This is a genomic window from Photorhabdus sp. RM96S, assembly GCF_042879335.1.
GTDB classification, from domain to species: domain Bacteria; phylum Pseudomonadota; class Gammaproteobacteria; order Enterobacterales; family Enterobacteriaceae; genus Photorhabdus; species Photorhabdus kayaii.
The window spans coordinates 1-57671 of the sequence record NZ_JBHFKT010000029.1 but is presented as its reverse complement, the minus strand read 5'-3'; the positions used below and the strand labels follow the sequence as shown (position 1 = coordinate 57671).

38 protein-coding genes and 1 pseudogene (1 of these 39 running past the window's edge) are annotated in these 57671 nt (G+C 43.3%); 18 read left to right on the top strand and 21 right to left on the bottom strand.

What is annotated here, in order from left to right; genetic code table 11:
* From ACGF49_RS17095 to ACGF49_RS17060, 8 genes and pseudogenes are all read left to right on the top strand, one after another.
* Positions 1–3654, top strand: partial view of a non-ribosomal peptide synthetase gene (locus ACGF49_RS17095; RefSeq protein ID WP_262977822.1) — the 3' portion only. The gene continues 2502 nt to the left of window position 1, outside the view; only the last 3654 of its 6156 coding nucleotides appear in the window; the start codon falls outside the window, past its left edge; the stop codon is at positions 3652–3654.
* A complete protein-coding gene (locus ACGF49_RS17090) occupies positions 3654–15395 on the top strand; it encodes an amino acid adenylation domain-containing protein (RefSeq protein WP_387492009.1) in 11742 nt (3913 codons plus the stop codon). The genes ACGF49_RS17095 and ACGF49_RS17090 overlap by 1 nt, the downstream gene beginning before the upstream one ends.
* Positions 15392–16489: a Gfo/Idh/MocA family oxidoreductase gene (locus tag ACGF49_RS17085; RefSeq protein ID WP_113043379.1), complete on the top strand. Its 1098-nt coding sequence runs from the start codon at positions 15392–15394 to the stop codon at positions 16487–16489. The genes ACGF49_RS17090 and ACGF49_RS17085 overlap by 4 nt, the downstream gene beginning before the upstream one ends.
* Positions 16489–17292 (top strand): thioesterase II family protein, encoded by an 804-nt coding sequence (locus ACGF49_RS17080; RefSeq protein ID WP_229015630.1) that lies wholly within the window; start codon positions 16489–16491, stop codon positions 17290–17292. Before ACGF49_RS17085 ends, ACGF49_RS17080 begins: the two co-directional genes overlap by 1 nt.
* 35 nt (positions 17293–17327) lie before the next feature.
* Positions 17328–18866: pseudogene (locus ACGF49_RS17075) on the top strand ((2,3-dihydroxybenzoyl)adenylate synthase); the annotation flags it as partial.
* Positions 18861–20225 (top strand): salicylate synthase, encoded by a 1365-nt coding sequence (locus tag ACGF49_RS17070; RefSeq protein ID WP_387492023.1) that lies wholly within the window; start codon positions 18861–18863, stop codon positions 20223–20225. The pseudogene ACGF49_RS17075 and the gene ACGF49_RS17070, both read left to right, overlap by 6 nt.
* Positions 20226–20418: 193 nt before the next feature.
* The gene (locus tag ACGF49_RS17065; RefSeq protein WP_271859405.1) at positions 20419–21585 is read left to right on the top strand and encodes a cupin domain-containing protein; all 1167 of its coding nucleotides are present in this window, start codon (positions 20419–20421) and stop codon (positions 21583–21585) included.
* 711 nt (positions 21586–22296) lie between these two features.
* Positions 22297–23331 carry a Txp40, insecticidal toxin (previously name A24tox) gene (locus ACGF49_RS17060; protein WP_113043382.1) on the top strand — a complete coding sequence of 345 codons (1035 nt, stop codon included), beginning with the start codon at positions 22297–22299 and terminating at the stop codon, positions 23329–23331.
* Positions 23332–23523: 192 nt separating this feature from the next.
* Here ACGF49_RS17060 and ACGF49_RS17055 read toward each other — a convergent pair whose 3' ends face one another.
* The 4 genes from ACGF49_RS17055 to ACGF49_RS17040 form a co-directional block, all read right to left on the bottom strand.
* Positions 23524–24567 carry an acyltransferase gene (locus ACGF49_RS17055; protein WP_113043383.1) on the bottom strand — a complete coding sequence of 348 codons (1044 nt, stop codon included), beginning with the start codon at positions 24565–24567 and terminating at the stop codon, positions 23524–23526.
* A 10-nt stretch (positions 24568–24577) separates the two neighbouring features.
* The gene (locus ACGF49_RS17050) at positions 24578–25234 is read right to left on the bottom strand and encodes an SGNH/GDSL hydrolase family protein (RefSeq protein WP_113043384.1); all 657 of its coding nucleotides are present in this window, start codon (positions 25232–25234) and stop codon (positions 24578–24580) included.
* A 716-nt stretch (positions 25235–25950) separates the two neighbouring features.
* Positions 25951–26925 carry an Rpn family recombination-promoting nuclease/putative transposase gene (locus tag ACGF49_RS17045; RefSeq protein ID WP_113043386.1) on the bottom strand — a complete coding sequence of 325 codons (975 nt, stop codon included), beginning with the start codon at positions 26923–26925 and terminating at the stop codon, positions 25951–25953.
* Between the two features lie 164 nt (positions 26926–27089).
* On the bottom strand, positions 27090–28493 hold the full coding sequence (locus ACGF49_RS17040) for a cytochrome-c oxidase (protein WP_262977826.1): 1404 nt from the start codon (positions 28491–28493) through the stop codon (positions 27090–27092).
* Positions 28494–29145: 652 nt separating this feature from the next.
* Here ACGF49_RS17040 and ACGF49_RS17035 point away from each other — a divergent pair.
* Positions 29146–29460, top strand: coding sequence for a hypothetical protein (locus ACGF49_RS17035; protein WP_113043388.1), 315 nt, complete (start codon positions 29146–29148; stop codon positions 29458–29460).
* Positions 29461–29613: 153 nt separating this feature from the next.
* Here ACGF49_RS17035 and ACGF49_RS17030 read toward each other — a convergent pair whose 3' ends face one another.
* The 4 genes from ACGF49_RS17030 to ACGF49_RS17015 form a co-directional block, all read right to left on the bottom strand.
* Complete coding sequence (locus ACGF49_RS17030) at positions 29614–30054, bottom strand: OsmC family protein (protein ID WP_113043389.1); 441 nt, start codon at positions 30052–30054, stop codon at positions 29614–29616.
* Positions 30055–30194: 140 nt separating this feature from the next.
* On the bottom strand, positions 30195–31403 hold the full coding sequence (gene tyrP / locus ACGF49_RS17025; protein ID WP_113043390.1) for a tyrosine transporter TyrP: 1209 nt from the start codon (positions 31401–31403) through the stop codon (positions 30195–30197).
* A gap of 44 nt (positions 31404–31447) precedes the next feature.
* On the bottom strand, positions 31448–33367 hold the full coding sequence (locus ACGF49_RS17020) for a pyridoxal-dependent decarboxylase (RefSeq protein WP_113043391.1): 1920 nt from the start codon (positions 33365–33367) through the stop codon (positions 31448–31450).
* 446 nt (positions 33368–33813) lie between these two features.
* Positions 33814–34830 carry an NAD(P)H-quinone oxidoreductase gene (locus ACGF49_RS17015; RefSeq protein ID WP_113043392.1) on the bottom strand — a complete coding sequence of 339 codons (1017 nt, stop codon included), beginning with the start codon at positions 34828–34830 and terminating at the stop codon, positions 33814–33816.
* 378 nt (positions 34831–35208) lie between these two features.
* Between ACGF49_RS17015 and ACGF49_RS17010 the strand changes: the two genes are divergently transcribed.
* Complete coding sequence (locus tag ACGF49_RS17010) at positions 35209–35892, top strand: hypothetical protein (RefSeq protein WP_113043393.1); 684 nt, start codon at positions 35209–35211, stop codon at positions 35890–35892.
* 82 nt (positions 35893–35974) lie between these two features.
* Here the strand turns inward: ACGF49_RS17010 and ACGF49_RS17005 are convergent, their stop codons facing one another.
* Genes ACGF49_RS17005 through ACGF49_RS16980 form a run of 6 tightly spaced genes read right to left on the bottom strand, consistent with a single transcriptional unit; the run spans position 35975 to position 41207 of the window.
* On the bottom strand, positions 35975–36745 hold the full coding sequence (locus ACGF49_RS17005) for a glucose 1-dehydrogenase (RefSeq protein WP_113043394.1): 771 nt from the start codon (positions 36743–36745) through the stop codon (positions 35975–35977).
* Between the two features lie 43 nt (positions 36746–36788).
* Positions 36789–38330 (bottom strand): NAD(P)/FAD-dependent oxidoreductase, encoded by a 1542-nt coding sequence (locus ACGF49_RS17000; protein WP_387491998.1) that lies wholly within the window; start codon positions 38328–38330, stop codon positions 36789–36791.
* 57 nt (positions 38331–38387) lie between these two features.
* Complete coding sequence (locus ACGF49_RS16995) at positions 38388–38756, bottom strand: DUF805 domain-containing protein (RefSeq protein ID WP_113043396.1); 369 nt, start codon at positions 38754–38756, stop codon at positions 38388–38390.
* Between the two features lie 51 nt (positions 38757–38807).
* Complete coding sequence (locus tag ACGF49_RS16990) at positions 38808–38960, bottom strand: hypothetical protein (RefSeq protein WP_158536585.1); 153 nt, start codon at positions 38958–38960, stop codon at positions 38808–38810.
* A 27-nt stretch (positions 38961–38987) separates the two neighbouring features.
* Positions 38988–39761, bottom strand: coding sequence for a nuclear transport factor 2 family protein (locus ACGF49_RS16985; RefSeq protein ID WP_387491993.1), 774 nt, complete (start codon positions 39759–39761; stop codon positions 38988–38990).
* Positions 39762–39776: 15 nt separating this feature from the next.
* Complete coding sequence (locus tag ACGF49_RS16980) at positions 39777–41207, bottom strand: gamma-aminobutyraldehyde dehydrogenase (protein WP_387491990.1); 1431 nt, start codon at positions 41205–41207, stop codon at positions 39777–39779.
* 388 nt (positions 41208–41595) lie between these two features.
* Between ACGF49_RS16980 and ACGF49_RS16975 the strand changes: the two genes are divergently transcribed.
* Complete coding sequence (locus ACGF49_RS16975; protein WP_228902519.1) at positions 41596–42372, top strand: MBL fold metallo-hydrolase; 777 nt, start codon at positions 41596–41598, stop codon at positions 42370–42372.
* A gap of 27 nt (positions 42373–42399) precedes the next feature.
* Entirely contained in the window at positions 42400–43380 is a 981-nt protein-coding gene (locus tag ACGF49_RS16970; protein ID WP_113043400.1) for a GlxA family transcriptional regulator, read from the top strand.
* 12 nt (positions 43381–43392) lie between these two features.
* Here the strand turns inward: ACGF49_RS16970 and ACGF49_RS16965 are convergent, their stop codons facing one another.
* Together ACGF49_RS16965 and ACGF49_RS16960 are read right to left on the bottom strand one after the other, a co-directional pair.
* Complete coding sequence (locus ACGF49_RS16965; protein WP_229015669.1) at positions 43393–45801, bottom strand: DMSO/selenate family reductase complex A subunit; 2409 nt, start codon at positions 45799–45801, stop codon at positions 43393–43395.
* A 34-nt stretch (positions 45802–45835) separates the two neighbouring features.
* Complete coding sequence (locus tag ACGF49_RS16960; RefSeq protein ID WP_387491986.1) at positions 45836–45988, bottom strand: hypothetical protein; 153 nt, start codon at positions 45986–45988, stop codon at positions 45836–45838.
* 231 nt (positions 45989–46219) lie between these two features.
* On the opposite strand from ACGF49_RS16960, the gene ACGF49_RS16955 reads away from it, so the two are divergent.
* Both ACGF49_RS16955 and ACGF49_RS16950 read left to right on the top strand, forming a co-directional pair.
* Positions 46220–47827: an ABC transporter substrate-binding protein gene (locus tag ACGF49_RS16955; protein WP_271859401.1), complete on the top strand. Its 1608-nt coding sequence runs from the start codon at positions 46220–46222 to the stop codon at positions 47825–47827.
* Between the two features lie 386 nt (positions 47828–48213).
* Positions 48214–49005, top strand: coding sequence for a lytic polysaccharide monooxygenase (locus ACGF49_RS16950; protein ID WP_262977833.1), 792 nt, complete (start codon positions 48214–48216; stop codon positions 49003–49005).
* A 129-nt stretch (positions 49006–49134) separates the two neighbouring features.
* Here ACGF49_RS16950 and ACGF49_RS16945 read toward each other — a convergent pair whose 3' ends face one another.
* Both ACGF49_RS16945 and ACGF49_RS16940 read right to left on the bottom strand, forming a co-directional pair.
* Positions 49135–50247: a class II histone deacetylase gene (locus ACGF49_RS16945; RefSeq protein ID WP_113043404.1), complete on the bottom strand. Its 1113-nt coding sequence runs from the start codon at positions 50245–50247 to the stop codon at positions 49135–49137.
* Between the two features lie 140 nt (positions 50248–50387).
* Entirely contained in the window at positions 50388–50642 is a 255-nt protein-coding gene (locus ACGF49_RS16940) for a hypothetical protein (RefSeq protein WP_387491981.1), read from the bottom strand.
* Positions 50643–50876: 234 nt separating this feature from the next.
* Here ACGF49_RS16940 and tus point away from each other — a divergent pair, with 234 nt between their 5' ends.
* Positions 50877–51803, top strand: a complete 927-nt coding sequence (gene tus, locus ACGF49_RS16935) for a DNA replication terminus site-binding protein (RefSeq protein ID WP_262977838.1) — start codon at positions 50877–50879, stop codon at positions 51801–51803.
* A 96-nt stretch (positions 51804–51899) separates the two neighbouring features.
* On the opposite strand, the gene ACGF49_RS16930 is transcribed toward tus, so the two are convergent.
* From ACGF49_RS16930 to ACGF49_RS16920, 3 genes are all read right to left on the bottom strand, one after another.
* Complete coding sequence (locus ACGF49_RS16930; protein WP_262977835.1) at positions 51900–52130, bottom strand: DUF1778 domain-containing protein; 231 nt, start codon at positions 52128–52130, stop codon at positions 51900–51902.
* 131 nt (positions 52131–52261) lie between these two features.
* Positions 52262–53656 (bottom strand): class II fumarate hydratase, encoded by a 1395-nt coding sequence (fumC, locus tag ACGF49_RS16925; RefSeq protein WP_113043407.1) that lies wholly within the window; start codon positions 53654–53656, stop codon positions 52262–52264.
* Entirely contained in the window at positions 53637–53870 is a 234-nt protein-coding gene (locus ACGF49_RS16920) for a hypothetical protein (protein ID WP_146748114.1), read from the bottom strand. The genes fumC and ACGF49_RS16920 overlap by 20 nt, the downstream gene beginning before the upstream one ends.
* Before the next feature lie 90 nt (positions 53871–53960).
* On the opposite strand from ACGF49_RS16920, the gene manA reads away from it, so the two are divergent.
* The 3 genes from manA to add form a co-directional block, all read left to right on the top strand.
* Positions 53961–55133: a mannose-6-phosphate isomerase gene (manA, locus tag ACGF49_RS16915; RefSeq protein ID WP_228902785.1), complete on the top strand. Its 1173-nt coding sequence runs from the start codon at positions 53961–53963 to the stop codon at positions 55131–55133.
* A gap of 139 nt (positions 55134–55272) precedes the next feature.
* Positions 55273–56829 (top strand): YdgA family protein, encoded by a 1557-nt coding sequence (locus ACGF49_RS16910; protein WP_387491975.1) that lies wholly within the window; start codon positions 55273–55275, stop codon positions 56827–56829.
* Positions 56830–56906: 77 nt separating this feature from the next.
* Positions 56907–57671: adenosine deaminase (gene add / locus ACGF49_RS16905; RefSeq protein ID WP_387491972.1), on the top strand; the 765-nt coding region annotated here is incomplete at its 3' end.

The window sequence follows — 57671 nt, the reverse complement described above, 5'->3', positions numbered from 1 at the left end:
TCACTGCCTGAACGTTACCGCGCCTTCAATCCTGATGGTGTTTTGAGTGCAATGGGTGGTGCAACAGAAGCGGCTATTTGGTCAAACGAATATATTATCAAAGAAGTTGAAGCACAGTGGCGCTCCATTCCGTATGGCTATCCTTTAGCTAACCAGCGTTACCGTGTCGTAGGTGAAGATGGCCGTGATTGTCCTGACTGGGTTGTCGGTGAGCTTTGGATTGGTGGTGCCGGGGTCGCATTAGGCTACTTTAATGATGAAGAACGCACTTCCGCTCAATTTGTTGTCGATCAAGGGGAACGCTGGTACCGCACTGGTGATCTGGGTTGTTACCATCCTGAGGGCTGGCTTGAATTTCTGGGACGTCGTGATAGTCAGGTAAAAATTGGTGGTTATCGAATTGAGTTGGGAGAAATTGATGCGGCCCTTAATCAGGTAATCGGAATCAGTAAAGGGGTGGCACTCGCCAGTGGCGAAAAAGAGAAGTCGCTAGTGGCGTTCCTTGAATTGGAAGGTGATTCTTTATGCCAACGGGTAAATCGTGCGCCTCAGTTACCCACTGGCTATCGTGAGCTGTTCCCTGCAATGCACGCAATAACCACGGATAACAGTGGACCTCAAGTTGCAATGTTCCTGCTGGAACATCTATCTCGTCACGGTATTACCTTTACTTCACCGCAATCATTGACAGATTGCTTGAAACGTTATCAGCCCCAACCGGAATACCATGACTGGTTTGCCCGTATGTTGGCATATCTTTGCCAATGTAAGGTACTGGTTGAATCTACACAGCATATATATCAGGCCGGATGGTTACCTGTTACATCCGATAATGAGGCGATAGGTATCCCGGAACGTTGGCATGCGGTGCTACATGATGTTCTTACCGGGCAACAGACGGCGATCGCATTACTTGACGATCCGCAATTCGCACCGGAACAACAATTGTTTGTGTTGCCAGAAACCCAGCAGTGGTTGGCAGGGTTGCAACAGGTCATCACTGCCCTTTCTCAGCGATTACAACGCCCCGTGACTTTGATGGAGTTTGATGCTCGCAGCGGTCGTTGTGCGCAGTGGTTGGCAGAGCATATTACTGATCAGCACCTCTGTTATCTCGGCTTTGAACGTTCTCAAGCACTGGTCAATCAGGCGCGAACACGGCTGAGCGGTTATGCTCATGCATCAGTACAATATTGGTCTGAACAACGTTGGCCTGAACAAGTTCCTGAATCGCTGCAACATCAGGCTGATATTATTCTGCTGAATAACGTATTACACCGGGAAGAAGATCCCGCATGTTGTGTCAAGGAATTGGTACCACTTGCTCAACCTGGCGCGTTGATATTGGCAATGGAGTTACAACAGGCATCGTCTCTTTCCCTGATTACGACTGAATTGCTTTCACCTCAAGGTATTCAATTACGCTCTGCGTCACAGTGGTTATCGCTATTACCACAACGATTGCCATTACAGGCTGAAACGCCAATTACCATCGGTAACCTTAATGTATTATTGATGCAATCAGGTGACAGTGTCACCATCCCCGATCGGGAAAAGATTAAATCGGTGCTGGCACAACATTTGCCGGGATATATGATTCCACAGCGCTTGCATATCATTCCTCGCCTGCCACTGACACCTAACGGCAAAATTGATCGTAAGGCGTTGTCGCAAGAACTACAGTCTGCGACAAAAACAGAGACATCATCACGCCGGAATGAAGTGGTTTTGTTAAATGCAGTTGAACAAACCGTGGTTGACATTTGGCAACGCTTGCTCAATACAGAGCAACTGGGCCGTGACAGTGACTTTTTCCAACTTGGTGGAGACAGTCTTCTGGCTACACGCTTAGTTGGTGAACTGACACAACAAGGCTTCAAAGGTGAACTGGGCCATCTTTTCCGTAACCCACAATTAGCTGCATTTGCGGCTACGCTGGTTCCTCTGGCTGAAACCTCATCAGCAGCGTGTGCTCTGCCGAAAGAGCAAAATGAATACCACCCTTTCCCACTCACGGAAGTTCAGCAGGCTTATTTGGTCGGGCGCCATCCGGGTTTCGCTTTAAGTGGTGTTGGTGCGCATTTCTTTATTGAATACCGGATAGAGCAATTAAATGTTCAACGTTTAAATCGGGTGTTAAATCGTCTTATCCAGCGTCATCCAATGCTCAGAACCGTGGTTGTTAATGGGCAGCAACAGGTATTAGAAAATGTCCCGCAGTTCTCCGTCAAACAACATCAATTCACCAATATTACGCAGGCCGACACATTACGTGAACAGCTTTCACATCAGGTATTAGATGCCGGCAACTGGCCGGTATTCGATTTCCAGCTTGCGCAAGATGATGGAATTATCTCCCGGCTATTTGTCAGTCTGGATAATCTGCTATTAGACGGGTTGAGCATGCAGATATTGCTGGCCGAATTAGAACAGCTCTATCTCGACGAGCAACATGAATTGCCACCATTGAAAGTGACATTCCGGGATTGTGTGTTACGCCAGCAGCAAATGCCGACGCACCAGCATTCGCTGCAATATTGGCAGGAGCAAGTGAAAACATTACCACTGGCACCACAATTGCCACTGCGTATTGCCCCGGAAAAGGTTCAATCCCCACGTTTTGTGCGCTATAGCGATCGGTTATCTGCATATGAATGGAGCCAGTTAAAACAACATGCAGCGCCTTATCAGATAACGCCTTCCGCGCTATTAATTGCGGCTTATGCAGCGGTTCTTTCTGCATTCAGTACTAAACCGGAGCTAACGCTCAACCTTACCCTTTTCGATCGTCCGCACTGGCATGAAGATATTAATCACATTCTGGGTGATTTCACTTCTCTGTCATTACTGGCTTGGCGTCCGGAGAAAAATTGGTTATCGAGTGCCCGTAGATTGCAACAACAGCTCTGGCAGGATCTGGATCACCGTCACATTTCAGCAATTAGAGTGATGCGTGAATTGGCACAGAGTCGTAGCCCCGATGCGGCCATTATGCCGGTCGTTTTCACCAGTGCGTTGGGAACACACCAAGGGCAATTTCTTTCGCATTCATCATGGATGAAACCCGTTTGGGGTATTTCCCAAACGCCACAAATCTGGTTGGATCATCAGGTTTATGAATCTGATAATGAACTTTGTCTAAATTGGGATGCTGTCGAAGAATTGTTTGAACCGCGTCAGTTGCAAAACATGTTCAATAGCTACATGACGCTGTTGCGTACCCTTGCGGCACAACCAGAAAGTTGGCATGCAGCACTGGAGCAATTGATGCCGCGGCAGCAATCCGTGATGGTTGAAAATACTGCTGTTGCCATTGCGCCATCACTGCGTTCAGCGGGATATGACCCACAAATATGCAGCGAAATTCAACGCCTGTTCTTGTCCATAACAAATCATCCTATTAACACACAACAAAACTTTTTTGAGGCAGGAGCCAGCTCACTACAGCTAATTCAATTGCATAGCAAATTACAACATGCGGGTTTTCATCATCTTGCCGTGACTGATTTATTTGCTTATCCAACAGCAGAGACGCTCAGTTTGCGCTGCCGGAAGGCTCCCCACGACGGAAATCGCCAGTCGATTACCCCTCGTCAGCGTCAACAACAAAAGCGTTTGCAACAACGGGAAAAACGTCATAAAGGAGCTGCATAATGACTGATTTAACACCTCACTATGATAATTGCGATCCTATTGCAGTGATTGGCCTTGCCTGCCGCTTTCCGCAGGCGCCAGATAGCGATACTTTCTGGCATAACCTGCAACACGGAGTTGAGTGTACTGTTCCACTCTCCCGTCAAACATTATTAGATGCAGGTATTCCTCCTGAAGTTATTGAGAGTGAAAATTTTGTCAATCGGGCAGCAATATTAGAGAAGGCGGAACAATTTGACGCCTCGCTGTTTGGTTATTCACGTCAGGAAGCGGAGATGCTCGATCCTCAACAGCGTCTTTTTCTCCAGACTGCCTGGCATGCCCTTGAGCATGCCGGTTATGCGCCACGCCATGTCCCGTTGAAAACCGGTGTTTTTGGTAGTAGCCGAGTCAGTACTTGGCCTTCATGGTCACAATTTTCCATGACTGATGTTGGCAAAGTTAAAGGGCTTCAAGCGTTAATCAGTAACGATAAAGATTATCTTGCGACACGTACCGCTTATAAATTAAACCTAAAAGGCCCGGCACTGACGGTACAAACAGCGTGTTCAAGTTCACTGGTTGCCGTACATATAGCTTGTGAAAACCTGCGTGCCGGTGAGTGTGACATGGCGTTGGCTGGTGGTGTGGCAGTTTCTTTCCCGCAAGAAAGTGGTTACTTGTATCAGCCGGGAATGATCTTCTCCCCTGATGGGCATTGCCGCCCTTTTGATAGCCAAGCAAATGGCACCTATGGTGGCAATGGCGTTGGTATTGTCACGCTAAAACGCCTGAGTGATGCTCTACGCGATGGCGATCCCATCATGGCTGTGCTACGTGGCAGTGCAATTAATAATGATGGCAATGAGAAAGTTGGCTTTACTGCCCCTTCGGTTAACGGTCAGCGCAACGTTATTATCGAAGCACTTCAACTGGCGGATGTCAGTGTTGATGATGTTGGTATGATCGAGGCACATGGCACAGGAACGCCTCTTGGCGATCCGATAGAAGTTGACGCGTTACGCAACATATTTTCTGGCCGTAGTGTGACGGTACCGCCTTGTTATCTTGGCTCAGTGAAAAGCAATATGGGCCATCTTGATACGGCTGCCGGCATTGCTAGCTTGATTAAAGCGGTTCTGTCTGTTTGGCATGGACATATTCCACCGACAATCAATGTTCAGCAACCCAACCCAGCTTTACGGTTGGAACAAAGTCCATTCAAGCTGGCAACACAAGGGCAACGCTGGACACAAGCATTACGTACCGCAGGCGTCTCTTCGTTTGGTATTGGTGGTACTAACTGTCATGTCGTCGTGCAATCATTGCCAGAGGAATTACGTCGTCACCGTGTCCATCATGCGCAGACTTCGCCTTTATTGCTTTCCGCTGCTTCTGAATTTTCATTACGTCAATTGGCCCAACGTTATGCGGCTGCACTCAATGGTGCACCAGAGCATCATGCAGATTTGGCATGGACCGCATTACAGGGGCGTGATTTTTCATTACCTTGGCGTTTAGCGTTGACGCTAACACCACAGAGTGCTGAAAATTTATCCGCTTTTGCCAACAAGAAACCAACACAAAATGTTTTCAGTGGGCAAATCAATAGCGAAAGTAAGCAACTTTGGCAATTTAGCGGCCAAGGTTGCCAATGGTCTGGCATGGGAAAAGCAATGTATGCCAGCTCTCCTGTTTTTTCCGCTATGTTGGATCGTTGCTGTGCAGCCTGTGCATCAGAGCTGGCATTGCCATTAAAAGCCGTGATGTTCGGAGAGCATGATGCCGCATTAGCCACCACCGAATACGCACAACCGGCAATTGTGGCGCATCAGATTGCACTGGCGGCACATTGGCGGGCGCTTGGATTGAAGCCTGATTATGTATTGGGGCACTCGGTTGGTGAATTTGCCGCTGCCGTTGTTGCCGGGATTCTCACACCTGAACAGGTGATGCCGCTCGTTGCGGTACGAGGCAAACTAATGCAAAGCTGCTCCCAAGGGGGCGCAATGCTGGCGGTTTTTGCCAATGAAGAAGAAGTACTTCCGTTCGTTCATTCGCTGGCATTAGATTTGGCGGTTTGCAATGGCCCACAACACTGGGTTTGGGCCGGTACAGAGACGGAAATTGCTACCTTGGCACAACGCCTGGAACAACAGCAGATTCGTTGCCAACGTCTAAACGTTGCCTGTGCAGCACATTCAGCCATGCTTGATGGTGTACTGGAGGCATTTTCTCTGCGTTGTAGCCAGTTGCAACCTACATTGGGGGAAATTCCGCTGATTTCTACCCTGACAGCCAATATTGCAACGGTTGAACAATTAGGTTCACCGGACTACTGGCGTAACCATATGCGTCAGACCGTACGCTATTACCCGGCGGTTGAATTTGCCCGCCAGCAAGGGGTGGCATTATTTATGGAGATGGGGGCTGATGCACAACTAACAGGCATCGGGCGGCGTGTCAGTCTGCCACAGGAAATCTGGATTACTAGCGTACAGCGTCAAAGCTCTCCAGAGACAGCTCAGCAAACGGCTCTTATGCAACTTTACTGTGCTGGTGTGCATCTTGACTGGCCGCATCTTTTCTCGCTTACTGGGGGAAAATGTCATGCTCCGCTCTATCCATTTGATGAGCAGCATTATCGCTTCCCTGCAACCAAATCTGTGCAGCCCACAACCAATATCAATGCTGGACTTGATGTAAATGCTCTGCTCGATCCTGCCATTGAGCAAAACCCCGATGCTGCAACACTACGTGAGTTGTATACCGATGCATTGGTATATCAATGTCATGGGCGTGATATTGAACAAGGTTTCAGTGCTATCGACACTATTCGAGCTGGCCGTCTGCAACCTCGTTGGCGCCCTTTGTTGGAACAATTGCTAACCTATTGCGTCCAGCAAGGTTATTACCGGGAAGTTTCTGGGCCAACAACAAGTAAAATGTATCGTCCTGATCGTCCCCTGCCATATGCCAAACGCAGATTATTAGAGACACGTTTACTCACTGCTTTCCCCGCTTTGATTTATGCGGGTGAGCGTCTATTTGCCCTGTTAAGCGATCGTTGCGATCTGCCGCGTCAGTTTGTATCAACACAAGCTGCGACCAACTCATGGCTTCCCGCACCACAACCGTGTCCCGACACCCACTATGCCCTACACTGGCGTACAATAAACATCACAGATAACCCAAGATCTTCAACGGCATATATTCTTCGTTCTTCAACTGCGAATGACGAGATAGTTAATCATTGGTGTCAGGCGGGTATTCATTTACAGCCAGAAAGCGGAAATATCTTATTGCTGCTTACTGGCAGTGATGTACTTGAATTATGCAATCAAGTTATTACCGAACTAAAACGTGATGAAGAAATACCATTAACCGTTGTCACCTGTGGTGCTCAACCGGAAACCACCTTATCACCAGAGAATATCAATCCAGCTCAATATGCTGTCTGGGCATTGTTACGTGTCGCAGTTGAAGAATATCCCCATCGTCGTATTCAAGCGATTGATATTGCTGATATCAACGATGCTAACGCTTTGTCATTAGCGCTCGGATATTTAAGTGAACATAACCGTTGGCTGAGAATACGTGGCAACCAACTCTCGGTACCCGTTTTACAACGTCAATCCTTACTGCTTTCTCAACAGCCGATGTCGATTCCTCATCAGGGTTGGCATATCGTGACTGGGGGAATGGGCGGAATTGGTCAGATTTCCATCCGTTGGTTGTTGGCCCAAGGTGCACGTAGAATCGCGGTATTTGCTCGTCGTCAGCATGCGGATTGGGACGCTTTTGTTCAAGAGTTATCACTGAATATTGAATGTGAGATCCGCTGGATTAACGTTGATGTTACTGATACGCCAGCTTTGTTAAATGCAGTGCAGACGCTGGCACAAGAGGATGGTATCGCCGGGGCAATTCATGCGGCGGGTATCGCTGATCACACCCGGTTGGCAGAACTTGAACCTCAACGTCTGTCACAAATGTTATCGATAAAAGCCCTAAGTGCATCGGCATTGCAAATTGCTCTTAAGCAACATAATGCACACTATCTGTTGCTTCATTCTTCTGCCGCATCAATGTTAGGTGCCCAAGGGCAAGGTGCTTATGCCGTTGCCAATGCTTACCTGGAATCTTTGGCGCTGACAGCACCGAGTCCGTTGATGGTAAAAACACTGGTTTGGGGTGTTTGGGGTGGCGTTGGTATGGCCCGCGAGCGGCGATTAGTGGAAAAATTGGCACAAGATGGCATGTTACCGTTCAGCGTCAATGAAGGTATTTGGCATTTTAATCAATCTCTGCGTACCGCATCTCCTTGCTATCTGGCAATACGGTTAGATGAGCATCATCCTGATATTTCGCGACGTTTACAGGCTGACATTGCTCATATCCATCCAGTGTCAACCCCAGCTCCTTCACACTCTGTCGATAACAGGCTGTATCAGGACAGTGAAGAACGGCTTAATTGGTTGCGTCAACGTATTGCTGCATTGCTACGATTAGAACAGCCTGAATGTTTGGCACCGCAACAGGATTTACTGCAACTTGGTTTGGATTCCCTATTGTTCCTGGAGCTAAATGCGGTGATCCACCAGCAATTTGGTTTCAGATTAACTGCCGAGTTGGCTTATCAGAATATGACTTTAGTGGGGCTTAATCGGCTTATTGGCGACGCATTACCTGAACAACCAGTAACCTGTTCTCAGCCTGAGATCATTATTGACAGCGCCCAACGTCATGCTCCATTCCCGTTAACACCCATTCAGCACGCTTACTGGATTGGTCGTACTCAGGCCATTGATTTTGGCGGTGTCGCGTGTCACGTCCTATTTGAATGGGATTTGACACTGGATGGTTTTGATATGGATAGTTTTGATATTCCGCGTTTTGAACAGGCATGGAATGCTTTAATTCAGCGTCATGGCATGTTGCGCATGGTAGTGGATGAAGACGGGCAACAAAGAATTTTGCCTGAAACGCCTTGGTATGTGTTATCACAAGATGATTTGCGTATGCTGGATGAAACCGCTTACCAACAGGCGCTGGTTCAGCGTCGTCATACGCTTTCTTACCAGGTCCCGCCAGCAGAACAGTGGCCGTTGTTTGAAGTTTCTGTTTCTCTGCTACCGAATGCACGCTGTCGCTTACATATGAATCTGGATCTGTTGCAGTTTGACGTACAGAGTTTCCGGATCATGATGGACGATTTGCAACGCGCTTACCACCAGCAACTACTGATCCCGCAGGTGTTTACTTTCCGTGACTATGTGATGGCGGAACAAGCTCAACGGGCAAGTAAAGAGTGGCAGGCATCATGGGCATATTGGCAGGAACAATTACCTTCGTTGCCTCCGGCGCCAAGATTACCGCTGAATCCACAACTGCCTCAGCGTAGTCAACCACAATTCACAACTTATGAAGGTCGATTAGCACAATTTGATTGGCAAATGCTTAAACAACGCTGGCAACAATGGGGCGTGACTCCTTCTGCCGGTCTGTTGACGCTGTTTGCTCATACTCTGGAATGGTATAGCCGTCATCCGTTGTTTACTCTCAACCTGACATTCTTTAACCGGCAACCTTTCCATCCAGAGGTTCAAGATCTGATTGGTGATTTTACCTCAGTCATGTTGATGGATTTTGATTTACGCAAAATAACCTCCTTGCGTGCCAGCATGGAGAAAACACAAGCTTTGCTGTGGCAACGACTGAGCCACAACTATGTCAATGGTGTTGAGGTGTTGCGAGAACTTGGCCGCCACCAAAATGGTGAATCACAAAGCAGACAACCGCTGACGCCGGTGGTTTTCACCAGCATGTTGGGAATGGCACAAGAAGGCGTCGCCATCAAACAATCCATCACTCAGTTACTGGGTGATCCCATCTTTGTTCTGAGTCAAACTCCGCAAGTCTGGCTGGATCATCAAGTCATGGAAGTAGATGGCGATCTACTGTTTAACTGGTACTGCATGGATGATGTATTAGCGCCGGGGGTTATTGAGGCACTGTTTACCGCTTATAATGCGCTGTTAGTGCAAATTTGCCATCAGCCTGACTGCATAGAACATTATGATCTTCATATTCCCCCTTCCGGTCATACCCGTTATAACTTCTGGCCGCAACAACCTGAATTGCATCAAGCTGAACAATATTTGCGTGATAAACCTGAAATACGGTTGGCAGAAATTCAGCCACGTCAGGACGACACGCAAGGTTATAACTTATGGCTGGTGGCAGAGGACAATTTGCCATTATCGCTACCAGAACCATTGGCAATAAACACCGATCAGCTACCGCTGCCTGAGTTAACTGAACAACAGGCATTTGAGCGCTCTTGGCAACATATTGAGCAGCAAGCGTTATTTGGCCTGAGCCAGACATTACTGCGTCATAATCTGTTCACTTATCCTCAGCAATGTCACACTCGTGCAGAAATTGAACAACGTGTACAACTGGCGCCACAGTATCAGCGTCTTCTTACTCAATGGTTGGCGTTATTAAACAACCAAGGATTGATTGAGAAAACCGCTGATGGATACCGTTGTCTGCAACCGCTTAATCGTGTTCTTGCTCCTACAGCAAAACTGGACGATGCCGTATGGTGTCAAACGATTAGCCGTTATGTTGCAACATGTATCGAGCAACATGATGTCCTGCTTGCCGGGCGAGGTAATGCGTTGGAACTGCTGTTTGCCGATAAACAGACCACTGCCAGCCTCTATAGTGAGAATCCAGCGTTACGATGCCTGAACCAAACTGCCGCTGAAATTGTCCGGCAATTGAGTCAAGTATCTGATCATTTCACTGTACTGGAAGTCGGTGCAGGAACTGGAGCAACCTCAGCGAAGGTACTTGAGCATAATGCACAATCGATTGAACGCTATCACTTTACCGATGTTTCGCCGCTATTTCTGGATGATGCACGCCAGTTGCTTAATCACTATGGCGAAACTGTAAAATTTGCGCTGTTCGATATTAATCAGCGTATTGATTTTAGCCAGCATCCTGAATCCGGTTATGACCTGATTATGGCGGTTAACGTGTTACATGATGCAACTCATCTGCGAAACACCTTGCAACGCCTGTCACGGTTACTAAAAACCGGTGGATGGTTGCTGATTATTGAATCGACGAAACGCGAAAGTGCGATGCAACTCGCCAGTGTTGGTTTTATTGAAGGCATTAATGCCTGGAGTGATGATCGCGGCGATAGTGCATTGATGGCGCTTGCGGACTGGCGTAAGTGCTTGGAGAAATCCGGCTATCGGGTTTCATTGGAATGGCCGGGGCAAGATGGGCCAGAACTGCATCAACAACTGATTCTGGCGCGGGCTGAACGGCAAGCACGGCTCAATATCAGTGAAATAGCGGCACAATTTTCCACTTTGCCTTATTCATTGCATGTTCAACAGCAAGAACAATTACCATTGATCATGACCGCTAAAGAGAGCGTAGCACAGCGATCAATTCCGGAAGCAGTACAACCGGAAACAGAGGATAACCAGCTCCATGATATAGAGCAGCAGGTAATCGCGCTCTGGTGTTTACTGCTTCCTCAGCCGATACAGCGCCACAGTGACTTTTTCCAAAGTGGCGGTGACAGCTTAATTGCTACCCGAATGGTGGTGCAATTGCGTCGACAAGGTTACGAACAGGCAAATCTACAACAGCTTTTTGAACATCCTAAGTTGAGTGAGTTTTGTCGCACCTTGCGAATAGTTGAAACAGTTGAAACAACACCCGCTACACAGGCTGTTCCACTTGAGACTAAGCCAGCATCGGAGCAGACGCTTCCACTTACTGCGTTGCAATATGCCTATTGGTTAGGCGAAAGCCAGCTATTCCAATTTGGTAACGGTATTGCGCATTTCTACGCTGAACTGGCTATCAACGATCTTGATCTGCCACGTTTTACCACAGCTTGGAACCGTGTGGTGAGTCATCATGCGCAATTACGTGGTTATGTGAAGGATGGGCAATATCATATTCTGCCGGAAGTGCCCTGCTATACCCCGACGGTAATTGACTGTCGTAACATGACGCCGGCTCAACGCGAGACAAAACTCGCTGATGCCCGCGATATCTTGCGCACTAAAGGTGTTCCTAGCGATAACTGGCCGCTGTTTGATTTGACGCTATATCGTACTGATGACCGGGTATGTTTATTGCATTTGACTATCGACCTACTGGTTGCTGATGGCAAAAGTCTGACGTTAATCCTACGCGATTTGCAACGCGGATATCAGGAACCTAACTGGCAGCCAGAACCACCGGCAGCGACTATTAGTGACTATATTCAAGCACTGGAGGATGAGAAAACGGGGGAAGCCTGGCAACAAAGCCGGCAATATTGGCTTAATCGCTTACCTTATCTGCCTGATGCTCCAGTGTTACCGTTAAAAGATCATCAGTCACAAGAACTTAATCAACAATGTCTGACGGGATATATCAGTCCGCAACAATGGCAGCGTTTGCAACAACGTGCAGCAGAATACCGAGCTTCACCATCACAGGTTATGCTGACGTTATTCACCCATATTCTAGCGGTATGGAGCAACAGCGAGCATTTCACCATCAATGTTCTGCATGGCAACCGACTGTTAATGCCGCAACATTGCGATACGCTGGTCGGAAATCTGTCTACTACATCATTGTTGGAAGTGGATTTACGCAATAGCACAGGATTCAGTGATGCGCTAAGTCGGATACAGAAACAGTGGTTAGCTGATCTGCAACATGCTCTATTTGACGGACAACTGGTACTCCGAGAGAAAAATCAGCACCGTCACAATCTAAACGCCGGTATGCCGATTGTGTTCAACGATACAACCGGTACAGCGGGTCAAGGGCCGGCAGGATTGGGAACGCTGAATCTCTTTGGTGCGCAAACACCGCATGTTTATCTCGACTGTATGCTGATTTCCGGTTCAGATGGTGGCGTTATCATTCAATGGGCAATTTTGCCGCAACTGTTCCAGCCACAAGTTGCAGAAAACATGTTTGCGCATTATCAGGCTAGTGTCGTCTCCCTGCTTGAACCCGATTACCAATGGAGCGCCTTACTTCCAGAGTGGCTCCCGGTAAGTGATCAGATTTTGTGCCAAGATAGTAATGCGACAAAGAATGTGTTTCCGCCCCATACGCTCTGTTCGTTAATTGAGCAGGCGGTAAATCGCTACCCACAACGTACCGCTGTAGTCGATGTTTATCGTCAAATCGATTACCGCACTTTGTGGTCACAAAGCCTGACGCTGGCTGCCCATCTACAAGCACAAGAAAATCAGCATTCGCCTCTGATTGGCGTGGTGATGGAAAAAGGTTGGGAACAGATTATCGCGGTTATAGCGATTTTATTGGCGGGACGGGCTTATCTACCTATTGATGCCAGCTACCCGCAACAACGCATCCATCAGCTATTGGCATCAGGGGAAGTTGATATTGTATTAACTCAACCTAAGTTTGCTCAACAGCTGAGTTGGCCTGATGGTGTACAGGTTATCTCTCTGGATGAAATATTACTTAACCGCTTGCCGAAAAATACCGGTGGACAGCGTTTGTCTGCCCATCCTGAGGATTTGGCTTATGTGATCTTCACATCAGGTTCTACCGGCAAACCGAAAGGGGTGATGATAGATCATCAAGGTGCGGTTAATACCATTCTTGATATTAACCAACGCATTGCTCTCAATGAACACGATAGCGTACTGGCAATATCAGAATTAACATTCGATCTTTCAGTTTATGATCTGTTCGGTACTTTAAGTTGTGGGGCAAAACTAGTTATTCCTTTTTCTGGTGACAGACGACAACCTGACAAGTTATTAACGTGGTTACAACAAGAATCAGTCACAGTTTGGAACTCTGTTCCGGCATTTGTACAACTGCTTGAGGAGTACGCCAGAGATTATCCGCACTCCTTAGAGAATCTGCGCTGGATATTGATGAGTGGTGATTGGATACCAACCAGTTTGCCAGAAAGATTATCTGCCCTTCACCCTGCCCTGAATATTCTTAGTTTGGGCGGTGCAACTGAAGCGTCAATCTGGTCTATTGCCTATCCTATCGTTCAAGTTGATCCAAACTGGCGCAGCATTCCATATGGAAAACCACTGGCTAATCAGACTTTCTATGTGCTTAATGCAACGCTTTCCCCCTGCCCGGTTTGGGTAACGGGGGAACTCTATATTGGTGGACAAGGGTTAGCGCTAGGCTACTGGGCTGATTTAGAAAAAACTGCACAAGCCTTTATTACCCATCCTCAAACCGGTGAACGGTTATACCGCACTGGTGATTTAGGGCGTTGGCGGCCAGACGGTAATATTGAGTTTCTGGGACGCAATGATCATCAGATTAAGATTCGTGGCTATCGGATTGAGTTAGGCGAGATCGAACATCGCTTATGCGAGCATCCGGATATACAACAAGCATTAGCATTTGCACATACTACGTCAACCGGTGCATTGCAACTTGTCGCAGGTTTGCGTTTATCTGACGAAGCCCCGCTATCTACAGAACTTTTACCGGTTCTGCCTCATTGGTTGCAACAGACCTTGCCCGTCTGGATGTGTCCACAGCGATTTATCATTCTTGATGCGATCCCTGTATCCGACAACGGCAAAATTGACCGACGCGCGTTGGCAGCTTTGGTTGAGGAAGCGACACAGGATATCAATCCAATATCAGTTGCTTGCAGTGTGATAGAACAAGCTGTGTTGAACCTTTGGCAATCAGTATTGGAACAACAAGCTATCAGTGTGCATGAGAGTTTCTTTACGTTAGGTGGAGACTCTCTAGCAGCGGTACGGTTAATGGTGAAAATCAATCAGACTTTTGACCGTCAATATCCACTCAGCCTGTTACAAACTTACGATACCGTACACTCTTTGGCTGAATTCATTGAACATCAGCCAGAAAACCCTTGCCAAGGGGTGATATTGAATGAGGGAAGCGTTGAACAACCTGCCCTGTTTATCGTCCATCCTATTGGTGGACATCTGTTGGGGTATCGTCATTTAGCAGCCAATTTTGGTGACCAACGCATGATTGGGTTGGCATTTTCGCCAGATAATTTAAATACAGATACTCCTTCTGTGGCAGCGTTGGCGGCTGACTATATCAGTCAAATCCGAGCGTTCCAGCCACAAGGACCTTATGCCTTGGCAGGATGGTCGTTCGGTGGATTGGTGGCTTATGAAATGGCTCATCAATTACGTGCGGTGGGTGAAAGAGTTTCTCAATGTATCCTGATTGACAGCTTTGCGCCAAATGTGCGCACCGATTTGACGCTGAATGAAACATTTTGTCATCGTCATTTCTTGCTCGATTTGCAGGGGCAATTCCCTGGTTTGACGCTGAATAATCATGTTATCACTGCTGATACTAAGACTTTCCTTAATGCGTTGCACGATGCCTTACCGCAATCTGCCCAGATTGATAGCTCGCTGACCGCACTTTATGACGTGTGGCGCCATAACCTGAACGCGTTGCTTGACTATTGTCCGCCGCAGACTTCACAGCCTTTCTGGCTTATACGGGCAGCACAGGAACTACCTGATTTTATGGATTATCTCGATCCAACCACTATCGCCTCAATCGATCTTGGCTGGCAGGCTTTTGGGCCAGTCAATGTGACACAACTTGCGGGCGATCATTACACCTTGTTCCAACATGAACATGTTGGCTCATTGGTGACTTGTCTGAAAGATATCTTGAATTCAGTACCAACCACTAATCTTGTTAAGGAGAACATATGATAAAGCCACGGCGGGTTCTGATTGTCGGTTCGAAATTTGGCGAATTATATCTTAATGCGTTCTTACAACCTCAGTCTGGTTTGGAATTAGCCGGTATTTTGGCACAGGGCAGTGCTCGCTCGCAGCAACTTGCCTGTGATTTTAATGTGCCCCTATTCCGCTCACTGGATGAACTACCAGATGATATTGATATTGCCTGCGTGGTAATACGGGCGGAGGTTATTGGCGGCAAAGGCGATCAGCTCACTCAGGCACTTTTGGCGCGTGGAATTTCTGTCATTCAGGAACACCCCCTTGATGCCGAAGCCATTAAAAGACATCAATTAACCGCAAACAAACATGATGCAATGTTTTGGGTAAATAGCTTTTATAGCCAATGTCATGCTGGAAGAAGTTGGTTACATGCAGCGCGGCAAATCACTCACTTATCACAGCAACGTCCGGTAAGTGGTTATCTGACAACCAGTCGCCAATTGCTATTTTCCGCGCTCGATCTGTTGTTACAGGCATGTCACTGTCCGGAACAGATGGAGATAGTCTATGTCGGTCAGCGAAGCTGTGCATTTCATTGCTTTGAACTTAGCTTCGCAGGGACAACAGTAACATTAAATGTACAATCCTATCTGGACCCGAGAGATCCCGATATGCACAATCTGGTCATGCATAAAATGACGCTGATCTGGCCTGTCGGTTATCTTACGCAGGAAGCCAGTTACGGGCCGGTCATCTGGACACCCGTCCTTCATGCACCTGATCATCTGAACAACGAGCAAAGCCTCTACCTGAATGCCAGTCAGCCGGATGATAACTATCTGCACCAAGCAACATCACAAATTCTTTGTCCGGCAACCAAAAACTGGATGACAGCATTTGAATGTGATGGTGCTAAAGGTGTGGCATTTCTGCTCAATACCTTAGGTTCTGTATTGAACGGTGCCCTCTGCCCACCTGCTTTTGCTTACGATTACCAACTGCGGTTAGCAGGTTTATGGCAACAAATTTTGCGTATTATGGGAGAGCCTGTTACTCAGGATTTATCGGCCCCTGTTTGGATTGAGCCAGCAAAATTGATGTTAACTAAGGAAGAATGTTGATGACGTGGGCACTCCCTGCACACCCGATGATTCGTCCTTGCCTGACGACTCACGGTAAACCCAAATACACGCTGTTAATCTGCCCCTTTGCCGGGGGCAGTACCAGTGCATTCCGCCACTGGGCCACGCTAGAAAATTCAGATATAGCGGTTTCACTAGTGATTTACCCCGGACGAGACAGCCGTATGGCGGAAAAGGCAGCTACCAATATTGCGCCATTGGCGCAATCACTTTCTGACCTGATGGTGTCATTCACCCCCGTACAGAGAGAGAATCTGATACTTGTCGGTCATAGTATGGGGGCCCAAGTTGCTTTTGAAACTTGCCAACGTCTTGAACAACAAAATTGTTCACCCAAGGCACTGGTGCTTTCGGGGTGCCATGCACCTCATCTTCAATCCCGCCGCCAACTTAGCGGATTACCTGATCATGAGTTTATTGAACAATTGATTGATATCGGCGGTTGTAGCCCGATTTTGCGAGAAGACCCCGGCTTGCTTGCGCTGTTCTTACCAATGCTACGGGCTGATTTTCTTGCTACGGAACATTATCACCGGCTCGTTCAGACTGACGCGGTAAAACTGCAAACACCAACATTACTGCTTTATGGCAGTGAAGATAAAGAGGCTTCTGCGATAGAAGTTCAGCAGTGGCAACAATGGCTTGCAGACGGAGAGCAACACCTTTCATATCGCTACAAGGAGATTGTAGGCGACCATTTTTATATTACTCAAGAACCTGAGAATTTTATTCGTCACGTTACACAATTTATACAATATGTTTGTTTACAGGAGTCCGCATAATGGCACCTTTTTCTATTCTAGGGAAAACAATTACTATGACGCCAGACTACCTTTGGAATGGCAAAACGCTGGACCAACAACTTGCCGGGTGGGCTGGTATTTGGGGCGATAAAACAGCGCTGATCTATCAAGAACAACAACTAACTTACCGTGAATTGCACCAATCCGCAGAGAGATTGGCCAGCGGATTGTTTCGTCGTGGGATCCGTCGTGGGGATAACGTTATGGTACAACTGCCTAACCGTATCTCCTTTGTCGTTACCTGTTTTGCCCTGTTTAGGTTAGGCGCTCATCCGGTGTTATTAATGCCGACACAGCGGACTCATGATGTTCATGCCCTTTGCCAGATTGCACGCCCGGTTGCTTACATTATCCCCGATTGCTTACATGATTTTGACTACCGAAAAATGGCACGAGAAATTGTGGCATCTTGCCCCGATCTAAAACACATTATTGTTGATGGAGAAGCGGAAGAATTTACCGTATTGGCATCCATTGATGATGAACCGGTAAATATTCCCGGCCCAAGTTATGGTGATATTGCTGTATTGCTGCTTTCGGGCGGAACAACCGGTACACCGAAACTCATTCCCCGTACTCACGATGCTTATACCTATGATTTTGTGCTGTCAGCCCGTCTATGTACGGTAAATACAGAAAGTGTTTATCTAGCCGTACTGCCTGTGGCACATAACTTCACACTAGGAAGCCCTGGTATTTTGGGTACCCTTTCCCAAGGCGGAAGTGTCCTTCTGAGTGATACCGCCAGTTTTGACGAGGCCATGCCGCTAATCGAGCAATACAAAGTGACCCATCTGGCATTAGTACCGGCTCTGGCTCGGCTCTGGGAACAGGCTCGCGACTGGGAACAAAGCGATCTTTCATCCTTACGCTGTTTGCAAGTGGGTGGTGGCAGGTTAACACCAGAACTAGCGGAACAAGTAATAGCACGCCTTGGGCCTTTGCAGCAGGTGTTTGGTACAGCGGAAGGATTACTCTGTTATACCCGATTGGATGATCCCCACGAGGTCATCATTAATACCCAAGGGCGTCCGTTATCAGAAGAAGATGAGATCAAAATTGTTGATGCCAATTTACAACCTGTAGTACCCGGTGAGGTAGGAGAACTGATTACACGTGGTCCCTACACCATTACGGGATATTACCGTGCAGAGCTGCATAATACCGTGGCTTTCACCGCCGATGGGTTCTATCGCACCGGCGATCTGGTTCGTATGACCTCAGATGGCAACCTGATCGTTGAGGGCAGAATTAAAGAGCAGATTAACCGCAGTGGTGAGAAAATTTCGACCCAAGAAGTTGAGACCTTGCTGCTGCAACACCCTGACATTGATGATGCCGTTGTCATTTCTGTGCCTGATGAACTGTTGGGTGAACGAACCTGCGCCTGTTTACCTAACAACGGCAATCAACCGGAACCGATGCAGATAGCGGAATTTCTACAACAGAAAGGGGTTCAGCGTCATAAAATTCCTGACCAATGGTTGTTTGTCCCATATTGGCCACTTACCACCGTGGGAAAAATTGATAAACGCCGCTTGGTACAGATGGCACAAGCAGAACATAGCCGCCCAATGCAGCAATATCATGAACAAACTGTTGTTATTACCAGCACTCCGTTAGATTTGATCACACATTTGCTTTCAGACGACGATGCACAACCTTATATGCTCTATGAAACAAAAGGTGAGTGGTCATTGGGGATAGGCTGTGCAGCAACCATTAGTGCAGATGCATCGGGACAATTAATTGATCCACAAGGTAATCGTCATCCATACGATATCAGCACATTAAGTCAAAAACTTGAACAGGCGCTCAATGCTCTTCCTATTCAGGATTGGCGGGCTTATGGCAGAACTTTATTTGAATTCTCCCATATGACATATGGGTTGCCATTAGCACAGCAAAACGAAGCATTAATAAAAATCACTATTCCACAGCATGAATTTCGTATAACTCCAGGACAGGTTCTGATACGAACTCTTGAAGAGAGTCAACTCACCATATTGAAGGAAAAAATTAGCCGGGTTGATCAATTAAGTACACCTGTTTTCCCGTGGATAAAAGATATGGAAATTATCAGTACATCAGACGCCGCGAAACGTTATCAGGATAATGTCGCTAATGCGGTTAAGGACATTGCTTCTGGCCACTATCAAAAAGTGATCCTGTCACGTCGGGTTGAACTTGGCTCGGATATTGATATGCCACACAGTTACTGGTTAGGCCGCCAAGCTAACACACCTGCTCGCTCCTTCTTCTTACGTGATGAAGATTTCTCTGTTTATGGTTTTAGCCCGGAAACCGTAGTTGAAGCGGATGGTTCAGGCTGGATTAGCACGCAACCATTGGCTGGTACCAGAGCATTGACACATGATAAAGATCAGGATCAACGATTGAGAGCAGATTTGCTTTCTGACCCGAAGGAGATCTCTGAACATGCTGTTTCGGCTAAATTAGCATTAGAGGAACTGGCACCGATTTGTCAGGCTGACACACTTTGTGTATCAGAGTTTATGGCGATTCGTGAACGAGGTTCAGTACAACATTTGGCATCACGAGTAAAAGGATTACTACAAACAGACAAAAATCGTTGGGATGCGTTCATCGCCCTATTCCCGGCCGTAACCGCTTCGGGAATACCGAAAAAACCTTCTTTACAGGCAATTTCACGTTATGAAGATGAACCACGCCGGCTTTATAGTGGTTGTGTCATGTTATTGGATAGCTCAGGCAAACTGGATGCAGCGCTGGTATTACGTTCTCTCTATCAGCATCAAGGGCGCTGTTGGCTCCAGGCTGGTGCAGGATTGGTCAGAGATTCAAAACCAGAAAGAGAATGGCAGGAAACTTGTGAAAAACTTGACTGCATTATGAAATACGTTCGCCCTTGCTCTGGCAAAAAAGAGTAAATGAAGTAATAACATTTCAGGGAAAACCAGAGTTGTCTCTGATTTTCCCTAGACGACTAATTTTCTACTATGCTTAATTAGTCACCTCTAATTTTTCCTTCCGTGACAACCATTAACTTAAAAAAACCAAACAAATAGATATCAGCTTGCAACTATATCTTGCTGGTACCCATTTTACTTGGAGGCAATAAATATGTTTTCTCGTCGTGATATCTTGAAGGCATCCGCAATTGGCGCGGCGGCGGCTAGTATGGGCAGTATGATTAAATCCGCTGTTGCTGATGAACAGCACAATACAGTCACTACTGGCAAGAATAAACAGCCAATAAATACTAAAAGTTTGTATAAATATAAATTCACAGATAGTAAAAAACGGGTATTGGAAAATGGATGGGCACGGGAAGCTACGATAGAACAATTCCCGATATCTGAAGGGATTGCGGGTGTTGATATGATGCTTGAACCGGGTGGCGTGCGTGAACTCCATTGGCATGCTGTTGCCGCTGAATGGGCATATATGCTTGAAGGGCACGCACGTATTACCATTATCGATCCGGAGGGCAAAAGTGAAGTAGCTGATTTTGGTCCCGGCGATGTATGGTATTTTCCCAAAGGTCATGGTCATTCCATTCAGGCGCTTGAAGATGGTGCGCATTTTATTCTGACTTTTGATGACGGACACTTCTCGGAATTTGGCACTTTCAGCATCACTGATTGGATAACACATATGCCGAAAGAGGTGCTTGAGAAAAGTGTCAACATGCCAGCATCCGTTTTTTCTAAAATCAAACAGGGTGAAGCTTACATTGTCGGTGGAGCTATCCCGCCAAAACTTCCCCTACCTGCTGACGATGGCGGATTGAACGATGCTCCACTCACCCACCGTTATGAGCTCTTGAAAAATAAACCTTTCTTCGAGAACGACTCTGGGAGTATTTATCGGGCATCATCGAAGGAATTTCCCATTTCTACAACTATCACTGGTCTCATCGAGATCATCAAACCTGGCGCAGTACGTGAGCTACATTGGCATCCTAATGCCAACGAGTGGCAATACTACATTTCAGGTAAAGGACGTATGACCGTGTTTAGTTCTCATGGACACGCACAAACTGCAAAATATGGGCCGACCGACGTCGGTTACGTTCCTCAGGGATTTGGTCACTATATCGAAAATATTGGCAACGATGACCTTAAAGTACTGGTTGTATTAGATAACGGTATCTACCAAGATATTTCACTTTCTGATTGGTTAGCTAAAACGCCGTCTTATCTGCTTGCGGATAACTTCAACAATAATCCCTCCGATTGGGTGGACCGTCCTAAGGATAAGCTAGTTATATCGCGCCGTAGGGCTTGAGATATTACACTTTGTGGTGTATTGAAAACCTATTACCCGTCATCTTTCAAGTTGCCTCTTTGTTGGCTGCACTTACTCACCCCGGTCTCATCGTTATCTATGCTCCCGGGGATTCGCTCCCTTGCCGTCGCGATGCATCTTGAAATCCATAGGGTATATGTTAGTTTAATTAAAAGAATATAAAATCTTGTAAATGATAATCGTTTTACAGGTTAATCATTTTTTCATATGATTAACTTTCTCTTATTACTTTTGTTTCCCTTTTTCGGTAATCGAAAACCACCTTTTTATCGGTAATTAGGTCAGCCAAGGGTTAAAAGAATAAGCGCCTTATTCCCTGTCATGTTTAATGTTTATTTTACACTTATACAACCTGCCGTGACCATTTAAAAACGTTTTGTTAACATAAAGTTATCCTATTCTCCAAGTTCGTTTGGCTTTAGTGCGTTATCTTTTTTCTTTCACTTATTCCATTATTTATTTAACTAATCTTAACATAATGATTTAAATAGAAAAATATCAACATAAGATGTGAAAATAAAAGCTTGCTAATAATTCTCATGTAAAGTAATTTTATATTGAAATTAATGATTAAAAAGACAGAGAAAACCCTATATTTAAAGCTTAAATTTATATTGGTAGCGATAAATTTAGGCGCTCTCTGCCAGAAGATTCATAGTTCAATAAACACTAACATGATGGAGAAATATAATGGATATAAAATCTGCAACAGCTTCTAGTCTAATACAATTAACACCTGATGATAGAAGTGGATATCCACCCGTTGAAACGCAAATAGCAGGAGATATAATACGTGTACTAAACTTTAAGCAAACAGATGAGGGTTATACTGCATCACATGGAATTGAATATCGAGCTAAGAAAATAATATTAGCGTACGCTTTAGCTGTAAGTGGTATTCATGATGTATCTCATCTTCCTGGTGACTATTATAAGAATAAAGAGACTGCTGAAAGAATTTATCAAGAATATATGTCTAATCTTTCATCTGCACTATTAGGTGAAAATGGTGATCAAATTTCTAAAGATATGGCAGATGGTTTTTACAAGAATGAACTGGATTTTGAAGGTGAATATCCTCAAAACATTTGGAATATTCCTGATCTTGAAAATAAACCATTGAGTGCTTATTCAGATGACGATAAATTATTAGCACTATATTTTTTTGCTGCACAGGAAATTCCACTGGAGGAAAATCAACAATCAAATACCGCAAGATTTTTTAAATTAATTGATTTATTATTTATCTTATCTGCTGTAACTTCACTAGGAAGGAGGATTTTTTCAAAAAACTTTTACAATGGGTTAGAGTCTAAATCATTAGAGAATTATATTGAGAGAAAAAAGCTTTCTAAACCTTTCTTTCGACCACCGCAGAAATTACCTGATGGCAGAATAGGTTACTTGGCCAGCCCAACAGAACCGCCTAAATGGAGAGTTAGTTTGCAAGAACTTAAAAATAACAAATCCAGGAATGGATTTACTAATATGGAAGGTGCTGCAAAACAAAAGTATAGCTCATTTATAAAAGAGGTGCAAAAGGGGAACGATCCACTGACAGCAGCAAAAAGTATTGGTACAGCAAGCGGCAGTAACTTGGAAAAACTGCCGAATAATTTATATAGTGTGAGGCTAAGCCAAAAAGACAGGGTAACCTTCAATCTAAATAATACTGACAGTACAATGACGATTCATAGTGTTGGAACTCATTATAAAAATATATGATGTGTGATCTCTGGCTTTGATTGACAGAACATTTTTAAGCTCTCATTTTTTCAACGGGAGTTTCATAAGGCGTTTTACCTTTCAAACCACTGTTGTGGTCTGTGATAATTGTAAAACGCCTTCCATTTAGCTAATACACTTTACTAACAAGAAAATATAGCTAGGAGAAACCGGCTCTCCCTGACAATAATGTTAGATGGTTATAATTTTTGAGGTTATTTTTGATTTCCGTAACAAAACGCATAATATATATGACAGGATAAAAGCCAGCAAAGAATAGGCTATTATGTAAACATATACATTTATATAATTAAATTTTTTTAATAAGAAATTATGGATAAATTCGTTATGGATTTCAATAACAAAAATATTGTGAACAAGATATATTCCTAGTATATTCTTGCTAATGTCATCTATTAAGAATGGTATTTCTCTGACATTCAAATTAACCAAGAATAAAAACAGGCACACCGAAGAAGCTTGAAGGAATACATTATAAAACTTCCCATAAAAGAAAGTCATCCCCGTCTTGGATGAAATGATTGATAAAGATATCAATGATATAATAAAAAACACCAGAAGTATTATATGTTTACAGGAAAAAGCCTTTATTTTAGGTTTCGTTAGCCCTATATATCCACCTATCAAGAAACTAATCAAACCCTCAGATTGGAACGGAAACAAAATATTGAATGGGATTAGGGAAAAAGAGAATTTGTAATCTGTTAGTGCATTCAGCAATGTAAGATTAGAAATTATAAGCATTATAACGAGTATTTTCTTAATCCCCTTTGCATTTGTTTCATTAAATGTGTTACGCATTAGTGGTGTTAATATATAGAGAGAGACAATTGCAAATATAAACCATAAATGGGTAGCATCTGATGTGGTTATACTAACATTAACATAATTTAAAAAATCAATATCAGGCACTGTTGTAAATTTACTGATAAAATATGTGTCATACAGATAATAAAATATAAGCCAAAACAACAATACAGTTAATATCCCTTTTGATTTATTAATGATGTAATCCACCTGCTTTTCATGCTTGTTGTTTAGTAAGAAATAGCCACTGCACATAAAAAACAACGAGACCCCCAACTGACCGGCCTGCCTAAGAAAATACAAAACCACGTCATTATCATTGCGCAACAAGAAAAATAAAGTAACGTGAGAAATTACAACGAAAAATATAGAAACGATCTTTAATAAATCTATGGTTAATATTCTCATTTTTTGTCTCTTAAATAGATAAAATGAAGTTTGAAATTTTTGGGGCAAGCCTGGTCATACCTAGTTTTGATGGATGCAAACCATCGGACACTGTGCCCAAGCTATTGCTGGTCATAATATCGATATTTCCTTCATTGAATCCAGATTGTTTTAACAAATCCAGATATGGGATGGAGTATTTTTCGCAAATTTCCCGACAAACGCTGCAATAGTCAGACAAGTAATACCCTTTGGCGTTTTTACTGTTCATGCCTCTTTGTACTGATATTGGCGTTGTTATAATAAACCCTATTCTCGTTGATGGGTATTTTTTTGTAATTCCAGTCATTAATAATTTCATGCCGCCAATAAATGTTAAAGGGGTTTTGTCTTTATAATCACCTATTTCCACTCCTCCATTGGAGCCAAAATCAAATCCAAAATCATTTACCCCTCCCCATATTGTAATAATATCTGGATTGCTTGCCATTTTTTCATATCTTAAGCACATGGCTGAATTGTCATTTTTATCTTTTTGGGCTATGCATGTTCCTCCTATTCCGTAGTTTTTCCATTCTTTTAGATCTAAATGTTTAGTCACTATTGGTTGATACCACCCTCTTTCAGTTATACTGTCACCGAGGGTAAACCAACACCCTCCCTTCAAATGCGATTGAATATAAGACATTTACTTTTATCCTTCTAAAAATAACATGTAGACCGACTGGTTTTTTATCAGTATCGAATGTCAGCTGGAACGGACGCAGGCATTTCGATAGCGTAGTGTCCGGACATTTGGCGAAACAGAAAAAAGCGTGTTTAACTTTGAAATAACCGCTTTGCAGGACACAGTAAATTTGGGAATACAAACCCGACCGGTTTGTAGTGGGCTCCAGTTCTCTTGCTGACAGCGACAGAAATTCCAACTGTAGGCATTCATCAAAATCAGGAAGCGCATACAGGGCGAATTGCTTCGCATCCGTTAAGGCAGAGAGTCTTTTACTTTTATTGGCAGTTTGGTCTATATGATGAGTCATCATCCTGATTCCATGCAAATCATGTCCGTATGAAGATCGCTGACCGGACAGTGAAAATGAATTTCGTCACTGCGGTTGGATCTCGAATGAAGTTGTCTCATATAAATAGTACGATATCAACCCCTTTTATGCCCCTTTAATCGTATACACTCATGACAGAAATATGGATTGGTGATCATAAACAAATTATTGATCAGGTACTAAAAAGTGCTGATAGTGATAATTAGTTTGCTAAAGAAGTGCCTGATAAATTAGCTGAGGAGAAAAATGGATCTGAAACATAATATTGAGTTACTGACCACCTGAGTTTAATAACAAAAATGCCGATCTTGAATATCGGCATTTTGCTATGAAACAGAAGATTAATTTAATGCTTTAATGCACCAATTTTATCCCGGCTCAGTCCGGTACTGGTGGCAATAATGTCCAAACTCACGCCATGCCGTAATAAAGCACGAGCCGTTTCCAGTTTACCTTCCTCTCGGCCTTCCTCTCGGCCTTGCTCAATACCTCGCTCAATACCTTGCTCAATACCTTGCTCAATACCTTGCTCAATACCTTGCTTGATACCTTGCTCGCGCCCTTTTTGTTCAAGCTGTTCTGCAATAGTCATCAACATCGTTTCATGCTCCGGAGATTGTTCAATCAGTTGATGGACAAAGTGTGAGAGATCCAGCGTATGTCCATTCAGTAAAATATAGCGTAACACCACATTGCGCTGCTCGGTTGTATTATACCCTGCATTCAACAGTTCCACCAATTGGAGGAGCCATTCCTGCATATCCCGGCAGCGGATGTGTTTTTGCACCAGCTCCATCAGGGCAACCCCTTTATGTGTCAGGATCTCTTCATCGCTGAGCACACTGACGTCCACCAACGGAAACGCCTGGCGGTATAAGCGAGCAGCCTGTTCAGGGAGCGTAAAACAATCCAGCCACCGGTTTGAGTAAGGATACGGCCGAACCTCACCATGATAAAACAGCAGAGGCGCCACCAAAGGGAGTTCAGTATGGCCTTTTTTCAGGTGAGCCGCCATGGCTAACATGGCATAATACATCAGCCGCCAGGCCATCAATGGGTCAGGGGTGGATTGATGTTCAATCAGGCAATAGATATAACCTTGCCCCCGGGCCGTTTCAACCGAATACAGCACATCACTGTGCAGTTGACGTAAATGCTCATCCACAAAACTGCCGGGCTCCAGTTTCAATGTGGCTAAATCACACAACAACTGGATTTCTTCGGGCAGATAAAGGGATAAGAATTCCCTGGCCGTTTCGGGCTGCGTTAAAAAATGCTTGAATAACGCGTCATGGTGAGGCCGTTTTTCTTTCTTTGCCACAATCTGTTTCTCTATCTTATCAGTTAGTCATCGCCATTCATTGCCAAAGTTATAATATCCGCAATCAATGTACAACATATTTTATACCCGTTATCTTTTAAGTTGCCTCTTTGTTGGCTGCACTCGCTCACCCCGCATTTCTGCTTGTTTTCCCATGCCTATGGTTAATTGTTTTTTAACTGATGGTGATTATCTGCATACCAGGAAATATAATCATTACTTGATATTGGTGTCTCGATTCCAATTTTATCCACGCCAAAACTGGAAATATAATTATTTATTCTATCTGCATGCTGACGTATATACTCAATGCGTCTCTCGTCTATTTTTTTAGATTCTTGTAAATTGATCACTTCACTTCTCAGGAGATTGCTCATGCTACGATGAATCCAGTCGAGAAGATAACCTTCGATGATCATACCAAGATCATCATTATTATTATCATGATATGTATCAATAGTTGTCGTCACCACGGATAAAACGGCATATGTTTGGCTTAGTTCTAGAAAATCCCTACTATGTTTATTAAGCATATCTAAATTTATTTTTTTATTGTTACTCACTATTAATCCATTTAGTTTTTTATATAAAAAGTTCATATAATTATTTAAAATGGGAAATAGGTTATGTTGGAAAAATGTTTTGTCTATTTCTTTCATCTTATTGAGAATGATCATCCCTCCGGCTTTTAGTGATAATACAAGGTTATCACCTTCCGAAGTAATCGTACCAAAATTAGATATTAAATAAGGGGATATCTTGTTAACAGAAAATAATCCTTGTGCGCCGCAACGCTCACGACAATTAATTAATATTTCTTGTGTACGCCATGTGCACAGGGACTTGCTAGTAATGATTTCAATAAGTAGTTCATCTGAAAACTTAAAGTTTTTAACTGATTCTGATAATATAGCTGAAACTTTTCTTGTTAATTCTTTTAAGTATAATGCAATTTTAACTCCAGGAGTTAATTTTCCATTTGCAGATAGAGGAAGAATAAATGGGAAAATACCATATTTCTTTCCTGATACATTTAACTGAGCTAAAATTACAGCCACTTTAGGTAATTCACAAGGCATGGTATTAGGCATAAATTTATATGCATTTGGGCCAGGTGAATTCAACATGAATACGCCTTTTTCCGGCAGATAATTAGCCTGTGTTTCGATTGCGATTAGATCATTCCCGTGAGCTAGCTCAGTCGCCAGATATACTCCAATGGCACGACCTGAACAAAGTTTTTGGTAAAGATCTTCCACATATGGAGTTTGCACTCCTAAGTTAGTGATAGTTCCGATGGCTAAATTAAAATGAATTGATAGCATAGAAACTACAGCGCAATCATGTGGAGCTACAAGTTCATGAAGCGCAACTAATTCATTAAATGATTTCGTATGAATATTATTATTTTGAATATATTTAAGAAGTTCTATGAATTTTTTTACTGATGACGGGTAATTGCCACAATTGCTTTTAAGTATTGCTAAAAGGTTATCAGATACTCCTGTATCTCCTATGGCTAAACAAGATTTTAATTTTGACTCTGAATTGAACGATGATTTATTCATAATATCGATGAAACCCTTTAATAGAATAACAATATGTATATTAACTATCTAATAGTGTAATGGGATGCTCCTGAAACATATACTTTTAATTTAAAAAAGTTATTAACCGAAGTGACTGTCAAAAACTTCATTTATTAAAGTCGATGCCATATAAACTAACAATAATGATTGCATGTTATGGTTTCATATCTACATTATTGCAAGAATTATATTTTATTCGGCAAAGGAGAATAAACCAATAAAAACAAAATATTATATTGAGTGTCTCGGCATGGAGATATTGGTGATTGAGATTATATAATAAATTTTCAGATCGAAAAAATCGGACGGTGTTCTCTTCAAGTAATCCATAAATGCGACTTCGAAAAATTATTTGCTCATAAATGGTAATGATTAATTACATATAGTTCACGATTGTAGAGGGTTTTTTATTAATTCAAGCAATCCCGTTTATATCATTATTGTTATCTTATTCTTTATAAAAAGATATTTCTCATAAGAAATATAGCATTAATTTTAATGAGGAAATATCCAGATATTATTTATCAGACAGAACACCTTTTATAGTGACACAAAACCAATGCAAATATTGTTTTCATAATTTACACTCCAAACACACTAAAGTTTCTTTATTATTAATCAGGAGTTATTTATGAAAAAATTGATATCTATGTTATTTATTCTCGTTGGTATGATTAGCGCCCCTGCATTCTCTGCGGAAACGAATAGTGGCATTGTCAGAGTCGCAGAAATTAAAGCTGATTGGAACAATCCTGCACATTATTTTTATACATTCAACGGAAGCTTAGCTGGTAACTGTGGAAAACCAGGTTATATTTGGTCAGGATCAAGCGCTGAAAACATTAACAAGCTATTAAGCCAGGCTTATGCACAGGGTTTAAATATTAAAGTTGGTATAGAAAATGTAAGTTGTAATATAACTACAGTTTACGTCACTAAACAATAGTAATTATTTCTTATGCTGTTATCAATGGGATAAATAGATAGATAAACATTGATTTACCTAACTTTATAACGAATCCCTCTACTGGAAAGTAGAGGGATTTTTAAATTAACTTAAATAACTTTTACTTTGTTGAATTATTTCAACACATGCCGATTATTCACAATATATTTCAGTGACAAAACTTGGTGCATTTTCGATAGTATCATGAACCGGGCAGGTTCTATTAATAAAGTCGACAAAGGCATGAATTTCTTCTTCACTATTATCAGCTTTAATATGAAATTTTGTCACTATTTTGGAGAAACCTAATTTCGCTTGTTTATTTCTACCAGTGAAACCATCAGTATCAAGCTCACCTTCCAGATCAACGTGAATATCAATTAAGTTAATTTTGTGCAGTTTAGCAAAAGCCTTTGCTACGATACATTTACAGGCCCCAAGAGAACAGAGTAAAGCTTCAACTGGATTCATCCCCTGATCAGTACCACCTAAATGACGAGGTTCATCTAAATAAAAGGAGAAATCTCTTGATGTACATTCAACTTTCAATCCAGCTACAGATTTTACTGTGGCAGTAAATAATTCTTTCGCCATGATTTAACTCCTTATAATCAATATTAGTTTTTTACAGGGTTAACAGAGAGAGTTATCATAACTTTTAATTTTTCTTTATTCTGTTTTTAAAATGCTTATCTGTAACATGACCGGGACCTGAGTTTTTTTGCTGTGAATGTTTACCCTACTTCCGGCAACATTCCACTCACTATGCCAATCTGGATTGCTATTACTGCAATACCGCAGGTAAATACCAGCAAGAGTACAGGTTTACCGCCAGGTACCCGATATCGACGTTCATTTTGTTGACGGGATTTATAGGCCAGGAGACTAGGCAATACTAACGCCAAAATTGATAGCGCGATCGCGGCATATCCCAACGCCATCACAAATCCTTTTGGGTAAAATAGCGCGAAAATCAACGGCGGAACGAAAGTTAACAAACCAGTTTGCATACGCCCGGCTACGCTATTTTTGCGTTTAAACAGATCACCCAGAAAATCAAACAAGCCAAGTGTGACACCGAGGAATGAGGTTGCGAGCGCCAGGTTGGCAAACATTTGTACTGCAAGCTCAGTTTTCGGTGAAGCAACAACTTCGCGAATGCTGTGTAATAAGCCATTCAACCCTGCGTTTTCAGCTAAGATATCGACGAATGTGCTGGAATTAATACTTCCGAGTGTCGCCAATTGCCAGAGAATATAAGCAAATAGCGGAATTGCGCTGCCGATGATAAACACCCAGCGGAGTCGACGAATATCGCCATCCATATATTTCACAATACTGGGAACACTACCGTGAAAACCAAACGATGTGAATATCACAGGAATTGAAGATAGTATTAATCCTTGTTCTAATGGCATGGTCAGTAAGTTAATATGCTGAACATATGGCATCATCATCCCCAACATCAATACTAAGAAAATAATTTTTGCACTGAAAATAACCCGATTAACCATATCTACTGAACTGGTGCCAATACAAACAATTCCTCCGCCAATCACTGTAAACAGGATAACACCTATTGAGGCAGGAAGAGATAGATTCAGCCATTTGTTGAGGCTGACTGTCAGTAATTCCCCGGCGCCACTAATATAGGCTGATGTTAATGCATACATTAGAAACATCATGCTGAGACCGGCTAACATTTTGCCACTGTTGCCAAGATAACGTTGAGCAAGTGTCCCTAATCCCGTATCAGGGGATTCATATTGGTAAGTTTCAACCAGCAATAACGCGGTGTAACTCATCAAAACCCACAAGCCAACCAACATGATCAAACTTACGCCAAATCCTACACCGGCGGTTGCTAATGGCATGGCCAACATACCAGCGCCGATGGTTGTTCCTGCTATGATAAAAGTACTGCCAAAAGTACGGTTCTTCACGTTTTTTCCCTTCGAATTAACAGCAAATATTTAATAATAGAAAATCAGGCTACTTTCTTTTTTTCTTCTTCATCAACAATTTGAGTCAGTTTTTGAATGAAAATTTTCTGGAGCCTTTCCCAATACTCGTCAAAATCGTCAGCATTATGTAAACAGTGAGTCATCACAGCAGCACGTAAGACATATAAACTGTGGACTTTCTGCCATTCTTCTTGGGCAAAACCGCAACGTTCAACATAATGCCAGGGAGTATCACCATACTCTTCATAATTAAGAGAGGTGGAAGAAGTCAAAAAATCATTGGTGTAAGTGCGTCCAGAGGCATATGAACAAAGTTCGTACATCCGTTTATTAAGACGGTTATGATGCATTAAGTCATCATTTCCTTGCTCTTTAAAAGTAAAATTGACCATATGGAAATCAGGATTCGGCATAGCATGAATTTCAAACCGGCGTTTATCAACAACCAAAGGTTCTGTGGTTAAAAGTTTTTTAACCATCCAATTGGCCGTCACAATACCGGCAGCAATGACTTTTCCGTAGCCACTGATATTAAGTGGAACCAATCGATGCGCAGCCCAAATTGCGGCGGCGATAGCTCCGGCTTTAGATCCCTCCATAATAGATGCACCGAGCACGACACGCCGGTTAACGGCTTGATCCTGTTGAGTATCAACATCTTCAAAAACATAAGCTGCACGGTAGGAAATTAGGTCAATAATACGCCTATCTTTCATACATATTGCACCGGCTGCATATTGAATAAATCCAACTTTGTGAGGATCTACGGTGATTGAATCAGCCTGACACATGGCCCGGAAACTTTGATAAATTTCAGGTTTAGGCCAAATAATATCTTCCGGAATGATTGCCAATTCACGATAACGGCGGATAAGTTCATCATATTCCATAAACTCTCCCCGCTCGTTAAGGAACATTGCGCTGGCATAACCTGCATAAGCAGCATCAATATGCACATAAAATGAGACGCCATAACGCTCTTCACACTCTTTACGCAACGCAATAACTTCATCAACTCGATCAATGGCACCCACTTCCGTAGTTCCAACTACGGTTACCATAGCTAGAATAGGTTCTCCTTGCTCTATCAGACTGAACGTAATTTCACGCATTTTTTCAACATCGGTACGATAATTTGCATCGACCGGCAATGGCACAATATGCTGTTGACCAATCCCTAGAACATCCATTGCTTTCATCCATGAATAATGTTTCGACTGTGGCACCAAGACTTTGCCAAACATTCCCTGTTTTATCCCAACACCACGGCAAGAAAGTTCACGAACTTCTTCGAAAATGCCCCGCTTTTTTAATTCATCCGTTAAATCCAGAATGTCTGATGGCGATATATTCAACAGTTGTTGTTCTGATTTATTTGCAACCAAATCCCTGGATTGCGGGTGCTGTGCAATGGCAAGAGGAATGGTTTTTAAATTACGCGCAACCCATAGCCCTTCATAATTGGCGACAGTTCCTCCCGATGTGATATGTCCCCAAGCTCGGCGAGGGTCATAACCAAACATCTGACATAAATCTAGCCCTGCTTCAATTTCTAGCTCCGTTGTTGTCGGTGATGACTCGTGGGCACAATTGTTCGGGTTGTACATCATAGCCATAACATAAGCGAGATTGGAAACCATCAAGGTATCGGCATTCATATGCCCCATATAACGAGGAGAAAACCAGGGAACAGAGGTGTTTTTCAGTTTGGCAGATAGCTGGTTCAGAATACCCTCTGTCCGATAAAGGGTTTCTCTATAATCAGGTGCGTAACGATCAACTGAGGTTACTAAGGCGGGATCTTCTGGGTGAAAATCAGAACGCCAGTGCATGTGCTCACTTACGGCATATTCCATCATTTCTCTAAAAAAAACTGCATTTTCTGATTTAGGGCCTAAAAACAACGCATCAATGTTTAAGTGCGAAGTAAACTGTTTGGTCATAATCACATACCCTTTTCCAACTAACAAAAACGGCTGTCAGCAACAGAGAGATTCTGAAATTCTTTATTTGTTAATGAAATCACTATCATCCTCTGATAGGCAGACAGAAAATTGTATGCCACCTAACTTATCAATAGTTGGTCATACCTCATTATTCTAGATATTCAGAAAAATCCATCAGGTGTAATAGATTAATCATTAACATATCTATAAACGATCATTTGTTAATAGATATAGACTATATTTGTTAAAATATTAACAATGACGTTAAATATAAATTCTAATTTTGTGCGCAAGGACAAAGAACGAATAAAAACCAATCAAAAAATAGAGATTTATTGGTCATTAACCTTATTAAATATAAGTGTTTATTCTAACATGAAGAGGTTAATAGATAGAATGCAGGGCTACAAGTTAAAATAGCCCTGATTTAAGCAGAAGTACTATTAAGATGATACATTTACCAGCATAACCTTGCCGATAACATCACCGGCTTCCATCATTCGATGCGCATCAGCAGCATCTTTCAGATCAAATACTTTACAAATTAGTGGACTGACTTTTCCTGATTTCAATAATGGCCAGACCTGTTTTTCCAATTCCCTGGCTATCTCCGCTTTTTCCTCTACACTGCGAGAACGTAATGTAGAACCTGTGTGAGTCAGACGTTTTCGCATTAAGGGCATCAGATTAAGATTTTCAGGGTCTCCTTTCATCATACCAATCTGAATAATTCTCCCGAATTTAGCAGCAACCTTATAGTTTTTATTGACATAATCACCACCGATTAAATCAACAACCATATCAACCCCATGATTACCTGTGATTTTCAATACTCGATCAACAAAATCTTCTTTATGGTAATTAATAACAAAGTCAGCACCTAAACTGTGTGCAACTTTAGCTTTCTCATCAGAGCCGACGGTAGTAATAACTTTGGCGCCAAAGGCTTTTGCTAACATAATTGTGACACTGCCTATCCCAGAAGTACCACCATGAATCAGCAAATTTTCTCCTTGTTTCAGTTTGCCAGTCTGAAAAACATTAGCCCAGACGGTAAAAAAGTTTTCTGGCAATGCGGCTGCCTGAACAAAATCCAAGCTATAGATGGGTAAGGCAATGGAGTCATGTACCAGACAATACTCGGCATAACCGCCTCCGGCAACAAGGGCACAAACTTTATCACCAAGGTTCCAGCGTTCACAACCTTCACCTTTGGCAACCACCTCTCCTGCAATCTCCAAACCCGGTAATGGTGATGCATCAGGGGGTGGTGGATAAGAACCCATTCTCTGAAATATATCAGGCCGATTAACACCTGCCGCAGCTACTTTTACCAACAAGTAGCCTTTTCCTGGCCGCGGCAGCGGAACCTGAACCAGATGCAATTTCTCCGGGCCTCCGGGCTTGATAATGCTGATCGCTAACATATATTGGGGCAATGAATTAATTTGGCTATGCATATATACCTCTTATTTCTTTTGACGATCCTTTTTATTGGGTTATGTTTAATATGATAAGTGAGATTTAAACCGGTTTTTCCATTTTGCCAGATAACTTGGCATTTTAAGGATCAGTTGTAACCTTGCCCAAGTCAACTATAATTTACCTGCAAGTTGTTTTCAGTCTGGAATTGATTAAATTATTATGCTTTTTCCCATAGAGTATGTTTTCGTATAGAAATATCAAAGTGGTAAAAGGAAAACCGTACTGAGTTAGAAGAATTGAACCACATCACCAACTAATATGACTGTTTAAAAAGAGATTGGTGAAAAAGCTTTCCTATCTTACAATTTCCTATAAGCTAATTTTCAAAATTGTAAAATACCATTGAGGTGCTAATGGAAACATCAGCAAAACAACCCAATGACCGGACAGCAAAACTGAAAAGCGGATTTGATCAGTCTGAACTGGTCAAAGCACGCATCATCAATCTTGCTGATCATTTTATTAATGTGCTTAAAAATAAAGATTCAGAAAGTATTTCCCAGTTATTAACCCTCTCTGATGATGAATTTTGGACAGAAGTCAAAGGACGAGCTAACTACATTGAAATAGTGGCAAATATCACACCGGAAAAGAAGGAACACGAAGAATTTATCGAAACTAGAAATGCTTTTCTTGCCCATCTTGGGGAATATGGTGGTGTTTATAAGTCCAGTAAGGTTGCTGATATATTAGGAGTGACCCGCCCGACAGTAAATAAGTATGGTGAAAATCATAAACTCATTGTATTAAATTGGGGAATAGAGAATTTATATCCTGTATTTCAGTTTTCAGTAAATAAAAAAACTAGCAATAAAGGATATTTAAAAGGTGTCCCAGAAATACTGGCTAATCTAGGTCCAGTCAGTGGTGTAAAAAAGTGCGGCTTTTTCTTGCGTAAAATCAAGACATTTAATCTTGGTATCGATCTGGCTGAATCCACGATGGTACTGGATATCCTCAGAAATGGCGCCTCCAATGATGAAATTGCTCAATTGATAAAATTGGCGAAAATGTTCGGTTCTGTTGATTCTATATAAAAAATTCCAGCATATAATTAAAAAACAGCCATTTTACCCTACCCTCCTTTGGAATATATCAACTGCTCAAAAATGCGTGTTCTCACAGTACTACCGTTTGTCCGCCATCGACTAGCAGTGATACGCCGGTTATAAACGATGCGAGATCCGATCCTAACCATACGACCGCATTTCCTACCTCTTCCGGCTCTCCCAATCTTCGGAGAGGCATCCTTTCCCGTAACCCATCAAACATTTTCGCCACTTCCGGCGAGGAAAGAGGAAGTGCTGTATTGATCAGACCTGGGCAGACTGCATTAACACGAATACCTGACGGCCCGAAGGCATCGGCCAGTGCAGCCACCATCATATTCACGCCAGCTTTGCTAGTGGAATAGGCGGTTGTAAGTTGTCCTGTTCTAATGGACCCCATACTTGACGTTGCCACAATACTTCCGCGTTTACCTAGTTTTATCATCTGTTCAGCAGCAGCCTGTGCGCCAAATAGAACGCCATCCAAGTTGACCGTAAGCAGCTTGTGAAAATCATCTGCACTAATCTGTGGGCCATCGGTAGCTAATGCAATTCCTGCATTGCAAGCCATCAAATCAACACCGCCGAACGGTGTAGCGACATCGACCAATGCGTCCATATTGCTCCGTGAGGTAACATCACATCGGTGGAATATGGCTTTTGTACCAAGCGAATTAAGACGCTGGAGCACTGGTGTTCCGCCCTCTCTAGGTTGATCAGTGATATCGCCAATAATTACGGTTGCTGCGCCATGACGCGCCGCAGCTAAAGCAATGCCTGCTCCGATGCCACTTGCGCCGCCAGTGACAATAACAACCTTACCTTCTAGCATACGGTCCATTTGATGTTCCTCATTTGGCTCCCGAAACCCTACGCCCCGTTGCTCAGAACGAAACTATGTCTGCCGGATTAAGCGTGCTTATCACTCCCAGAATACCTTTAGCCAACGGAATGGCTACCGGAGAGAGATAGGAACCCAGCGGGATACTCGTGTGGTTAATGGAGGTAAGCATGGTAAAGTCGTCGTTGCGTCCGGTAAGATCGTCGCTGATAGCTTTGCCAATGCGCACCGTCTGCGCCACTCCATGACCACTCCAGCCATGTACCATATACACGGGTACTCTGTCGCCGCTCTTACGGGCATCGGTGGCACCGTTTAGGGTCAGATCGCTAATCCCGCCCCAAGAATATTCTAGTTCGGCTTTTTCCAACTGCGGGAACACGGTTCTGATACGCTCAAGCAGATAGTTGTTCACATCACGCGGTGACCAAGAATTGCCAGTACCCTGCCCACCGAACAGCAGGCGGTTGTTGCGCACTGCACGATAGTAGTCAACCTGTAACTGTGTATCGTAGACCGGCAGATTCGACGGGATCAGATCTTTGACATCCACTGGCAACGGCGGCGTTACCGCCACGTAGGAGAAAAAAGGCACTGTGGTGGAAGGGCCGGAGATAAACTCACCCGTGGAGACATGCACACCCAACACCACAGCTTTACTTGCCCTGATAACCCCCCGCTCAGTTTCTACGACTGTACCACCAGCATCCTGCCTGATGCCCTTCACTTTCGTGCTGTCATAGATTCGCCCACCCAGTCTGGCGAAACCATAAACCAGGCCACGCAACAGTGCCAGAGGATGAACCTGCCCACCGATACTGTCGATATTTGCTCCATGGTAGATGTTCGAGCGCACATACCTTTCCTGCAATTCGTGCGGTCCGATAACCTTCATCGCCGTGTCTCCCAGTTGACGCCGGGCATCGGCATTAGCCACCAGCGGCCCCATGTGACCTGCGTGCACCGCAACAGTGATATGACCATATTTGCGGTCACATTCGAAACTATAACGCTCACGGAGTTCATCCACGAGATTCATCGCTTCAACAGAGGCAAAACGCCATAAGCGTTTAGCCCCATCGAATGAAAGTTTTTCCAGTATGTTTTCAGCTTCCCAGCGTGCGAGCCCAGGGGTTATCTGTCCCCCGTTGCGGCCAGAAGCGCCTGAACCAATGTTATCCTTTTCAACCAGAATCACGTCCACTCCCGCTTCAGCAAGATGCAATGCCGTGGAAGCACCCAGCAACCCACCGCCGATAACCACAACTTCACAATTCTGGTCTCCAGGCAGGCTTCCAAAAGTGGGCCAATCAGCCAAAGAAGCTTCATAATAATTGGCTGGCATAGCGCCAGCAGCAGCGTCTTTATGCCAGCTCCAGATGCGCGGATCCAGCCCCAACCGGCTGGCTCTATGCTGTGCATCCTCCAATAGTGTAGGCCGGAGCTTATCAACATTGACGGCCGGAGCATCGGCTGCGGTTAAGGTCTGGGCGAGCAGGGATAAGTTGGGAAGTACGGATGAAAGCACTCCTGCCCCCGCGAGCGTCGCGACGGTAGAAATAAAGTCTCTTCTATTCATTGTCATTTCAACACTCCTGTCATGATCTTGAAATCACCTGCTGGCTTGGTCTGGAGAGTTTCCCTATGAGTGAGTCCGGCTATCTGAGCTGTATTTATTGCTGCCAGAGTTCCCTTTCAGACCGGCTAGAATCAGCAGAATAACAGTGCCGATAAACGGTATGAAATGCAACAGTAACCACCAAGCGCTACAGTTGATGTCGTGCAGGCGGCGGGCATTCACTGCTAGCGCGGGCAAAAACGTGAGCAGCAGATAGACAGCGCTGAACCAGCCCATATAAATTTCAGGATTGGCAACGGCAAAGTAGCTTTCAAGGAAAGAGATAATAAATACAGCCAATATCTGGAACAAAAAGAAATACCAGAATTCCTTACGCCTGGCTCGCCCTTTGAAACATGCATAGTTCTTTAATACATTTAAATACCAGTGCATTGTTATCCCCTCTTGTGAGTATCATGGTCAGCGGGAACACGGTAAACGTCGCTAACCAGCGGGCCGAACAGCAATCTGAAATAAGCGAGCTTCAACAGACAAACACCCGATGTGAATAGCTCCCAGAGCTGGTAGAAGTAACCGATCCAGCGTCGAAACCAGCATATCTTCCTGTGTATGGGCATCCGGTTGCGGCGCGACCACAAGCTTCGCGCCGGGTATCGATCAACGCTAAAAAATACCGTGGCGATGCAGCGCTTTCGCATCCTCCGGTACCGGGGTGATAGCATCCCAAAGTTCAGCCACTTTGCCGTTTTCAATGCGCCATAGCTCGAAGTAGCTGTGACGCGCTCCGACGATACTTCCCTCCGAATGGGTCAGAACAAACTGCCCATCGGCTACCGTACGGTGAATTTTAGTGTAATGCAGCCCCTGCCCTTCATCCCTGAGTTGCTTAAGAAACGAGATGAGTGCCGCCGTACCATCGGGAATATCGGGGCTGTGCTGGCGAAACAATTCACCATTAGTGTAGTTTCCAAACTCTTCGTAGTGACCCTCGATCAGGGTACGTGTAAAAAAGTTGACCACCAGCTCGCGATTCTTCTCTCGGTCATGGTCATCGCCTGCTTCAGTCGGGCCGTCTAACTGAGTCCGGCCACTGACGTTGGGTGCAGCCTGCGGCACCAAGCCGTCCCAGTGCTCTACGATTAAGCCGCTGGCAACCCGGTACAGATCGAAACCAACCAACGGCCAGTCGTCTAATCCCGTAAAACGACCGTGGATGGCGACCAGATCACCATCTTGCAATACACGATACGTTTCGTGGTGCAGTTCAGGATGTGTCCAAACCAGCTCACGTAATCCGGCAAGACCATCTTTGACCAACGGGGAATGTTCGATGAAATGTGGCGCAAAATAACGCTCAAGTGCCCCTACATCACGGTCAGTAAACAGCTCGTGGTGCGCACGCGACACCAAGTCGCGTGGAGATCTATTCTGAATCATTACGGATGTCCTGTGTCAGTCGTTGGAACTCATCACGTGTTTGATACGCGTATATTCGTCGAAGCCATAAGCCGACAGATCTTTACCATATCCGGAGTTCTTGAAGCCGCCGTGCGGCGCTTCTGCCGTAAGAGGAATATGGGTGTTAATCCAGACGGTACCGAAATCGAGTTCACGTGACAGGCGCAATGCTCGGCCATGGTCGCGGGTCCAGACACTGGAGGCTAGTCCGTATTTCACGTCGTTAGCTTTCTCTATGGCATCCTGTTCATCGCGGAACTTCTGCACCGTGATAACCGGGCCGAAAATCTCGGTCTGGATTGCTTCGTCGTGCTGTTCCAGACCGGTGATTACCGTAGGTTCAAAGTAATAACCCGAACGTTCGGCCTGACGGCCTCCGGTTTCGATACAGGCATGCGCGGGCAAACGTGCAATGAACCCTTTGACCTGTTCCAGCTGACGAACATTATTGAGCGGCCCATACAGCGCCTCTTCATCTTCCGGATAGCCAAAGCGGATAGCTTTAGCTGCCGTCACCAGTTTGGCGACGAAGGTATCGTAAACAGATTCATGCACCAGCACACGCGAGGCTGCCGTACAATCCTGACCCGCATTGAAATACCCCGCGGTAGCAATGGTCTGCACCGCTTTGTCCATATCTGCATCGGCGAAAACAACCACTGGCGCTTTGCCACCTAGCTCCAAATGTGCTCTGGTGAGATTAGCCGCCGCCGAAGAGGCAACCTGCAAACCTGCGCGCACGGAACCCGTGATGGAAACCATGGCTGGCGTTTTGTGTGAAACGACCAGAGCACCCGCGCTGGCATTACCCAACACCACGTTGAATGCACCTGTAGGGAAGAACGGAGCGGCCAGTTCAGCCAGCAACAGAGTACTTTCCGGCGTAGTATCGCTCGGTTTGAGTACCACGGTATTACCCGCTGCCAGCGCAGGCGCTATCTTCCATACTGCCATCATCAGCGGGTAATTCCACGGTGTAACTTGCCCCACCACACCCAGGGGTTCGCGCCGGATGCTGGTCGTCATATCAGGAAGATATTCAGCAGTCGCTTTACCTTCCAGAAAACGGGCGGCACCAGCGAAGAAACGGATATGATCCACTGACGTCGCAACTTCCTCAGAGGCAATCAGATGCTTGAGCTGCCCTGTATTGCGGCTTTGCGCTTCGATCAGACGTTCAGAGTTTTTTTCCACCGCATCGGCTAATGCCAGCAACGCCTGCTGACGTGCTGACGGTGTGCTGCGCCCCCAGATCTTGAATGCCTCTTTAGCCGATGCATAAGCTTCATCAACATCCGCTACAGTCGCGTTAGGAGAACGCGCATAGATTTCACCTGTGATCGGGCTTACTAGGTCAAAATATTCGGAACCTTTAGATTCAACATACCGACTATTAATGAAATGCCTGAGCGTTGGTATCGCCATGGTTACCTCCTGATGGATTAGATAACATAAAATATAACCTATAACTTAATATGTTCAATTGTTATGTGGATGTTAATTTTTCAACTAAAAAACAAAAATAAAGAGTAATTAGATATATAGATGTAACTTTCGACACTCCTGTTCAGGAAAATATGCCGATCTGTGAGCATGATCGAGAATTTTTTTGATTGAAAGAAAAGATTCGCGGCTATTCGGGGTCCTGGGTAAGTTGAAATGAAAAAACAGCTCGAAAATGATTGATTGGCCCGATATCAATGCAATTTGACCTTAATCTGACGGTTTTGCTGGCCTGTTTCAACTATAGTGACCTTATCAGGTCAGGTGGACTGCCTCTTCCTGCTATTAACAGAACACTGGAGCTATTTAGATGAAAATTACTCAGGTACGTAATGCTACACAACTTATTACTTTTGCGGGTAAAAAATTCCTTATCGACCCAATGCTGGCTAAAAAAGATGCGTATCCAGGTTTTGCAGGTACAGCCCGCTCAGAGCTTCGTATCCCAATAGTGGAACTGCCCTTAGATATGGATACGTTACTGGATGTGGACGCTATTATTGTCACCCATACGCATCTCGACCACTGGGATGCAGCAGCAGTGGCCTTAATCCCCAAAGATAAGCTGATTTATGTTCAGAATGAAAATGACGAAAATATTCTTCGTTCTCAGGGGTTCACGAACCTCGCTGTTTTGTCTGACAGCAGTAAGTTGGGTGACATTTCTCTTATTAAAACCATTTGTCAGCATGGAACTGATGAGGCTTACGCTAACCCTCAGATGGCGGCACTCCTTGGAGATGTCTGTGGTGTGGTCTTTCAGCATCCAGACGAAAAGACGCTGTATCTCATAGGCGACTCCATCTGGATTGGCACTGTGGCGGATAATATGCGCAAATTTAATCCTGCCGTTGTTATCATGAACACTGGCTGGGCGCACGTTCTCGGATTCGGCCCTATTATATTCGGTAAAGAAGATATCCTGAAAGTACATCGAATATTGCCTGAAGCACACATTGTGGCAACACATATGGAAGCGGTTAACCACTGTTTGCTGACCCGACAGGAACTGCTGGCGTACGCCCATGATAATCAGGTTCAGAAATTTATTTCAGCTCCTGAAGATGGTGAATCAGTCACTTTTTAATTTGCCCATCAGCCTGGGAAGCAAAATATGTCCTCTATCACAGTTGCCATTCTGATCACCGAGAGGTTTAGCACATTTCATGTTTCCATCCCACTGATTCTGTTCGGCAATATACTGGAGGGGGACCCTCTGTTTACACGCAAGATTTGTGCTGAAAAACCGGGAGTTATCTGGTCATCAGAAGGAACTGCCGTGAAGGCGGAATACGGTCTTGATGCTCTGACGCAGGCTGATATTGTTATTGTTCCGTTCTGGAAGAATATCCATGAACGTCCTCCAGAACCATTGTTACAAGCACTGCTTCAGGCCTGGAATAATGGAGCACAGCTCATTGGGCTTTGCCTTGGAACTGCTGTGCTGGCTTATGCCGGACTATTGGAAGGACGAAAGGCAGCTACACACTGGGAGGCAGAAAAAGACTTTCAGATACTTTTTCCATCAGTCAATCTGGATACTAATGTTCTCTATATTGAGGATGAAAGAATAATAACCTCAGCCGGTACAGCCGCTGCGCTTGACTGTTGTCTGTATGTTATCCGTCAGCGTCTTGGCTACCACACGGCTAATAAGATTGCCCGACGGATGATTGTTCCTCCTCACCGTGATGGAGGGCAGGCGCAGTACAGGGAACAACGACTCCCCCGAAGAACGTCTGATAATCGAATAAATATGCTGCTTGATTACCTGTCGCAAAATCTGGATAAGCCGCATGATATCGACACATTAAGTCGTTTTGCTTCTATGAGTCGACGAACGCTGACGCGAAACTTTCATGCAGCCACGGGCATGACTATCGTAAACTGGATCACTGGTGAACGCTTAAAACGCAGTCTGGAATTACTTGAAAGTACAGAAAGCTCCATTGAACAGATAGCTTGTTTGTCTGGCTTTCAGTCCGCGACGACTTTCCGCCAAATATTCAGGCAGAGACTGGGAGTCAGTCCCGGCGAATGGCGTAAAACATTTCGCGGAGCGCCAGGTGCTCAACATTTGATACAAAAAACATGAATATACATTCACTCATGCTTTATTGACCTCAACCAATAATGTTTGATGAGAGTTTCCGTGTGCAAGCGGGGTTTTACGAGATGATGTCAGCACATTGACACAACCTCCCCAATCAACACCATTTTTATCCGGTTGCCACCATGCGCCGGTCGGCATTGCCACCACGCCGGGGATAATACGTTGAGTTACCTCCGCCGGGATCATAGAAACACCGCGATCATTAAATACCCGAACTAAATCCCCTTGTTTAATTTTGCGTTTTTGCGCATCCAATGGATTAATCCATAACTTCTGGGTTTGTACTTCCTTTAACCAAGGATTTGAATATTGGGTTGAATTAGAGCGGTTTTTCCCTTTCCAGGTAATTAATTGCAACGGATATTTTTCAGTTAATTTATCCTCCGGCCCTTCGAATGCAGGTACATAATGTGACAATGCAGGGATCTCAGGATGTTGCATGTCGTATAGACGCTTAGAAAATATCTCTATTTTTCCTGAGGGTGTTGGAAATGGATGATTTTCTAGGTCACGAATATTTTTTTCAAAAGCGACATAAGGCGGTATTTTGAAAAGATGTTTGTTTGTCCGTTGTAATTCCTCAAAAGTAGGTAAATTTTCTTTTGGCATAGCTTGACGATTAGATTCCATAATATGAGCTATCCACGCTTTTTCGTCACGACCTTGGCTGAATTCCTGTTCAACTCCCAGTTTTGCGGCCACTTCACGTATCCATTCATAATCAGAACGCCGTTCGAATTCAGGTTCAATCAATTTTGATGACAAAATGAAATAGCTGCCGGTGCCCCAAGGATAGGCGATATTCCAGCGTTCCATAAAACTGGTTTCCGGCAATAAAATATCTGCGTATCGGGCGCTTGGTGTTAGATAAAGATCACTGGAGACAATAAATTCAATTTTAGATTCATCTGCTAATATTTTTACTGCCTGATTAACATCCGGGTTTTGATTTGCAAGGTAATTACCGGCCAGTGAGAATAGCATACGGATATTGGTATTCAGCTTATCTGCACCAACTAAACCATCTGCCGGAGTAACTTTACTGGCATCATCGGCTGCTTGGACCCAGTTCATTACAGAGATTTTTTCTTTTACCGGGTTTTTACCAAGATCAAGTCCGTAGAGATATTTATTACCCGCAACACTACCGAAACCGGCAGCCCATCCCCCTTTTTTACCCACATTACCGGTTATTGTGGCTAAAATTGTTGAACCACGTGCAACACGTTCACCACAGATATGACGTTGTGGCCCCCATCCCTGAATCAGAGCCGCAGGTTTCGTGCTGGCATATTCGCGGGCAAGTTGACGAATGATATTTGCCGGCACTTTAGTGATTCTTTCAGCCCATGCCGGTGTTTTTACAATGCCATCTTTAGCGCCTGTCAGGTAAGCAACCAAAGATTCATTGGCAGGAACGCCATCCGGCATATTGTTTTCATCAAAACCAATCGTATAGCGATCAATAAACCCTTTATCGTGCAAATTTTCACTGACAATCACATACATCATTGCATCCATTAATGCGTTATCAGTTGTTGGCAGCAAAGGAATCCATTGGTCAGCCAACGAGGAAGCAGAATCAGAATAACGGGGATCGACAACAATAAATTTGGTGCCGTTTTTTTTCATCTTCTGGAAATAGTGATTGGTGTGACCAAAAATAGTTTCAGCCGGATTATGGCCCCAAAGGATCACCAACGGGGTATCTTCTAAGGTATCCAGTGTGCTACCCGAAGTTGCCACACCGTAGGTATAGGGCGTGGCTGCCGCGGTATTGCCCATACTCACGGAATGGTAATATTGTAAATGTCCGCCGGTAATATTGAGTAAACGACGTAACATTTTATCGCCTGATGATACACCGCCAATTATCGCGGTATTAACGCTAACATAGCGGCAAGCTGGGCCATATTTCTCAGTAATGCTTTTTAGCTTATCCGCAATAATGGTTGTCGCCTCATCCCAGGAGATTCGTTCAAATTTTCCTTCTCCCCGCTTACCAACGCGTTTCATCGGATATTTTAAACGATCAGGATGATAAACAAATTTGCGATAGCCCTTACCGCGGACGCAAGCTCGCATGATCGGCATTGCTTCATCAAGTTCATGATCAGGTCTGGTGGTTATGCGGGTGATAACGCCTTCTCGGACATGAGCTCGGATATCGCATCTTCCTCCACAATCAAATGTACTACAGGTGGGTATGACTTTCGTTTCACTTGTATCAATAACATTAATCGGTAGTGAGCTGTGGTCTGTTTTCTCGCCGGCGGTTGTTTGGCGGGTAGTAACAAAGGGAATAGATATAAGCGCCGCACTCGCTTGAATAAAACGACGACGGCTGGCCCTCAGGTCATTATTCTGTTCATCGGCTTTATCACTTATTTTTTTATGTTTCATATTAGCTTCCACATTGCATCTCATCCGTTGAATGTTATTTAGATTTATACCCGTCATCTTTCAAGTTACCTCTTTGTTGGCTACACTCACTCACCCCGGTCACATCGTTATCTATGCTCCCGGGGATTCGCTCCCTTGCCGTCGCGATACATCTTGAAATCCATTGGGTATATTGCTTAAATTTCATGATATTAATGAAGTAGCGCTAAGTATTTTATGCTAATACTTAATTATAGTTATACCTCTTACATTCAAAATAGGGTATTCAATAGAATCACGTAATTTTAACTTAATATCTTAAATAGTCATAAACATTCTGAGGTTTGGTTTGCAAAATTATATAAAAACCTTAATTATCAAAAAATTGACTTCCCTGAAATAGATACTCCCAAAATGAGATCCTCTTGGAGAACAAACGATGAATAAAACATTAAGGAATATATCCTTATTCACAGGTATTATATTTGGCAATCTGGCATTATCTCATGCCGCAATTATTCCAGCAGGTACATTATTGTCAGTTAATCAAGATATCGTTCGCAATAATGGTTCAGAACCTGTGTCTCTTGATGTTCATAAAGTTGAAAACGATGTTGAATTTAATATTATTCATGATTTTTTTAGTGGATTAATCAGAGCGGGCAGTGATGGAAAAATCAACCCTGATTTAGCGGTCAGTTGGGAAGCCAAAGATAATAAAGTGTGGTTATTTCATCTAAGAAAAGGAATAAAGTGGTCTGATGGCTCCCCTATTACTGCCCATGATGTGGTTTTTAGCTGGCGACGTTTAGTTGATCCCAAAATTGCCTCTCCGTATGGCAGTTATCTTGGAAACATGCATGTAGTCAATGCCAAAGATATTGTTGCAGGCAAGAAAAAAACCGATGAATTAGGTGTAAAAGCACTGGATAATTTAACTTTGGAAGTGACGTTAGAACAACCCGTATCCTATTTTTTACAGATGTTGGCCTACCCTGTTATGGTACCTATAAGCCAAAAAGCGGTTGAAAAGTATGGCGAAAAATGGACTCATTCCGATGTATTTGTCAGTAGTGGGCCATTTAAGTTATCCGAATGGGTTGTTAATGAGAAAGTTGTGGGCATCAGGAATTCACAATATTGGGATAGTGCTCATACTGTTATTAATAAAGTTACTTACCTTCCAATAGCATCAGAAACGGCAGATATCAATCGTTATTTAGCCGGAGAAATTGATATCACCAAGAATATCCCGTCGATTTTATTTAAATCCTTAAAGGCAAAATTAGGTAATCAAGTTCGTATCACACCAGCATTAGGTGTTTATTATTATGATTTTAATAATAAAAAAGCACCTTTTAATGATTTCAGAGTCAGACAGGCATTAAATTTGGCTTTAGATAAAGAAATTATAGCGAATAAAGTTTTGGGGCAAGGCCAAGAACCTGCTTATAATCATACCCCACCAAATACTGGAGGAATGAATTTAGGGCAACCTGATTATGCATCATGGACACAACAAGCAAGAATTGAGAAAGCTAGAAAATTATTAAATGAAGCGGGTTATAATAGAGATAATCCATTGAAATTTAAACTTCTTTATAATACATCAGAAGAGCATAAACGGATTGCTATTGCGGCGACTTCAATGTGGAAAAAAAGTCTGGATGTAGATATTATTTTGCAGAACCAAGAACGAAAAGCTATGTTGGATGTTATTCATCAAGGTAATTTTGAGATGGTGAGATATGCACGGATCGCTGATTACGATAATCCTGCCTCGTTTTTAAATAATTTTGTTACTGATAGTTCTAATAATACATTCTTATATAGCAATCATACTTATGATGATTTGATAAATAAAGCTAAAGCAACGAATGATCGAAAATATTTTCAGCAAGCAGAAGATATTTTGGCAAAAGATGTACCAGCAATTCCTGTTTATTACTATATCGGCGTCAGATTAGTTAAGCCTTATATTGGTGGGTATTATATGAGCCCATTGGGTTTTGTGTCGACAAAAGATCTTTATGTTATTAAACATTAGTAGAATATTATTGTAGTATTTAAGTAGATATTACGGTTTTGGACAGGTTGGTTGTTTTAAACCGTAATATGAGATGATTTAATATTTTCATCAATTGTTTTCATTACTTTATATCGATAATTTTTTATTTAAAAAATCTGAATAGGAATATTATTATGTAAATATATCGCCATAACTATAAATAAGTATTTTTAAGATAGCGGGTGTTCCCTAAGACACATCAACTGCCTATTATATGAACCATATCGAATAAATTAGGAAAATCATATCGTTTTATATTACAAAAAACAGTGACAGGCATATTTTAAACAAAACTTCAATAACTTAATATAATTAGATTATTAATTAATTTATGAAATGGATAATCATATTATATTTATCTAGAATTGATAGCTAAGTCCTGGGGCTTTATTTGTCGTAGGTATACCCAATGGATTTCAAGATGTATCGCGACGGCAAGGGAGCGAATCCCCGGGAGCATAGATAACGATGAGACCGGGGTGAGTGAGTGCAGCCAACAAAGAGGCAACTTGAAAGATAACGGGTATAAATTATCCTGTAAAATGGAGGACACTATTATGTATAAACATAAAGTGAAAGTGATGACTTTAGCCGCTACGATAATTACAGCTTTATTTAATAGCGCATGGGCTCATGGTTATATTGATAGTCCAGGAAGTCGTGCATTCCTTTGTTCTGCACAGGGAAATGAACAAAATACGGATTGTGGGTTAGTTAAGTATGAGCCTCAATCTCTTGAAGCTAAGAAAGGCTTTCCGCAAACTGGTCCGGAAGATGGCCATATTGCTAGCGCTGGCATTGGTCATTTTGGCTCATTGGATGTTCAAACCGAAGATCGTTGGAAAAAAATTCCTATTACTGCCGGTGATATTGAGTTTCAGTGGGAAATTATGATTCAACACAAAACCTCAAGTTGGGAATATTTTATTACTAAACCTAATTGGGACCCCAATAAACCTTTAACCAGAGAGCAATTTAATAATACACCTTTCTGCTTTGAGGATTATCAGGAAAAAATGCCGGGCAGCAGAGTTATTAATAAATGTACCTTACCAGAGGGTTATCAAGGCTATCATGTTATACTGGGTGTTTGGACAATCTCAGATACCCTAAATGCATTTTACCAAGTAATTGACACAACAATTAGCCCTGCTTGATTATAAAATAACTATTATCGGGAACAGCATGATGCTGTTCCTGTTTATCGAACTTCTTGTTCCATCTATTGAACTCAATTAATATAGGTTTGCTCCCAAACTATGTGGAACAAACCTACGCAACAAAGCTCAAAGACCGAATTTTTCTTTAAGTTTATCAAGCTGTTGTTGTTGAAATAGCTCAAACTTAGCTTTTGGCTGCTGCAAGCGTATAGAATCTAACATTGGATCTTTGACTTCCGTACGAATGCCGCTCATTTGTTCAAGTACAGCCAATCCACAGAATGGTACATAAGACTCCGCATACCCGCCTTCATGAATAACGACTAGTTTTCCGTCGCATAAACTATCTGCTGCCTGTTGCACTAGCTGGGTCATCTCCCGAAAACTTTCACTATGGAGCTGCATCCTTGCCAAAGGATCCACCGCATTCGCATCATAGCCACAGGCAACAATAATCAGTTCCGGTTTAAAACGTTCAAGCGCAGGAAGTATTATCTGTGTCATTGCATAGATATAGCTATTATGTCCGGCTCCAGCAAGTAATGGGATATTCAGGTTATAACCTATTCCTTCACCTTCCCCAATATCATCTTCACCGCTGTATCCTGGAGGGAAGCAACCATCCTGATGTATTGAGATGGTCAAAACATCAGAACGCTCCCAATAAATATGCTGAGTACCATTACCGTGATGAACATCCCAATCAATGACCGCAACTCGTTTTAAATCAAAACGTGCTTTTGCCTGTTCAATTGCCAATGGGATATTTGCTAGAAAACAAAATCCCATGGGCTTATCAGGTAAACAGTGATGACCTGGTGGTCGAGAAAGGCTGTAAGCATTATCAAGCTCACCGCTAAGCACTGCTTCCACTGCCGCACAAGCAAGGCTGGCTGAAAGTTTAGCAATTTCATAGCTTCCCGGTCCCAAAGAGGCTTCTATACCAAGCATTCCTCCACCATTATCACTGACTTGCTTAAACCGCTTCAGGTACTCTTCCGGATGAATTTTACGTAGTATATGCTCATCAATAAGAGATGCCGAAGAAAGGTGCAAAGAGTGGCTCAAGCCTGATACATCCATCAAATTTTTTAGCCGCCTTTTTGTTTCCGGCGATTCAGCATGTGCAGTTCCAGAAGTAGGTTGAACCCAACCACCGACAGGTAAAGTCGTTATATGCATGCCAGTACTATGCCAAAAACAATGTTCATCAAAGAAAAACCCCGTTTTTCGTCTCATCATCCTTCCTTATAGATTAAATTAATTCACATATAATTAACACAATCAGAACAAAAACAGATTATGCTTAAACCTCCCTAATATTCGTGGGCACCGATGAGATAACCCGAACAAGTATGTTCGGGTCACAAATCCAGCAGTTAAGTGCTGAATTTAGAGGTCAGAACCACTCGGTGAAGCCCCATGTCGTGGTAAAGTCTCTGAGTATCTTCAGTTACAGGGGATGCCCGGCAAATAAAGCCAAGGTAGCCTCCCCTCTTTCCTTCCCAGACGCACTCAAATTTTTGGTGTGGTGTAGTGCTCTCCCATATTGCCAATGACACACTCCCCGGCTCTGCATGAAACTTACTAGCCACCGTTACAGCAGTCGCGTAATTACCTGCTGGACCGGGCATTGTTTTTGTGCTGCTGAAATGGACATTTCCACCAAACAGTCTTGTTCGCTGTAACGTTCAATGCATTGATATTTTGTATTTTTTCTCAGTGGTATCATTCAGTGACATTCCTGACCACATTGTTGGCTTCAAGCTTTATAGGTGGTATGAATATACATACGACATATTTGAGTTTGATGTTTGCTCCTTTTGTTTTATAATAAAAAGTATGTTGTAACTAATCGTGTTATTCAAATGAGTAAATATTTATCAATTGAAGATTTGAATAGTTGTTTTCAAAGACAAGAGAGTAAGTTGAAACAACTGGATGAACAATTAAATAGCTATTCTTTGTTAGCCGCTCATGTGTTTATTCTGCCTGATGTAGAAAAAGGCAGTGAACATGAGCCAGTAACGAAAATAATTGTTAATGAAAAGACGGGTAATGACGCACTAAACATAGGGTTAAATCATTACCAGAAGCTATTTATATATCACAACAACCAAAATATCAGCAGTAAAGCTGCCGTTCGTCTTCCCGGTGTATTATGTTTTTCTGTGAACCAACAACAATATCGCTCTGCTTTACTTTTGATTGAGGAAATTAATAAGTTGAAAGCAGAACTTGAACATATCGTAACTGTGCAATCAGGAGTGGATAAAGAACAACGGTTTGAGTTTGTTCACAGTCAGTTACATGGTTTGATAACTTTAAACGCTTACAGAACCATCACTCCCCTTATCAATCCCGATTCAGTTCGCTTTGGTTGGGCAAATAAAAATATCATCAATAAAGTCACAAAAGATCAAATTCTACAACGTTTAGAGAAAAGCTATAACGCTGGACGAGCAGTTTCCCCCTATTCTCGTGAACAGTGGGCAACATTAGTCGCCAAAGAAATTATCGACATAAAAAAATTACCTAATGATGTGGCTTTAAAAATCAAACGTCCGGTGAAAGTGCAGCCCATTGCACGAGTCTGGTATGCGGAACAACAAAAACAGGTGCAGTATGCTTGTCCCCTGCCAATAATTGCATTTTGTGTTAATTATGGCGATAACCAACCAAAGATAGGTAGACTTGCTAACTATGATGCCAATGCCATAGTCCATCGTTATAAACCCAAAGCCAAACCACTGGAGTTGATTATTCCAAGGCTACATTTATATCGTGAGATTTAGTGCAATTAATCCTGTTTACCTAATGGAAGCATCAGCGTGTATGGCTCCAACGATGACTGGGCAAAGCCAAGACGCGTATAGAACGTTCGGGCGTTCTCATTTATCAGAAAGCGGTTGCTCCAGCATCTGCATGAACGCATGATATTTTTCGTCGTTAACGAAAAAGTGGCGCTGATCGAGTATGGCCTCTTCGGCTGCGCGGCAGGCAGCATCCAAGATGAAATCAGTTCGGGTCTTTGAGTGCAGGTTTGCTGCATGGTCAATAAGCTCCCGCTGAAAGGCTTTCGCCCGGATGTTGATCGGGGTTTCTTTAGGTTGTGTTCTCATAAATCACCTGTGTAGCAAATTGGTAGGCAGTCATTATAGCAGTTGTGTAACTAATAGCTATACAGAAGATTCCGTACATTCTACTAACCGGAGCTCTCGTCTCCGGTCAGTTTTTCATGGCTAAACAACAATTACTTCAAGCTGCCAACCATATCTTCCGGACGAACCCACTCATCAAACTCTGCGTCTGTCAGATAACCCAGTTTCATCGCCGATTGTTTCAATGTCAGCCCTTCTTTATGGGCTTTCTTAGCAATTTCTGCGGCTTTGTCATAACCGATATGTGTATTCAGCGCTGTTACCAGCATCAAAGATTCATTCAGCAACTGAGTAATGCGATCACGGTTAGGTTCGATACCAACTGCACAATGTTCATTGAAACTACGCATACCATCCGCCAGCAAGCGAACAGATTGCAGGAAGTTATTAATCACCATTGGACGGAACACATTCAGCTCAAAGTTGCCAGATGCACCACCAATATTAATAGCAACATCATTACCCATCACCTGAGCACAAAGCATTGTCACCGCTTCACACTGAGTTGGGTTAACTTTACCTGGCATGATTGAACTACCCGGTTCATTTTCAGGAATTGAAATTTCACCGATACCACAGCGAGGGCCGGAAGCCAACCAACGAACATCGTTTGCAATTTTCATCATGGATGCTGCCAGACCTTTTAATGCCCCATGAGAATGAACCAGAGCATCACAAGTCGCCAAGGCTTCAAATTTATTTGGTGCAGTAACAAACGGATGGTTGGTCAGTTCAGCCAATTTCTTAGCAACACGAACAGCATATTCAGGATGAGTATTTAAACCGGTGCCAACCGCAGTTCCCCCTAGCGCTAGTTCACAAACATGGGGGATACTGTCTTCAATGTGTTTCAGGTTATGCGTTAACATTGCCGCCCAACCAGAAATTTCCTGACCAAGGGTCAATGGCGTCGCATCCTGCAAGTGTGTACGACCAATTTTAACGATATCCTTATAAGCTTCAGCTTTATCAGCCAATGTTTTTTGTAATATTTTCAGCTCAGGAATAAGGTGCTCACGCAGCGCGATAACCGCAGCAACATGCATTGCTGTTGGGAAAACGTCGTTAGAACTCTGACTTTTATTTACATCATCGTTAGGATGGATAAGGCGTTCACTCCCCCTCACCCCGCCAAGGATCTCACTACCACGGTTCGCCAACACTTCGTTCATGTTCATGTTACTTTGTGTTCCAGAACCGGTCTGCCAGATAGCAAGAGGAAATTCTGTCGGATGTTTACCTTCCAGCACCTCTTTCGCAGCAGCAATAATTGCTTCACCACGTTCTTGCGGCAGAAGACCCAAATCCATATTGACACTGGCCGCAGCCTGTTTGGTCAATGCCAGAGCATGAATTAATGCAACCGGCATTTTCTCCTGCGAAATGCGAAAATGCTCAAGTGAACGTTGAGTTTGCGCTCCCCACAATTGGTCAGCAGGTACTTCGATGGGCCCCATTGAGTCTTTTTCAATGCGAGTGGCTGCCATTACTATCTCTCCTTAACACACAGAATAATCGAATATGCATATACCCGTCATCTTTCAAGTTGCCTCTTTGTTGGCTGCACTCGCTCACCCCCGTCACATAGTTACCTATGCTCCCGGGGATTCGCTCCCTTGCCGTCGCGAAGCATCTTAAAATCCATAGGGTATAATCAGTCTTTGCAGATAAACTAATTAGCATTCTGTTATCATGCCACATATTAGTTCCTGATTATGCCAACCAAGTCGTATTTATCGTATTGTGGTAGAAAGGAAATAGATTGATTTTTTTAAAAAGAGAGTAACGGCCATGTTGAAGATGATAAATCAGATCCAGCGCTATTCATGGGGAAGCAAAACCGCCCTGATGGATATTTATGGTGTTGAAAATCCAGATAATCTGCCAATGGCTGAATTATGGATGGGCGCCCATCCTAAAAGCAGTTCACTTGTCGTCAATCCAGAAACGGGAAAACCCATTGCCTTAAATGAATTAATAGCCAGTGATCCGGAAAAATATTTGGGGAAAAAAGTTTCAGATAGATTTCACCGTTTGCCTTTCCTATTTAAGGTATTATGCGCGGCTCAACCTCTCTCAATTCAGGTTCATCCTGATAAAAAATCCGCAGAAGAGGGGTTTGCCAAAGAGAATATCGCCGCTATTCCGTTGGATTCCCCGGAAAGAAATTACAAAGATGATAACCATAAACCCGAATTGGTTTATGCCCTTACCCCTTTCCGGGCAATGAATGGGTTCCGTCCATTAACCGAAATCGCGCAATTACTGAAATTTATTACTGCGGCCCATCCCAAAATTCCGTTCTTTATTCAGACACCAAATGAACAGAATCTTGCCTGCTTATTTTCCCAATTACTGAATATGAGTGGCAAACAAAAGCAGTTAGCTCTTGGCGTATTGAAATCAGCATTGAATAGTCGGCTCGGAGAACCTTGGGATTCCATCAAAAAAATGACGGCATTTTACCCTGACGATAATGGCCTATTTATTCCACTTTTACTTAATGTCATCGAACTTGAACCCGGTCAAGCCATGTTTCTATGCGCCCGCACGCCTCACGCTTATCTGGAAGGCGTTGCTCTTGAAGTGATGGCAAACTCAGATAATGTCCTACGAGCGGGCTTAACCAACAAATATATTGATATTCCTGAGCTAATGGCAAACCTTGACTTTATTTCAAAACCAGCAAACACCTTATTTATGCTACCAAGACAGGAAAAAACAGCTAAAAATTTCCCTATTCCAGTGGATGATTTTGCATTTTCTATTTATTCTCTATCGGAACAGTCAATTACGCTTGATAACAATTCAGCATCGATTGTTTTTTGTGTTGAAGGTCAAACAGTTATACAATCTGGCGAACACCAATTGAGAATTTTCCCAGGTGAGTCAGTATTCATATCTGCTGCCGAAAAGGCTGTGATAATTCACGGTGATGGTTTTACCGCCCGGGTTTTTAATTAATAATACCAATCTGGGCCTAAAACTCATTCACAGGCGCTGTTAAGCACTACTTACACTCCAAGCTGTGTTAACGGCCATTTTTATACCAAGAGAATGCATATTACCTGCAAAATATGCATTAAAAGGATGGATTTGCATTATGAAAAAATCGTTAGTGGCAATAGGCATTATTGTTGCCTTGGGAGCAGCCTGGACTGGAGCTTCATGGTATACAGGTAAACAGATTGAACAACGTATAGATCAATCTATTTCCCGCGCCAATGCTGAGATGAAAAAAGCCTTCCCTGAAACAGGTCTGATGTTACAGAGTAAAGATTTCCACCGTGGCGTGTTCAGTTCTGATGTCCGTCTTGTTCTGACAGCTAAAGACGGCGTTAAAAACGCAGAAATCAAACCCGGTGAAGAGATTTCAATTAAATCGGTGATTGATCACGGCCCTTTCCCACTTGCACAAGTGAAAAAATTAACCTTAATTCCGAGTATGGCTTCCGTTCATTCCGAGCTGGAAAATAATGGATCTTTAAAACCCCTGTTTGAAATCACTAAAGGAAAATCGCTGTTCACTTCTGATTCACGGGTCGGTTATAGTGGTTCTGTTATTTCTGATGTTGATATCTCCCCTGTCGATTTTGAAAAAAATGGGGCTAAGTTCAATTTTTCCGGCGCCAAACTGACTTCCGATCTCAGCCGTGATCTGAAAGAGATATCACTGGCAATCAAGAGTGACCAGTTAGTCATCAATAAAAATGACGAAAATTTCCTTGTCAAAGGTATTGATTTAAACCTAGCTAATAAAAAAGGCAAATTTGATATCTATATTGGCGATCAAAGCATCAAAATTCAGGAAATCAGCCTAAAAGGCATCGGCAATGAAGATATGATGCTTTCCGGAGTTAAAATAGATTCAAATATCGGTGAAGATGAAACTAATCTGAAAGGAAAAATCACTTATAGTTTAGATGGTCTTAAACTGAAAAACATTGATTTTGGTTCTGGTAAGTTTGCAATTACTGCGGATCGTCTGGATGGTGAATCTGTCCGTAAGTTCACCCAAGCATATAATGATGCCACAGCTAAATCCCTCGCGTCTGGTGATCTCTCTTCCGACGCGGCAAACACGGCCATGATTGACGCCGTTTTTTCTAACTTCCCTATTCTGTTGAAAAACAATCCACAATTTGGTATCGAACCACTGACCTGGAAGAATACCAAAGGTGAAAGCACCATTAATTACCAAGTGGGTTTGAAGAGCTTGCCGAAAGATAAAAGCAGCTTGTCTTCAATGAAAACAGAAGAAGCTATTCGCACTTTAATTCAAAACATGTCTCTGAATGTCACATTACCAAAACCTATGATGATTGAGTTCGCTACTCAGTCGATGATAATGAATGGTGCGGATAAAGCAAAAGCTGAACAGAATGCTGAACAACAGATAAAACAGTTTGAACAATTAGGACAGTTGTTTAAAATTACCACGGTTGATAAAGATGCTATCAGCATTAAATTTAACTATGTAGACGGTAATGTAGAAATGAATGGTAAGAAAATGCCCTTACATCAGTTCATGTCTGAATACAATTTATCCGACCCTTCTGATGATGAAGCACCAGAGCAACCAGAACAAATAGTGCCAGAAGGCGACACCCACGACAATGGAAAAGTGAAAGCAGAAGGTACTGTGAAACCTGTGCAATAAAACGCGCCCATAAACGTTTTGTTAAATTGCCAGTCAACGTATGTGACTGGCTTTTTTATATAAAAAAGGACCTGAACGTGATTGACATAAAACTCCCACTGACAGATTTACACCGCCATCTCGATGGAAATATCCGGCCGGAGACTATCTTAGATCTTGCCAACCAGAATAATATTCAGCTTCCAGCAAATGATCTGGAATCACTACTCCCTCACGTACAAATTATTGAAAATGAACCAAGCTTAGTCAGTTTTTTGCAAAAACTTGATTGGGGAGTGGCAGTATTAGCTGATTTGGACGCTTGTCGTCGAGTTGCTATCGAAAACGTTGAAGATGCCATCAATACTGGGCTAGATTATGCTGAATTACGTTTTTCCCCTTATTACATGGCGATGAACCACAAATTGCCGGTTGAAGGGGTCGTTGAGGCGATTATTGATGGTATCCGTTCTGCCCGTCAAAATAACGATATCGACATCCGTCTTATCGGAATTTTAAGCAGAACTTTTGGTGAACAAGCCTGTACTGAGGAATTAGCTAGCCTGCTGGCTCACCAGCAACATATTACTGCATTGGATCTCGCGGGTGACGAGTTAGGTTTTCCCGGCCATCTTTTTCAATCTCATTTTACTAAAGCCCGTGACGCTGGATGGCATATAACTATCCATGCCGGCGAAGCCGCTGGTGCTGAAAGTATTTGGCAAGCCATTAGGGAATTAGGAGCCACGCGGATTGGTCATGGGGTAAAAGCCATTACTGATCCCGTATTGATGGATTATTTGGTTGAAAACCGTATTGGTATTGAAACCTGTTTAACCTCAAACCTTCAAACCAGCACCGTC

Coding starts and splice junctions, on each gene's coding strand:
- ACGF49_RS16920 (WP_146748114.1), bottom strand. CDS start 53,870: ATGTGGCATGATAACAGAATGCTAATTAGTTTATCTGCAAAGACTGAT.
- ACGF49_RS16975 (WP_228902519.1), top strand. CDS start 41,596: ATGAAAATTACTCAGGTACGTAATGCTACACAACTTATTACTTTTGCG.
- ACGF49_RS17050 (WP_113043384.1), bottom strand. CDS start 25,234: ATGTCTTATATTCAATCGCATTTGAAGGGAGGGTGTTGGTTTACCCTC.
- ACGF49_RS16940 (WP_387491981.1), bottom strand. CDS start 50,642: ATGCCCGGTCCAGCAGGTAATTACGCGACTGCTGTAACGGTGGCTAGT.
- ACGF49_RS17000 (WP_387491998.1), bottom strand. CDS start 38,330: ATGACAATGAATAGAAGAGACTTTATTTCTACCGTCGCGACGCTCGCG.
- ACGF49_RS16965 (WP_229015669.1), bottom strand. CDS start 45,801: ATGAAACATAAAAAAATAAGTGATAAAGCCGATGAACAGAATAATGAC.
- ACGF49_RS17080 (WP_229015630.1), top strand. CDS start 16,489: ATGACGTGGGCACTCCCTGCACACCCGATGATTCGTCCTTGCCTGACG.
- ACGF49_RS16985 (WP_387491993.1), bottom strand. CDS start 39,761: ATGATTCAGAATAGATCTCCACGCGACTTGGTGTCGCGTGCGCACCAC.
- ACGF49_RS16960 (WP_387491986.1), bottom strand. CDS start 45,988: ATGAAATTTAAGCAATATACCCAATGGATTTCAAGATGTATCGCGACG.
- ACGF49_RS16910 (WP_387491975.1), top strand. CDS start 55,273: ATGAAAAAATCGTTAGTGGCAATAGGCATTATTGTTGCCTTGGGAGCA.
- ACGF49_RS16980 (WP_387491990.1), bottom strand. CDS start 41,207: ATGGCGATACCAACGCTCAGGCATTTCATTAATAGTCGGTATGTTGAA.
- ACGF49_RS17090 (WP_387492009.1), top strand. CDS start 3,654: ATGACTGATTTAACACCTCACTATGATAATTGCGATCCTATTGCAGTG.
- ACGF49_RS16995 (WP_113043396.1), bottom strand. CDS start 38,756: ATGCACTGGTATTTAAATGTATTAAAGAACTATGCATGTTTCAAAGGG.
- ACGF49_RS17040 (WP_262977826.1), bottom strand. CDS start 28,493: ATGAATAAATCATCGTTCAATTCAGAGTCAAAATTAAAATCTTGTTTA.
- ACGF49_RS17030 (WP_113043389.1), bottom strand. CDS start 30,054: ATGGCGAAAGAATTATTTACTGCCACAGTAAAATCTGTAGCTGGATTG.
- ACGF49_RS17060 (WP_113043382.1), top strand. CDS start 22,297: ATGGATATAAAATCTGCAACAGCTTCTAGTCTAATACAATTAACACCT.
- ACGF49_RS17055 (WP_113043383.1), bottom strand. CDS start 24,567: ATGAGAATATTAACCATAGATTTATTAAAGATCGTTTCTATATTTTTC.
- ACGF49_RS17020 (WP_113043391.1), bottom strand. CDS start 33,367: ATGACCAAACAGTTTACTTCGCACTTAAACATTGATGCGTTGTTTTTA.
- ACGF49_RS17015 (WP_113043392.1), bottom strand. CDS start 34,830: ATGCATAGCCAAATTAATTCATTGCCCCAATATATGTTAGCGATCAGC.
- fumC (WP_113043407.1), bottom strand. CDS start 53,656: ATGGCAGCCACTCGCATTGAAAAAGACTCAATGGGGCCCATCGAAGTA.
- ACGF49_RS16955 (WP_271859401.1), top strand. CDS start 46,220: ATGAATAAAACATTAAGGAATATATCCTTATTCACAGGTATTATATTT.
- ACGF49_RS17070 (WP_387492023.1), top strand. CDS start 18,861: ATGGCACAAGCAGAACATAGCCGCCCAATGCAGCAATATCATGAACAA.
- ACGF49_RS17065 (WP_271859405.1), top strand. CDS start 20,419: ATGTTTTCTCGTCGTGATATCTTGAAGGCATCCGCAATTGGCGCGGCG.
- ACGF49_RS16945 (WP_113043404.1), bottom strand. CDS start 50,247: ATGAGACGAAAAACGGGGTTTTTCTTTGATGAACATTGTTTTTGGCAT.
- ACGF49_RS17005 (WP_113043394.1), bottom strand. CDS start 36,745: ATGGACCGTATGCTAGAAGGTAAGGTTGTTATTGTCACTGGCGGCGCA.
- ACGF49_RS17085 (WP_113043379.1), top strand. CDS start 15,392: ATGATAAAGCCACGGCGGGTTCTGATTGTCGGTTCGAAATTTGGCGAA.
- ACGF49_RS16970 (WP_113043400.1), top strand. CDS start 42,400: ATGTCCTCTATCACAGTTGCCATTCTGATCACCGAGAGGTTTAGCACA.
- manA (WP_228902785.1), top strand. CDS start 53,961: ATGTTGAAGATGATAAATCAGATCCAGCGCTATTCATGGGGAAGCAAA.
- ACGF49_RS17010 (WP_113043393.1), top strand. CDS start 35,209: ATGGAAACATCAGCAAAACAACCCAATGACCGGACAGCAAAACTGAAA.
- ACGF49_RS16930 (WP_262977835.1), bottom strand. CDS start 52,130: ATGAGAACACAACCTAAAGAAACCCCGATCAACATCCGGGCGAAAGCC.
- ACGF49_RS17035 (WP_113043388.1), top strand. CDS start 29,146: ATGAAAAAATTGATATCTATGTTATTTATTCTCGTTGGTATGATTAGC.
- tus (WP_262977838.1), top strand. CDS start 50,877: ATGAGTAAATATTTATCAATTGAAGATTTGAATAGTTGTTTTCAAAGA.